General features: G+C 45.1%; 55 protein-coding genes and 1 tRNA gene (1 of these 56 cut by a window edge). 30 read left to right on the forward strand and 26 right to left on the reverse strand.

Annotation, left to right across the window (positions count from 1 at the left end):
• Positions 1-253 precede the first annotated feature (253 nt).
• From EL162_RS01135 to glyQ, 7 genes are all read right to left on the reverse strand, one after another.
• A tRNA-Ser gene (locus tag EL162_RS01135) sits at positions 254-344 on the reverse strand.
• Between the two features lie 145 nt (positions 345-489).
• A complete protein-coding gene (gene glyS / locus EL162_RS01140) occupies positions 490-2,571 on the reverse strand; it encodes a glycine--tRNA ligase subunit beta (protein WP_126329490.1) in 2,082 nt (693 codons plus the stop codon).
• 203 nt (positions 2,572-2,774) lie between these two features.
• Positions 2,775-2,897: a Fic family protein gene (locus EL162_RS10140; protein ID WP_144295806.1), complete on the reverse strand. Its 123-nt coding sequence runs from the start codon at positions 2,895-2,897 to the stop codon at positions 2,775-2,777.
• 10 nt (positions 2,898-2,907) lie between these two features.
• The gene (rhuM, locus tag EL162_RS01150; RefSeq protein ID WP_259772331.1) at positions 2,908-3,048 is read right to left on the reverse strand and encodes a RhuM family protein; all 141 of its coding nucleotides are present in this window, start codon (positions 3,046-3,048) and stop codon (positions 2,908-2,910) included.
• Positions 3,049-3,333: 285 nt separating this feature from the next.
• Complete coding sequence (locus EL162_RS01155) at positions 3,334-3,624, reverse strand: hypothetical protein (protein ID WP_126329494.1); 291 nt, start codon at positions 3,622-3,624, stop codon at positions 3,334-3,336.
• 40 nt (positions 3,625-3,664) lie between these two features.
• Positions 3,665-4,267 carry a YfjT/YkfB family phage-associated protein gene (locus EL162_RS01160; RefSeq protein WP_126329496.1) on the reverse strand — a complete coding sequence of 201 codons (603 nt, stop codon included), beginning with the start codon at positions 4,265-4,267 and terminating at the stop codon, positions 3,665-3,667.
• 139 nt (positions 4,268-4,406) lie between these two features.
• Positions 4,407-5,351, reverse strand: coding sequence for a glycine--tRNA ligase subunit alpha (gene glyQ / locus EL162_RS01165; protein WP_126329499.1), 945 nt, complete (start codon positions 5,349-5,351; stop codon positions 4,407-4,409).
• A 601-nt stretch (positions 5,352-5,952) separates the two neighbouring features.
• On the opposite strand from glyQ, the gene EL162_RS01170 reads away from it, so the two are divergent.
• The 3 genes from EL162_RS01170 to EL162_RS01180 are packed head-to-tail and all read left to right on the forward strand — an operon-like array spanning position 5,953 to position 10,146.
• Positions 5,953-7,047, forward strand: coding sequence for a PrpF domain-containing protein (locus EL162_RS01170; protein WP_076555612.1), 1,095 nt, complete (start codon positions 5,953-5,955; stop codon positions 7,045-7,047).
• Positions 7,044-8,141 carry a type 2 periplasmic-binding domain-containing protein gene (locus tag EL162_RS01175; protein ID WP_126329501.1) on the forward strand — a complete coding sequence of 366 codons (1,098 nt, stop codon included), beginning with the start codon at positions 7,044-7,046 and terminating at the stop codon, positions 8,139-8,141. The genes EL162_RS01170 and EL162_RS01175 overlap by 4 nt, the downstream gene beginning before the upstream one ends.
• A 10-nt stretch (positions 8,142-8,151) precedes the next feature.
• Positions 8,152-10,146 (forward strand): tripartite tricarboxylate transporter permease, encoded by a 1,995-nt coding sequence (locus EL162_RS01180; protein WP_126329503.1) that lies wholly within the window; start codon positions 8,152-8,154, stop codon positions 10,144-10,146.
• A 57-nt stretch (positions 10,147-10,203) separates the two neighbouring features.
• On the opposite strand, the gene EL162_RS01185 is transcribed toward EL162_RS01180, so the two are convergent.
• Entirely contained in the window at positions 10,204-10,419 is a 216-nt protein-coding gene (locus EL162_RS01185; RefSeq protein ID WP_076555615.1) for a PspC domain-containing protein, read from the reverse strand.
• Positions 10,420-10,592: 173 nt separating this feature from the next.
• Here EL162_RS01185 and nadR point away from each other — a divergent pair, with 173 nt between their 5' ends.
• The 3 genes from nadR to EL162_RS01200 all read left to right on the forward strand — a co-directional run bounded on the left by nadR (position 10,593) and on the right by EL162_RS01200 (position 13,114).
• A complete protein-coding gene (gene nadR / locus EL162_RS01190) occupies positions 10,593-11,729 on the forward strand; it encodes a multifunctional transcriptional regulator/nicotinamide-nucleotide adenylyltransferase/ribosylnicotinamide kinase NadR (protein ID WP_126329505.1) in 1,137 nt (378 codons plus the stop codon).
• A 117-nt stretch (positions 11,730-11,846) separates the two neighbouring features.
• Positions 11,847-12,602 (forward strand): nicotinamide riboside transporter PnuC, encoded by a 756-nt coding sequence (pnuC, locus tag EL162_RS01195; protein ID WP_126331628.1) that lies wholly within the window; start codon positions 11,847-11,849, stop codon positions 12,600-12,602.
• 74 nt (positions 12,603-12,676) lie between these two features.
• On the forward strand, positions 12,677-13,114 hold the full coding sequence (locus tag EL162_RS01200; protein WP_076555618.1) for an Mpo1 family 2-hydroxy fatty acid dioxygenase: 438 nt from the start codon (positions 12,677-12,679) through the stop codon (positions 13,112-13,114).
• Between the two features lie 172 nt (positions 13,115-13,286).
• On the opposite strand, the gene pgsA is transcribed toward EL162_RS01200, so the two are convergent.
• On the reverse strand, positions 13,287-13,943 hold the full coding sequence (gene pgsA / locus EL162_RS01205; protein ID WP_126329507.1) for a CDP-diacylglycerol--glycerol-3-phosphate 3-phosphatidyltransferase: 657 nt from the start codon (positions 13,941-13,943) through the stop codon (positions 13,287-13,289).
• A 185-nt stretch (positions 13,944-14,128) separates the two neighbouring features.
• Between pgsA and EL162_RS01210 the strand changes: the two genes are divergently transcribed.
• Complete coding sequence (locus EL162_RS01210) at positions 14,129-15,346, forward strand: BaiN/RdsA family NAD(P)/FAD-dependent oxidoreductase (protein ID WP_126329509.1); 1,218 nt, start codon at positions 14,129-14,131, stop codon at positions 15,344-15,346.
• Positions 15,347-15,461: 115 nt separating this feature from the next.
• On the opposite strand, the gene EL162_RS01215 is transcribed toward EL162_RS01210, so the two are convergent.
• The gene (locus EL162_RS01215) at positions 15,462-18,425 is read right to left on the reverse strand and encodes an insulinase family protein (RefSeq protein ID WP_126329511.1); all 2,964 of its coding nucleotides are present in this window, start codon (positions 18,423-18,425) and stop codon (positions 15,462-15,464) included.
• Positions 18,426-18,569: 144 nt separating this feature from the next.
• On the opposite strand from EL162_RS01215, the gene EL162_RS01220 reads away from it, so the two are divergent.
• The gene (locus EL162_RS01220) at positions 18,570-19,244 is read left to right on the forward strand and encodes a histidine phosphatase family protein (RefSeq protein WP_170161389.1); all 675 of its coding nucleotides are present in this window, start codon (positions 18,570-18,572) and stop codon (positions 19,242-19,244) included.
• 97 nt (positions 19,245-19,341) lie between these two features.
• Here the strand turns inward: EL162_RS01220 and EL162_RS01225 are convergent, their stop codons facing one another.
• Positions 19,342-20,787 carry an APC family permease gene (locus tag EL162_RS01225; protein WP_170161390.1) on the reverse strand — a complete coding sequence of 482 codons (1,446 nt, stop codon included), beginning with the start codon at positions 20,785-20,787 and terminating at the stop codon, positions 19,342-19,344.
• A gap of 177 nt (positions 20,788-20,964) precedes the next feature.
• Positions 20,965-21,813 (reverse strand): taurine dioxygenase, encoded by an 849-nt coding sequence (gene tauD, locus EL162_RS01230; RefSeq protein WP_126329517.1) that lies wholly within the window; start codon positions 21,811-21,813, stop codon positions 20,965-20,967.
• Between the two features lie 209 nt (positions 21,814-22,022).
• Between tauD and EL162_RS01235 the strand changes: the two genes are divergently transcribed.
• Positions 22,023-22,475, forward strand: coding sequence for a universal stress protein (locus tag EL162_RS01235; RefSeq protein ID WP_076555625.1), 453 nt, complete (start codon positions 22,023-22,025; stop codon positions 22,473-22,475).
• Between the two features lie 186 nt (positions 22,476-22,661).
• A complete protein-coding gene (locus EL162_RS01240; RefSeq protein WP_126329519.1) occupies positions 22,662-23,669 on the forward strand; it encodes an adenosine kinase in 1,008 nt (335 codons plus the stop codon).
• A gap of 353 nt (positions 23,670-24,022) precedes the next feature.
• Here the strand turns inward: EL162_RS01240 and nfuA are convergent, their stop codons facing one another.
• On the reverse strand, positions 24,023-24,634 hold the full coding sequence (nfuA, locus tag EL162_RS01245; protein ID WP_126329522.1) for a Fe-S biogenesis protein NfuA: 612 nt from the start codon (positions 24,632-24,634) through the stop codon (positions 24,023-24,025).
• A 103-nt stretch (positions 24,635-24,737) separates the two neighbouring features.
• Here nfuA and EL162_RS01250 point away from each other — a divergent pair, with 103 nt between their 5' ends.
• Both EL162_RS01250 and EL162_RS01255 read left to right on the forward strand, forming a co-directional pair.
• On the forward strand, positions 24,738-25,754 hold the full coding sequence (locus tag EL162_RS01250) for a bifunctional nicotinamide-nucleotide adenylyltransferase/Nudix hydroxylase (RefSeq protein WP_126329524.1): 1,017 nt from the start codon (positions 24,738-24,740) through the stop codon (positions 25,752-25,754).
• 24 nt (positions 25,755-25,778) lie between these two features.
• Positions 25,779-26,573 carry an SGNH/GDSL hydrolase family protein gene (locus tag EL162_RS01255; RefSeq protein ID WP_126329526.1) on the forward strand — a complete coding sequence of 265 codons (795 nt, stop codon included), beginning with the start codon at positions 25,779-25,781 and terminating at the stop codon, positions 26,571-26,573.
• Here EL162_RS01255 and EL162_RS01260 read toward each other — a convergent pair.
• The 3 genes from EL162_RS01260 to EL162_RS01270 form a co-directional block, all read right to left on the reverse strand.
• Positions 26,534-27,529 carry a hypothetical protein gene (locus tag EL162_RS01260; RefSeq protein WP_126329528.1) on the reverse strand — a complete coding sequence of 332 codons (996 nt, stop codon included), beginning with the start codon at positions 27,527-27,529 and terminating at the stop codon, positions 26,534-26,536. The two genes, EL162_RS01255 and EL162_RS01260, sit on opposite strands and share 40 nt — an antisense overlap.
• An 86-nt stretch (positions 27,530-27,615) precedes the next feature.
• Entirely contained in the window at positions 27,616-28,266 is a 651-nt protein-coding gene (leuE, locus tag EL162_RS01265) for a leucine efflux protein LeuE (RefSeq protein ID WP_227543415.1), read from the reverse strand.
• Positions 28,267-28,386: 120 nt separating this feature from the next.
• Complete coding sequence (locus EL162_RS01270) at positions 28,387-29,202, reverse strand: FKBP-type peptidyl-prolyl cis-trans isomerase (RefSeq protein ID WP_126329532.1); 816 nt, start codon at positions 29,200-29,202, stop codon at positions 28,387-28,389.
• Positions 29,203-29,464: 262 nt separating this feature from the next.
• Here EL162_RS01270 and EL162_RS01275 point away from each other — a divergent pair, with 262 nt between their 5' ends.
• From EL162_RS01275 to EL162_RS01285, 3 genes are all read left to right on the forward strand, one after another.
• The gene (locus EL162_RS01275; protein WP_126329534.1) at positions 29,465-30,928 is read left to right on the forward strand and encodes a mechanosensitive ion channel; all 1,464 of its coding nucleotides are present in this window, start codon (positions 29,465-29,467) and stop codon (positions 30,926-30,928) included.
• A 449-nt stretch (positions 30,929-31,377) separates the two neighbouring features.
• A complete protein-coding gene (locus tag EL162_RS01280) occupies positions 31,378-31,680 on the forward strand; it encodes an SH3 domain-containing protein (protein WP_126329536.1) in 303 nt (100 codons plus the stop codon).
• Positions 31,681-31,750: 70 nt separating this feature from the next.
• Positions 31,751-32,578 carry a M15 family metallopeptidase gene (locus tag EL162_RS01285; RefSeq protein ID WP_126329538.1) on the forward strand — a complete coding sequence of 276 codons (828 nt, stop codon included), beginning with the start codon at positions 31,751-31,753 and terminating at the stop codon, positions 32,576-32,578.
• Positions 32,579-32,631: 53 nt separating this feature from the next.
• Here the strand turns inward: EL162_RS01285 and EL162_RS01290 are convergent, their stop codons facing one another.
• The 3 genes from EL162_RS01290 to ettA all read right to left on the reverse strand — a co-directional run bounded on the left by EL162_RS01290 (position 32,632) and on the right by ettA (position 36,416).
• Positions 32,632-34,023 (reverse strand): SLC13 family permease, encoded by a 1,392-nt coding sequence (locus tag EL162_RS01290; protein ID WP_126329540.1) that lies wholly within the window; start codon positions 34,021-34,023, stop codon positions 32,632-32,634.
• Positions 34,024-34,294: 271 nt separating this feature from the next.
• Positions 34,295-34,585, reverse strand: a complete 291-nt coding sequence (locus tag EL162_RS01295) for an SRA domain-containing endonuclease (protein ID WP_511261906.1) — start codon at positions 34,583-34,585, stop codon at positions 34,295-34,297.
• A gap of 169 nt (positions 34,586-34,754) precedes the next feature.
• Positions 34,755-36,416, reverse strand: coding sequence for an energy-dependent translational throttle protein EttA (gene ettA, locus EL162_RS01300; protein WP_076554931.1), 1,662 nt, complete (start codon positions 36,414-36,416; stop codon positions 34,755-34,757).
• Between the two features lie 188 nt (positions 36,417-36,604).
• On the opposite strand from ettA, the gene EL162_RS01305 reads away from it, so the two are divergent.
• The 8 genes from EL162_RS01305 to parC all read left to right on the forward strand — a co-directional run bounded on the left by EL162_RS01305 (position 36,605) and on the right by parC (position 43,208).
• A complete protein-coding gene (locus EL162_RS01305; protein ID WP_126329544.1) occupies positions 36,605-36,817 on the forward strand; it encodes a helix-turn-helix domain-containing protein in 213 nt (70 codons plus the stop codon).
• Between the two features lie 38 nt (positions 36,818-36,855).
• A complete protein-coding gene (locus tag EL162_RS10070) occupies positions 36,856-37,071 on the forward strand; it encodes a hypothetical protein (protein ID WP_197718984.1) in 216 nt (71 codons plus the stop codon).
• Positions 37,072-37,247: 176 nt separating this feature from the next.
• The gene (locus EL162_RS10075; RefSeq protein ID WP_197718985.1) at positions 37,248-37,742 is read left to right on the forward strand and encodes a hypothetical protein; all 495 of its coding nucleotides are present in this window, start codon (positions 37,248-37,250) and stop codon (positions 37,740-37,742) included.
• Complete coding sequence (locus EL162_RS01315) at positions 37,696-38,745, forward strand: DNA cytosine methyltransferase (protein WP_259772332.1); 1,050 nt, start codon at positions 37,696-37,698, stop codon at positions 38,743-38,745. The genes EL162_RS10075 and EL162_RS01315 overlap by 47 nt, the downstream gene beginning before the upstream one ends.
• 735 nt (positions 38,746-39,480) lie before the next feature.
• On the forward strand, positions 39,481-39,768 hold the full coding sequence (locus EL162_RS01330) for a GNAT family N-acetyltransferase (RefSeq protein WP_126329548.1): 288 nt from the start codon (positions 39,481-39,483) through the stop codon (positions 39,766-39,768).
• A gap of 82 nt (positions 39,769-39,850) precedes the next feature.
• Positions 39,851-40,132, forward strand: a complete 282-nt coding sequence (locus tag EL162_RS01335) for a 4a-hydroxytetrahydrobiopterin dehydratase (protein ID WP_076554929.1) — start codon at positions 39,851-39,853, stop codon at positions 40,130-40,132.
• A 69-nt stretch (positions 40,133-40,201) separates the two neighbouring features.
• Positions 40,202-40,888: a DUF1345 domain-containing protein gene (locus EL162_RS01340; RefSeq protein WP_076554983.1), complete on the forward strand. Its 687-nt coding sequence runs from the start codon at positions 40,202-40,204 to the stop codon at positions 40,886-40,888.
• 100 nt (positions 40,889-40,988) lie between these two features.
• Complete coding sequence (gene parC / locus EL162_RS01345; RefSeq protein WP_126329552.1) at positions 40,989-43,208, forward strand: DNA topoisomerase IV subunit A; 2,220 nt, start codon at positions 40,989-40,991, stop codon at positions 43,206-43,208.
• Positions 43,209-43,243: 35 nt separating this feature from the next.
• Here parC and EL162_RS01350 read toward each other — a convergent pair whose 3' ends face one another.
• From EL162_RS01350 to EL162_RS01365, 4 genes are all read right to left on the reverse strand, one after another.
• Positions 43,244-44,089, reverse strand: coding sequence for an RsiV family protein (locus EL162_RS01350; protein WP_126329554.1), 846 nt, complete (start codon positions 44,087-44,089; stop codon positions 43,244-43,246).
• A 46-nt stretch (positions 44,090-44,135) separates the two neighbouring features.
• On the reverse strand, positions 44,136-44,936 hold the full coding sequence (locus tag EL162_RS01355; protein WP_126329556.1) for a putative RNA methyltransferase: 801 nt from the start codon (positions 44,934-44,936) through the stop codon (positions 44,136-44,138).
• A gap of 112 nt (positions 44,937-45,048) precedes the next feature.
• Positions 45,049-45,918 (reverse strand): DMT family transporter, encoded by an 870-nt coding sequence (locus tag EL162_RS01360; RefSeq protein WP_126329558.1) that lies wholly within the window; start codon positions 45,916-45,918, stop codon positions 45,049-45,051.
• A gap of 81 nt (positions 45,919-45,999) precedes the next feature.
• Positions 46,000-46,365, reverse strand: coding sequence for a helix-turn-helix domain-containing protein (locus EL162_RS01365; protein ID WP_126329560.1), 366 nt, complete (start codon positions 46,363-46,365; stop codon positions 46,000-46,002).
• A 401-nt stretch (positions 46,366-46,766) separates the two neighbouring features.
• On the opposite strand from EL162_RS01365, the gene EL162_RS01370 reads away from it, so the two are divergent.
• Positions 46,767-47,057, forward strand: a complete 291-nt coding sequence (locus EL162_RS01370; RefSeq protein WP_197718986.1) for a DUF3761 domain-containing protein — start codon at positions 46,767-46,769, stop codon at positions 47,055-47,057.
• A gap of 81 nt (positions 47,058-47,138) precedes the next feature.
• Complete coding sequence (locus EL162_RS01375; RefSeq protein ID WP_126329564.1) at positions 47,139-49,034, forward strand: DUF4407 domain-containing protein; 1,896 nt, start codon at positions 47,139-47,141, stop codon at positions 49,032-49,034.
• A gap of 236 nt (positions 49,035-49,270) precedes the next feature.
• Here the strand turns inward: EL162_RS01375 and EL162_RS01380 are convergent, their stop codons facing one another.
• Genes EL162_RS01380 through EL162_RS01390 form a run of 3 tightly spaced genes read right to left on the reverse strand, consistent with a single transcriptional unit; the run spans position 49,271 to position 51,505 of the window.
• The gene (locus tag EL162_RS01380) at positions 49,271-49,477 is read right to left on the reverse strand and encodes a toxin-antitoxin system HicB family antitoxin (protein WP_126329566.1); all 207 of its coding nucleotides are present in this window, start codon (positions 49,475-49,477) and stop codon (positions 49,271-49,273) included.
• Positions 49,452-49,895 (reverse strand): putative toxin-antitoxin system toxin component, PIN family, encoded by a 444-nt coding sequence (locus EL162_RS01385; protein ID WP_126329568.1) that lies wholly within the window; start codon positions 49,893-49,895, stop codon positions 49,452-49,454. The genes EL162_RS01380 and EL162_RS01385 overlap by 26 nt, the downstream gene beginning before the upstream one ends.
• Before the next feature lie 23 nt (positions 49,896-49,918).
• Positions 49,919-51,505, reverse strand: coding sequence for a peptide chain release factor 3 (locus EL162_RS01390; protein WP_126329570.1), 1,587 nt, complete (start codon positions 51,503-51,505; stop codon positions 49,919-49,921).
• A gap of 381 nt (positions 51,506-51,886) precedes the next feature.
• On the opposite strand from EL162_RS01390, the gene EL162_RS01395 reads away from it, so the two are divergent.
• From EL162_RS01395 to polA, 5 genes are all read left to right on the forward strand, one after another.
• Positions 51,887-52,891: a tripartite tricarboxylate transporter substrate binding protein gene (locus EL162_RS01395; RefSeq protein WP_076554916.1), complete on the forward strand. Its 1,005-nt coding sequence runs from the start codon at positions 51,887-51,889 to the stop codon at positions 52,889-52,891.
• 93 nt (positions 52,892-52,984) lie between these two features.
• Positions 52,985-53,428 (forward strand): tripartite tricarboxylate transporter TctB family protein, encoded by a 444-nt coding sequence (locus EL162_RS01400; protein ID WP_126329572.1) that lies wholly within the window; start codon positions 52,985-52,987, stop codon positions 53,426-53,428.
• A gap of 3 nt (positions 53,429-53,431) precedes the next feature.
• The gene (locus EL162_RS01405; RefSeq protein ID WP_076554914.1) at positions 53,432-54,934 is read left to right on the forward strand and encodes a tripartite tricarboxylate transporter permease; all 1,503 of its coding nucleotides are present in this window, start codon (positions 53,432-53,434) and stop codon (positions 54,932-54,934) included.
• Between the two features lie 133 nt (positions 54,935-55,067).
• Positions 55,068-56,111: an AbrB family protein gene (locus tag EL162_RS01410; protein WP_126329574.1), complete on the forward strand. Its 1,044-nt coding sequence runs from the start codon at positions 55,068-55,070 to the stop codon at positions 56,109-56,111.
• A gap of 66 nt (positions 56,112-56,177) precedes the next feature.
• Positions 56,178-57,671 carry the 5' portion of a DNA polymerase I gene (gene polA, locus EL162_RS01415; RefSeq protein ID WP_126329576.1) on the forward strand. Its footprint extends 1,404 nt past the window's final position, so only the first 1,494 of its 2,898 coding nucleotides appear in the window; the start codon lies at positions 56,178-56,180; its stop codon lies off the right edge, out of view.

The raw sequence follows: 57,671 nt of genomic DNA on the forward strand, positions 1-57,671 counted from the left end.
GTATCAACGACAAATTGCCCAACCGAGCAAATTCGCCATTTGCTAGATTTATGACACCATCGTCCAAATCATCTAAGTTCCGCTACAGATAAATGATGGTTATCAGCCCAGCATGCTTTTTGCCAATCAAATAGCCCAAATAAATGCAAGGCACAATCATCACAACCAGCTTGTTAACTGCAAAGCCAACCAACAGACAAAATAAAAAGCCTTGAGAATAAGGCTTTGGGTTTATATATCTAACAAGGAAATTTGGCGGTGAAGGAGGGATTCGAACCCTCGATACGCTATTAACGTATACACACTTTCCAGGCGTGCGCTTTCGACCACTCAGCCACTTCACCAAAAATGCTATTATACTCAAAAATCAACCGATTGTCATGAGTTTTCTTAATTTTTACCAAACATTTACACAGGCTGTCAAATGGCATTGGCGTGCCAAGATGGCTACTCTTGTCGCACGCCACAGACAGCCTTGATTTGCTAATTTTAATTTTGTAGCAAACCAATATCCGCCACGCTCAAGAACAATGCACGCACCTGCTGCAATATCGCCAAGCGGTTATTTTTTAGACGCTCATCATCAGCATTGACCATCACTTCAGCAAAAAACTGGTTAAGCGGTGCAGCCAGTGCCACCAAGGCAGTCAGCACGCCCTGATAATCAGCCGCCTGATGCAACGGTTTGACCGCATCTTTGGCATCCAAGATGGCTTGATAAAGCTGCTTTTCTGCTTGATGAACCAACGCGGTCTCATCAACCGTATCCGCCACCGCCACATCAGCCTTTGCCAAAATGTTGGCAACTCGCTTATTATTTGCCGCCAAAACGCTCGCCTCTGGCATGGTGCGAAATACCTCCACCGCACGAATGCGTTCGTCAAAATCCAGCGGTGTCAATACTTGAACCGCTTGCACTGCTTGGATTGTATCAACCGCCACGCCCTGCTCGGCATACATCGCACGATAGCGGGCATTGATAAACTCGCTGACCTCGTCAAATGTACGGACAGGGTCGCTGATTTTTTCTGCATAAGCTGCTATGGCATTTTTGATAAGTTCTGATAAATTAAGAGGTAATTTTTTCTCAATTAAAATCCGCAAAATACCAATAGAAGCACGACGCAGGCTAAACGGGTCTTTTGAGCCTGTGGGAATCTCGCCGATACCAAAAATCCCCACCAAAGTATCAATGCGGTCTGCCAACGCCAGTGCCGTGCCAATGTCTGTGGCAGGCAATTTATCGCCGCTGAACTTCGGCAGATATTGCTCTGCGATTGCCAGAGCCACGCCAACAGGCTCGCCATTTAGCCGTGCATAATAAGTCCCAGCAACGCCCTGCAGTTCAGGGAATTCACCAACCAAAGTACTGGCAAGGTCGCACTTGGATAGATATGCGGCACGCTTTGCCTCGTCTTGATTGGCACCGATTTGGCTGGCAATCTGTGCTGCCAATGTTGCCATGCGTTCGCATTTTTGCCAAATGGTGCCAAGTTTTTCTTGGAAAATGCGAGTTTTGAGATTCTCAGCAAGAGCAGATAGCGGCTGTTTTTGGTCTTGCAAAAAGAAAAATTCAGCATCTGACAAGCGTGGACGCACGACTTTTTCGTTGCCCAAAATGACCGCTTGTGGGTCTTTGCTGTCAATGTTGCTGATAAAAATAAAGTTTGGTTTAAGTTTTCCTGAATTGTCAATTAAACAAAAATACTTTTGGTCAGCCTGCATGGTGCTGATGAGTGCCTCCTGTGGCACTGCCAAAAACCGCTCAGGAAAACCTGCCATCAACGCCACTGGCAAATCAACCAGAGCTGTTACCTCGTCAAGCAGTTCGGCAGGCATGACCGCCTGTGCCGATGCTTGGGCAGCAAGGCTTGATACCTGCTCGACAATCATCGCTTGGCGACGGTCAAAATCAGCAATAACCTTGGCATTGCTTAGGATATTCTCATAGTCATCCGCATGAGAAATTGTAATAAAATCAGGAGCATGGAAGCGATGCCCTCGTGTCTGATTGCCTGTACGATGCCCCAAAATCACAGCGTCAATGACCTGCTCGTTTGCCATCAATACCACCCACTGCACAGGGCGGACAAATTCCTCTTTATTCGCACCTGATCGCATACGCTTGGCAATCGGCAAGTCATCCAAAGCTTTTTGGAAAATCTGTGGCATAAGCTCGCTGGTTGGCTTGCCCTGTATCGTCAGCTCGTAGCCGATATATTCGCCTTTTTTGTCAGATAAGGTAATCAAATCATCTTTGCTAAGATTTAAGCCTGTGGCATTCAACCCCTGCAAAAACCCTTGCCCTGCACGAGTTAATTCACCATGTTCATCAAAACTTGCCTTGAGATTTGGCCCTCGTTTTTGCTCCACTCTGTCAGGTTGCTTGTCGCTGATGTTGGTAATTTGCAATGCCAGACGGCGTGGTGCTGCATAGCTTTTGATACCGTCAAAGGCGATATTTTGCTCAAGCAGGGATTTTTTGACCTGCTCGCACAATGCGTCTTGTAAGGTTTTTAAGGATTTTGGCGGCAGCTCTTCGGTGCCAAGTTCAAATAAAATGGTGGTCATAGAATACCTTAATTTAATAGCTAAATTTATTTAAATTATTTAAAGATTGGTGCTTGTGTCGCATATGCACAACCAATTTAATCAATGTCTCTTTGTTATCAGGATGAGATTTGGCAATCAAGAGTACCAAAGTGGTCAAACCCGTGTCATTAATAATCGGTGCATTATCGGCGGTCAATAACCGTCCATTGCTATGTAAAAATCTACAAATAAAATGTCCCGCTGCGTTTATTGCCATCGGCAAAAGAATGGTTTTTGATGACAAAACACAGTAAATGTGCTGCCTTTTCTTCGATACTTAGATAGGCAGGTTCGCCAAATACCATTTGCTGCAAATTACCCAAAATGCAGACAGTCCATCACCACGCTCTTTGGCAAATAATCCAAACGAGCAGTTGCCCGACGGCGAAAAGCGACATCCGCCTTAGAATTTACACGATATCCAACCGAGATAATGACATCAAGATTGTAAATCAATATTACGCCCAACAATGTGTTCGCCCTCAATTTCAACTGTTGCATTTTTGCAGCAGTTGAAAGCTATCCAACTCTTCTGTGTCAAATATCTTTTTTAAGTGGCGTGAAATCACCGATTTATCACACCCAAAATATCTGCCATTTGCTATAAAGATGGGCAAACGGTATCATTATCAAAACACATTTTCACCTTGGCATCGCCCGTGGTGGTTTGGTAAATTTCCATGGGGCTATTCATGATTACTCCATGTTTGCGTCTTGATAATTTGCCTTTGTCATCAAGTCTTAATCGTCTTTTTGATCGCCAGCATCACGGTCGTTGTCATTATCCTGATCATTATCGCCTTGATCGTCATCATCACGATCATTGTCATTTTGGCGGTCGTCATCTTGATCATTATCGCTCTGGCTGTCGCCGTCATTATCACGATCGCCATCATTATTACTTTGGCGAGTGGTTTGCTCAGTATTTTCGCTGGTATCGCTCTCACTGTCATTACTACCGATAAATCCACAGGCGGTAAGGAATGCAGATGCACTTAGAATCAGGGCAATTTTTGTTAAGATATTTTTCATAATATGATTAGTGTTGTTTATTATAGATGCGTATTGCACCTTAGGAGAAATCCTTATACATCAGTGGTTCACAGCTGTCAGACAGACCTTCAACGACACGCAGATTTTTTGGGGTGAAAGTTGCAATTGATTTGCCATCTTTGTACACCTCAATATAAGTCGCTTCCTCAATCAGTGAGGTCAGCTCAATCCAATCACCTGCTGCCAAACGATAATTGGTAGATTCTGGCACATAGACCACATCGTTGTCGTTGATTAGCAAGCCATAATCACCCTCGGATATATCCACCCATTCCGAATCAAGTTTCAGATTGTTGTTATACATCACTTTATGCTCATCATTTTCGCCAGCAGCTTCATTACAAATGATGCTCAATCCTTGGTAATCAGCATTGCTAATTTCATAGTCAGAAAAGCCTTGATTGACGCTGTTTTTCCAATAATTCGGTACAATTTTGACATTGCTGCCATTGTCGCTATCTATATCGCTATCGTCTTGACTGTCGCTTTGTTCGTCATTTTGGCGACTGACTTGCTCGGTGTTGTCTGAGCTATTTTTGTCTTTAGCACCGACAAAGCCACAGGCGGTAAGGAATGCAGATGCACTTAGAATCAGGGCAATTTTTGTTAAGATATTTTTCATAATATGATTAGTGTTGTTTATTATAGATGCGTATTGCACCTTAGGAGAAATCCTTATACATCAGTTTGTAACATTCGCAGCCACACCCCAACCCATCACAGTTAAGACAACAGCAGCTCTTAATACAAATTTTCTCATCTTATTCACTCTCTTTCGGCAACCACTTCTCCAGTGCCTCTGCCTTATGAGCTTCGTCCGCCAATGGAAAGCCAAGTTTGGCACGAGCTTCGGTGTAGCTGACCGCCACTTTGCGAGCCAGCGTCCGCACACGCAAGATAAAGCGTTGGCGTTCGGTAACACTAATCGCCCCGCGTGCATCTAATAAATTAAAGCTATGGCTGGCACTTAGCACCATCTCATAGGCTGGCAAGGGCAGATTGACCGCAACCAATTTATCAGCTTGCTGCTCATAAAAATCAAACAGCTCAAACAGTTTATTAACATCGGCATGTTCAAAATTATAAGTAGATTGCTCAACTTCATTTTGGTGAAACACATCGCCGTAGGTTACACGCCCGAACTCGCCGTCCGCCCATACCAAATCATAGACGCTGTCCACGCCCTGAATGTACATGGCAAGGCGTTCAAGCCCATAAGTAATCTCGCCTGTTACAGGGAAGCACTCAATGCCACCAACTTGCTGAAAATAGGTAAATTGGGTAACTTCCATGCCGTTTAGCCACACTTCCCAACCAAGCCCCCAAGCACCAAGAGTTGGCGATTCCCAATTATCCTCCACAAAGCGAATATCATGGGTTAAAGGATCAAGACCCAACGCCTCAAGCGAGCCTAGATACAGCTCTTGGATATTGGCAGGATTGGGCTTTAGCACCACTTGGAATTGATAATAATGTTGCAGGCGATTGGGGTTATCGCCATAGCGACCATCGGTCGGACGGCGAGATGGTTGCACATAGGCGGCATTCCACTTCTCGGGTGTCAAAGCACGCAAAAAAGTCGCTGTGTGAAATGTCCCCGCCCCCATCGGCATGTCATAAGGCTGTAAAATCACACAGCCACGAGACGCCCAATAGTTCTGTAATGTTAGGATTATTTCTTGGAAGGTTAAAGTCTTGGTTGTCATTGCAATTACTTAAAAATAAAATAAATATCCCATTTTAACACATTTAAGAAGTCTTACCAAATGCAATTTTTGAGCAAATTTTGGCGGATTATTGATAAGGTTCTATATTTTTTAAGGCAGATTGAGATTGTCACATAATTTTGCAAACCATTTGTTTAGAATCTTGATATTTTGATAGAATATTGTTATAATAGTAGCAATTTAGCCCAAAACCCACTTGCAAAAACACTTTGTAAGTTTGGCAATTGGGTTGAAGCACTCAACAAGACAAATCAAAATTTTTACAAACCTTGTTATCGTTAGGTTTTATCAATATTGATTATTAATCTTGGCAAAATAGGGAAATTTTATGAAACAAATGTTCATTAACAGCTCACAGCTCACAGCTCACAGCTCACAGCTCACAGCTCACAGCTCACAGCTCACAGCTCACAGCTCACAGCTCACAGCTCACTAATCATACCGCTCATTTAAAAAGTCCGTCAAGTCTTTTTTGGTTTGGGCGGAATTTTTTGTCAAAAATTCATTCCAATTCTCCCCTTCATACCCTTTCTCAACGCATTACAACCTCCTTAGTTGCTGATTTTCAAGGAGTTTTGTAATGTCAATTCTATCTATTAAAGCCACTTGTATGCGTGGCGGAACGAGCAAATGCTGGGTATTTGAACGCTCAGAACTTGAAAACCGTGAATTACCAATGGAGGATATTTTACTGCGTGCCTTTGGTTCGCCTGATACTCGTCAATTAGATGGCGTGGGTGGTGGCACTTCCACCACAAGCAAAGCAGTTATCCTAAATCCTTATGACGGCGACGACTGCGATGTTAATTATCTATTTGCCCAAGTTGGTATTAAAGAGCCTACCGTGGATTGGGGCAGTAATTGCGGAAATTGTTCAGCAGTTGTTGCTTTGTACGCCATTGAAAAAGGCTGGGTTACACCTGTTGATGGCACAACAACCGTGCGAGTGTACAACGAAAACACAGGTCAAATCATCATTCAACAAATTCCCACACCAGACAGCAAACCCGTGTTTGATGCCGAGATGGTGGGCAGTGTTTATGCAGGAGCATTGGTTAATATTGGTTTTCTTGATCCTGCTGGCAAAACCACAGGCAAGCTATTCCCAACCGAGCAATATTTAACCGAACTTAGCACCAATGGTAATACCTATGCCACAACACTGGTGGATGCAGGTGCACCGTGTGTCTATGTGGATGCCAAATCGCTTGGTTTGGATGGCAAATCTCGTGATGAATGGACAGCGGTTATTGATACAAGATTATCCGAACTTGATGACATCAGAAGACAAGCATCCGTTTTAATGGGACTTAGCAAAAGCAAGGAGCTTGCTGCCAAAGCCATTCCAAAATTGGGCGTGATTGGCAAGGGCAGCAATGGGGCTGATTTGAGAGTTCAAATGCTCTCCATGGGCGAAAGGCACCCTGCAATGCCTGTAACAGGTTCAGTTGCCCTGACTTTGTCCACTCAATATGACAACTCTGTACCAAGTAACTTGCTTGGCAAAACCACAAAGACAGGGATTTCTCTTGATACACCGTCAGGAGTCTTGCAAACCTTTGCGACCGAATTGGACGGCTTACCTGTGGTTGGTGTTGCCCGTACCGCTCGCACAATTTGTCAGGCAGTCATCAATGTACCAACCAGCCCCAGACCTACGGAGTTAGGAAAATGAAATCAAGAAAGATGAATCAATTATCCAAATTATTTGGTACAGTTTCTCTCTTTATGCTTGCAGCATGTGCCCCGCCCCAATCCAATTATAAGCCCACAGGTCCTGATGTGGTGGATGTGATGGTGCCTTACGGATCTGGCGGTGGTACAGATACTTGGGCAAGATTTATCACAAATGCTTTTGCCGAGCGAAATGATTCGGTCAAACGCTATCAAGTCGTCAATGTGCCAGGCGGTGAAACTATTACAGGGACGAATGCCTTTGTTAAAAGCGATGTAAAAACAGGGCAATATGTAATGGTTGGCTCAGCAACCACTTATTTTCAAGATATGCTTAATCACAAGGCAGTGCGATTTGATTTTGCTAAAATGGAACCTTTGGCATTCAACGGCACAGGGGCAGTGGTTTGGACAAGTGGAAAAACTGGTTTTAAAAACATTCAAGATCTAAAAAACGCCAAAGAGCCACTCCTTTATGGTGGCATGAGTGCGTCAGGGCTTGATTTGATTGCATTGCTTGCCCTAGAGGCTTTAGGCGTGCCAAATAAAGGCGTGTTTGGTTTTGAAGGGCGAGGCCCTAGCCGTCTTGCACTACAGCGAGGCGAAACCGACCTTGATTTCCAAACAACTTCGGCTTATTTGTCGCAACTGGCGGACGATGTGCCAAGCGGCAAAGTAGTGCCGTTATTTAGCATGGGTATTCCTGCGAACGGTAAGATTGAGCGAGACCCCAACTTGCCAGACATTCCCACTTTTGAGGAATTATACCAAGCAACGCCAAATAAAACAGAGCATCAAAAACTGGCTTATGATGCATTTCAAGCATTTGTAACAACGGGCTTATTTTATCAAAAAGGCTTGTGGGCGGTGGAAGGGACTGACCCTGCGGTGATTGATCAATACGATCAAATGGTCAAAGAGCTAAATGCTGATAAAGAATTTATGAGCAAAGCAGAAAAAGCATTGGGTGGCTATCAACTGATTTCTGGCAAAGAGGCGAAAGCTGATTTCCAAAAGGCACTCAAAGTTAAGCCTGAAACGATGGATTTTATTGCCCAGTTATTGCTTGATAAATATGGTACGGCAATTCACTAAGGATTAAGTTATGATTGACATTATTTTTTCGGCATTAGGGCAACTTGCCGACCCTACAATGCTGATATATTTACTGGCAGGGGTGGCAATTGGAATTATCATTGGTGTAATCCCAGGTCTTGGCGGTACGGGGGCAGTGGCTGTGCTCATGCCTTTTATCTTTATGCTTGAGCCCAATCAAGCCATTGCCATGATTATCGGGGCGGTGGCGGTCGTCCATACTTCTGATGTTATTACTTCGGTAGTGCTAGGGATTCCAGGTTCTGCGTCTGCGTCCGTATTTTTGTTGGACGGCTATAAAATGGCTCAACAGGGCGAAGGAGCAAGGGCATTATCAGCAAGCTTTATCGCCTCCACGATAGGCGGTCTCTTTGGCATCGTTGCCTTGACTCTCGTTGTGCCAATCGCTAAGCCGATTGTTACTTCATTTGGCTCGCCTGAAATTTTTTCACTGATTATCGCAGGGGTATTTTTGACCGCAATGCTCTCCAAAGGCAATATGGTCAAAGGTTTACTGGTGGCGGCATTTGGCTTGGCACTCGGCTTTGTCGGCGTATCGCCAATCAGTGCCGAATACCGCTTTACCTTTGGGGCGGAGAGCTTGGCAGATGGTTTGGATTTGGTTGTGGTAGCTTTGGGCATTTTTGGTCTTGCCGAAATGATTAGCCTAATCGCCCAAAAAACTGCCATTGCCAATCAAAAAATTAATTTGGGTGCAGGCTGGAAAAAAGGCTTGTATGACATTTTAAAATACCCCTTTGATATCCTTCGTGGTTCTGCGGTCGGCACAGCGGTGGGTTTCTTGCCCGGGGTTGGTTCTACTGCAGGCTCTTGGCTGGCGTATGGTCAAGCTCAAGCCTTTGCCTCTCGTAAGGGTGATTCACAATTTGGCAATGGCGACATTCGTGGCGTGATCGCTCCAAGTGCCGCCAGTAATGGTATTGAGTCTGGAGCATTAATCCCAACCTTGATTTTTGGCGTACCCGGGGCAGCACCGTTTGCTCTGCTTTTGGGCGTACTTTTAGTATTTGGCATTCAGCCTGGTCCACAGATGATGACCAAGCACCTTGATTTGGTTTATTTTATTGTCTGGACTTTTGCTCTAGCCAGTATCGCAGGGGCAGTATTGTCATTTGTTTTGGCTCGTCCGCTTGCTCGTTTGTCATTCGTTCCTTTTCCAATTTTGGCAGCAGCGTTAATTCCCATCTTATTTATGAGCGGTTTTCAAAAACCAATTGACGGCTCGGCATTTTATATGATGCTTGCTTTTGGTTTGATTGGTTGGCTGTGCAAGACAACCAACATTCCAAGAGCTCCGTTTTTGATTGCCTTTGTCTTGGCCGAACCGCTAGAACGCTACTTTTTCTTAACCGTTAAAGTTTATGAGCCGTCTGAATGGCTAACTCGCCCCTTTGTGATGGTGGTAATTGCAATTTTGGTCGGTGCAGTAATAATTCCAATCATCAAAAAACACTTGGCTAAGAAAAATACTCAATTTAATGCCACTGCCGAAGCAATGATTACCGAAGCCGAAGGCGGTGAAGCTACAGGCAAAGTCAGACTTTTAACTTCAGTAGCATTTTTGGGATTCTTTGTATTCCAATTCGTCCTATCACTTGGCTATTCTGGCAACGGTAGCTTGTTCCCAAAAACAGTCGGTATTGTCGGTATTGGGCTTGGCATTTTATCAGTTGTGCTTGACATTGCCAAAAACAAAGCCCACAAAGATACTAGTGAATCCATTGCCAAATGGCGACACACTGTCTTGACAGTTGCTGCCTCAAGTGCATGGGTGCTTGGTTTTATTTGGCTTGTGTTCGCGGTTGGCATGCTTGCTGGAACGGCAATTTTTGCCATTGTATTCCTGCTGATGGTCGCTCGCATGAAGCTCATTAAAGCAATAATTTACACCATAGGCATTGTAGGCTTTATTTGGACAATGGAAAACCTTGCCTATATGGTCTCACCTGTCGGTTATCTACAAATCATGATGGGCAATGCTTAATTGTAATTGATAATAAAACCGCTCAAAAATACATTTGGGCGGTTTTATTTTTCAGCATTATTCAATGTAAGAATCAGCAGTAGCATTTGGCATGACAAGCCACAACAGCAGATAAATCAAAATGCCCGGCACTGCCACAGATAGGCTAGAGATGACCACGAATAACAGTCGCACCATATTTGGCGACCAGCCCAAATACTCAGCCACACCACCCATCACGCCTGCGATGATGCGATGATTGTGCGAACGATGTAATTTGACAAGTCTTGGCATAGCAGCTCCTAAATCTCAATCAATCCAACAATATCACCCTGTAGCAATTGGCAGTGGTACGATTTGCATACCTTGTTGGTTTGTAATAAAATAGTCATCTTTGCTTTTGGGCAAATCCGCCACCAAGTTGGCAATTTGCTCCGATGAATCAATGATGGTTACGCACTTGGCAAATTACAAGAGCCGTTTGCACAAAATTACCAAGCACTACAAAACCACACAAACAACCAACAAAACTTACCAGCAGGGACGACATGACACAAGCACAACACGCACTTTTGATTGGTGATTTTGCACCGCTGCACTTGGGGCATATGCAGGACATTAACCATGCCGCCCAAATGGCAACAACGCTACACATCATCATCACGCCACCAAAAGCCAATCCCCTGCCCAGCGGTCGCTGCCCTACCCTTGCCGATGTGGCACGCTGGGTACAAAATGCCTGTCAGCAGTTTGGCTTTGTTCGTGTGCATACCATAGCAAGCCTTGGTCTTGACAAGCTAAACAATCTTTGTAATTTTGATTATCAAACAGCACACACGCCACCCGCAGAATTGCCAGCACTGTGTCAAGCCTTGCAGCTAGATACCAGCGATATCGTCATCATCACCAAAGCCAAGCAAGGCAACCTGCCCACTGATACCACAAACGCCAGCACGGCAAATCTTGCCCAGCTGCCCAGCACCATTGTAGACAACCTACCAATCGCCACGCAGCCGCTTAGCCATTTTGCCAAGCTCTCGCCAGCCTGTCGCTATTTTTATACCCAGACCGTCTGCATTGTCGGAGGTGAAAGCTCAGGCAAGACCACTTTGGTGCACAAACTTGCCAATCACTATGGGGCAAGTGTTGCCCTTGAGATGGGGCGACTGTACACGCATTCGCACTTGGGTGGCAGTGAGCTTGCCCTGCAATACAGCGATTATACACCCATCGCCATTCATCACGCCAAAGCCATCGAACACGCCTGCCACAATGCCACAGCCGCCATTACGCTTATTGATACTGACTTTGCGACAACGCAGGCATTTTGTGAAACTTACGAAAACGCCAGCAACCCTGTGGTGGCAAGTCTGGCACTGGATTATCGCATGGATTTTACGCTGTATTTGGATAATAATGTCGCTTGGGTTGCCGATGGCATGCGTAGGCTTGGCGGTGCAGCACGCAGTCAGTTCGCCCAAAAACTGCTTGAGATTTTGGCACGCTATCGCATTGATTATCATGGCATTGACAATCCTGACTATCACCAGCGTTATTTGCAGGCAGTGGCATGGATTGACCGTCAAATCTTGGCAAAATTTTAGCCAAAACTGGCATGGATTAACTGCACAATCAGCAGCTATTTTTATTCATATCAGCTTGCATGATACAAATTTGGCAATGTATCAAAGGCTTGCTGGTTTCAACCTTGGGATCGTATGATGAAAATTGATATTTTGGATAACATCACAGGATTTGGCAAGCATGACTGGCAAGCAGTATGGGTAATCATCTGGTTCATGGCAGGCGTGGTGGCGTTGTTTATTGGCTTTTGGACAACCACTCAGCAGACAGCATTGGATACTTTTTATTTGCTAGTCTCAATCATTGGGCTATTGTGCGTGGTTGGGCTAAGTTTTCGCAAAAACATCGCTGGCAACGGGCTTGGAATGCTTGCTACCGCAGGTGAGATTGTCGTCCAAGCCACCGCTGGTGCTGTCGGGCTGATGCTCGCCCCCTTGTTTAACTTTTTTACTCATTTATATGGCGTTCGCTATTGGTCTTATCACACCAATGCCGATGGCGAGATGATACCAAAAACCACCAACAAATACATTTGGCTTGTTACTGTGGCATTTATCGGCATTGGCTTGGCGTTGTTTCCACTGGTTAATGCCAAACTTGCCGAGATGGGTTTTGGTGTCATTGTCGATGATGGCAGTCGTTTTTTGGGCATGGTTGATTTTTTTTGGATTAATGTGCTGGCATTTGTCCTGTCAATCACCGCCCAGACAGCGATGATTTTGCGGTATTCGTTTAACTGGTGGCTTTGGATTATTGTCAATGCCGTATGGCTCATTGTCAATCTGATGACAGGCAATACCATTTTTGCCATTCAGACAGTCATCTACCAAGTCAATGCCTTTGTTGGCCTGTATGGTTGGTATCGCAGCGAGCAACTGGCGAATAATTCATAAGCCGCCAGCTCTTGCAAAGTTACAAAAATTTCGCTATAGTTTGACAAAACTGGGCAAGCAAATGGAGTATTGTCATGTCATTATTTGTCAGTCAAAAGCCACTGCAAACTTGGCTTAGCGAATATGCCACAAGCCACCAAAACCCCACCAACAAACGCATTCATTGGCTGTGCGTTCCTGTGATTTTTTTGTGCATTGTGGCATTGTTATACGCCATCAGCCCCTATGTCTTTGCCATCGTTGCTGTTGGCGTGTTGTGGTTTTATGCACGGTTGTCGCTGGGTCTGTTTGCCTTGATGGCGGCATTTATGGCAATTTGCTGGGCGATTGTGCATTTTTTGGCAGTTGATATTTGGTTTTGGGTTGCTGTCTTTGTGGTTGCATGGATTGGTCAATTTATTGGGCATAAAATTGAAGGGGCAAAGCCGTCTTTTTTGGAGGATTTGCAATTTTTACTCATCGGCCCTGCGTGGGTAGCGTGTGATATTTGGCGAAGATTTACGCAGAATTAACAATCGGCTAAATCAAGCACGAGCAAACCAAATCACCAGCCCTATCTCCATGCTGGTTGCTATGCTGTCTGCTTTGGTAGTGGGTATTTTGGCACAGCTACTGTCTTGAATGCTCTAAATTGGTAGTCAAGTGGTGCAATTTAACTATTAACTTCTTGCCATCGGCGAGTGCTTAAGGCTGCTTCAGATACGGCCAAGCCGCCTTTAGGTATATCATCATTGACCACAGAGTCAATACCACCGCGATTACCATCAAGACATAGCCTACCATCTCAAGCGACTGCCAATTGAGCAACAAAACCGTGACGGCAATCATCTGAAAAGTTGTTTTTAATTTACCAACATAAGATACCGCAACACTGGTGCGTGCACCCAGCTCTGCCATCCATTCTCGCAGTGCCGACACCGCAATCTCTCGTGAGATGATGACAATGGCACAGGTCGCCATCACGATATTTGGGTGCCACTGCACAAGCACAATCAACGCCGCTGCCACCATCAATTTATCCGCCACAGGGTCTAAGAATCGACCAAATGCCGAAGTGATATTCATGCGGCGTGCCAAATAACCATCAAGCCAATCCGTCAGTGCCGCCAACACAAAAATCAGCGTCAAGGCAAAATGCCGCAGCATACTGTTGCTGTACTCAAGCATACCAAGGCGAGCGATGGCATTGTCAGGAATTGCAGGAACGCCAATACCCAGTGCAGGTGGCCAATAAGCAACCGCCACAAACAACGGAATCATCACGATGCGTGCAATGGTTAGGTTATTGGGCAAATTAAATACCGAAGCCTTGCCCTTGTGCGTTTGCAAATCCAAGCTCATGAACCCTACTCACAAAAATTTGCTTTATAATACCCAATTTTGGCAAATTTTACCATCAATTTTACTTAATAATGGTGCTGGCGGCGTGCTTTTGTAGCAAAAAAATGCTACCATAGACGGCACAAAAAATACAAACATCACGAGCAATCAAGCAGGCAATCATACAACAATCAAGCGGGCATTTTGTGGAACAAGTTGATACACTCATCATCGGTGCAGGAGCGTCAGGGCTGTTTTGTGCTTTTCATTTAGCAAATTTTGGCAAATCGGTGCTGGTGCTTGATCATGCCAACAAAGCAGGCAAAAAAATCCTCATGTCAGGCGGTGGTCGTTGCAATTTTATCAACCGTCAGGTGCAGACGCATCATTTTGTCAGCCAAAATCCACATTTTGTCAAATCCGCTCTCTCTCGCTACGGCAGTGAGGATTTTATTGCACTCGTTGAACGCCATCGTATTGGCTATCATGAGCGTGAGCATGGGCAGCTGTTTTGTGATGACAGTGCCAAAGATATTGTCAAAATGCTGCTTGATGAGTGTCAGGCTGCAAAAGCCACCATCGCGCTTAACACTGCCATTGAACAAATTATCCCAAGCGATTCAGGCTTTGTGATTCGCACCAAGCACAAAAAAGACAACCGCTCTGCCAGCATTGCCGCCAAATCCTTGGTCATTGCTACAGGCGGATTGTCAATCCCCACGCTTGGGGCGACAGGATTTGGCTACCAAGTTGCCACACAGTTTGGCCATACGATTATCCCCACCAGTGCAGGGCTTGTGCCATTTACTTTTACTGATAAATTGGGCGAGATGATAAAATCCCTATCAGGGCTTAGTATCGATGTCATTGCTTATAACAATCGGGCAAGTTTTCAGTTGCCGATGCTATTTACTCATCGGGGACTGTCGGGGCCTGCCATGTTGCAACTGTCAAACCATTGGCAACTGGGCGAGATAATCACCATCAACCTGCTACCAACGCTTGATGCTGGTGAATATTTGCTAAAGCAAAAAACCAAACAGCCCAAACAACTGCTGCGTACCGCCCTTGCTGGCATTTTGCCAAAAAAGCTCATCGCCGCACTCGAAAACCACCTATGGCAACAACACAAAGATACCGAGCTTGCCAATCTAAAAAATGACACGCTTCGCCAACTTGGCAATACTTTGAACGCATGGCAAATCAAGCCAAGCGGCACAGAGGGCTACCGTGTTGCCGAAGTTACCAAAGGCGGGGTGGACACTCGCCAAGTCTCTGGCAAAACCATGGAATCTCGCCTGCAACCGAACCTATATTTCATCGGCGAAGTGCTTGATGTTACAGGCTGGCTGGGTGGTTATAATTTTGCATGGAGCTGGGCAAGTGGCTATGTCTGTGCCGAAAGTATCGCCATGCGTGGCTGAGAAAGAGCGACAAATACCGCAGCCATCAGCGTCATTCACACCCTACACACCAACCCCAAATGGCAATCACGACAAGACTCATGTCTGTTGATTGCACACTTGAATAGAATAGTCATTAGCCAAGTTTTTTGATGGCAAAGCCAAGCTTGCCCAGAGCCTCCTCTTGCCCCATAGGTGCCAGCACGGCACGGGTATGTGGCTGATTTTTTAGGTATTTTCTTGCCACACGCTTTAAATCATCAATGCTGACTGCCAGAATTTTTGCACGCAGCTGCTGTTGCCATGCTTTGTCTCTTTGGTGCAGCTGACTTAGGCAGGATTTGACCGCTTCACCTGCTGGCGAGGCTGGCTTGTCCATACCAGAAATAATGCCCAAAATCGCCTCGGTCAGCTGTTCATTGTCATGCTCATTGTCAAGCAGCCAATCAATACTGCTCTTAAAATGCTCAAAAGTCTCGGCACAATGTGGGTCGCGATAACTATAAAAACGAAACGCCGCTGCATTGCTGTCAAAACTTGCACCGCCACCATAAGCACCGCCCTGCTCACGAATCGCACCGTGCAGATAGCCATTGCGTAAAAACGGTGCCAGCACCATCAACGCTGGCGTGTCCTCATCGGCAGCAGTTGTGGCGGCATAGGCGGCGGCATTGTGATAGACATTGGTTGAGATAAGCCATGCGATATCTTCACTGTCTTTTTTTGTCAATAATTGAGTCAAATCATCAAAAATAAGCCTATGCTCCGACTGTGGCATGGCAGCTGGCTTGGCAGATAATTGCTTGGCAATCTCATTAAGCAGTCCATCGCTTGCTTGCTCTTCACACACCAGCAATACCTGCTTGGGAAGATTAATCAGGCATTGATGCAGCTGTGCCAGTCTGTCTGACAACTGCTGCCACAGAGAATTATCCTGCAAAGCCTGTGCCAAAAACTCCTTTAATGCTGCCAAAGCAGGCAATCCTGAATAGGCGTACTCAATGGCAGCTTGGCGACTTAGGTTGCGTGAGGCTGTTTGCATGGCATAAGCATGACCTGCACCTGCAAGTCGTGATTGCCAGCCGCTTTGTTTTTGTTGCAGCAGCTCCTTGATGCGATCCGTTTCGCTAAATATGGTCTCGTTTAGCACCTCATTGACCAAGCCAATCGCTGATGGCTTGCTGTTTAACGCCCGTGTCGCCAGCACAAAATAACTGCTCAAATCATCAGCATTATACAAATCGGTTCGCTGACTGATGCGTGCTGTTACCCCTGATGATTGTGATGCCTGCACCGCCTGAAAACTGCGTGCATCGTACTGCACCGTGCCAAGTTCAGATAACAAAAATAAATACAGTGGCAGCAATGGGTCGTTAAGCAGCCGTTCAGCAATCTTACCTTGTAGCGGTATAATCACCTGATAATAATACAAGCCATTGGTGCCTGCATGGTACAAATGCACAGGATAACTCACCCCATCTGCCTGTAGCGTTGTGTGGCTGCCTTGTGTAAACGCCACCTCGCTTGGCACATCATCAAGCCCTACTTTGGGCAACAGATTGATATCATCTGGTGTAGCTTGTCGCTGTCTAAGGTCGCTCGTTTGGCGATTGATTGCCTGCTTATCCTCATCACTTAAGCGATGATACAGCTCGTCCAGTGCCGCCTGCTCGGCTTCGATCAATCTGGCTGCTTTTTTGTCATCAGGGGTCATGGTTAGGCGTACACGGTGCTGATTGTTAAGCAAATGCGTATAAATCAGATTCTGCACCCAGTTTGGCTGTTTGGCTTGCTGTTTTAGCCAAGTCAAATGCTCGTCAATTTGCCACACATCAACAGGATTGCCACCATGAATCGCTGTACTAAAGCCCTCCAGCATTAAGGTCAATCCATACGGCATACTGTCGCCGCCGATGTGTCTTTGATCAAGCTCAATCTGGTGCAGCACCGTCTCAATCACCTCATCGGCAATCGGATTGTCTGCCACTTGTTGCAATAATGCCAAAATCCCCTGCTCAACCTCGTCAGCATACTTGGCATCAGAGCCACGAAGCCCTGCATAAAACACCATCTGATAATGACTGTCGTCCAAGCCCAACAATGGACTAGGAGCAGTGCCAAGCGAATGGCTCTCAAGATAAGCACGCAGTGGCGAACCACTATGCTCAATCAGCACCCCTTCCATCAATCGCAAAGACAGGCGTAATTTTGGGTCGGTGATGGTTGGCAATAGCCACGCCAACACATGATGGGTCATTTGCTCGCCCTCACTGTCGCTGCTATAAGTGTCATACACCGCCAGCGGTTCATCACGCCGCATCTCGGCAACAGAGTGCAGCCGCTTGCCTTTTTCTGGATAATTCACCCCATCAAAACGAGCCAGTGCCTCATCGTGCAATCTCGCCTGAATCTCAGCAACATCAATATCGCCAAAGCTCATGATGATGGCATTGCTTGGGTGATAATGCTTTTGATGAAATGCCACCAAATCCTCATAGGTCAGCTTGATAATATCAGCAGGATCGCCGCCAGAATTATAATGATAAGTGGTGTGCCGAAATAATTGCGATGCCAGTGCATAATACAACTGGTCTATCTCGCCACTCATCGCCCCTTTCATTTCATTAAACACAATGCCATGATAATGTGGCTTGCCTTCATCGTCCAGCTCGACACGGATACCCTCTTGGGCAAAATCCAGCGGATGAATGTTGGGAAAAAACACCGCATCCGTGTACACTGACAATAAATTAAAAAAATCCTTTTTGTTCTGCGTGGCAAATGGGTACACTGTCCAATCGCTTGCTGTCATGGCATTCATAAAGGTATTTAGCGAGCGTTTCACCATGCTAAAAAATGGATCTCTGACAGGGTATTTTTGTGAGCCACACAGCACCACATGCTCTAGGATATGTGCCTCGCCACGCGAACTCATCGGCTGGGTTGCAAAGCCAATCATCAAGGCATTTTCGCTGTTATCACAAGCCAAATGATAGTGCATTGCCCCTGTGGTGCGATGGCGTGAAGTTAATACTGTAATGCCCAATGCTTCAATGGACTGCGTGTCCAACAGCTGAAAACTTGTATGCAATGTCGTCATAATCTTTCCATTATTCTTGTGGATAAACCAACAAGCCGTACACCAGCTCGCACAGCCTTGAATGATTATCACAAATTTACTATAATCAATCCAAATTGGTGCAATATTTTAGCACAATTTCACCAGACAAATGCAGACGCTGATATGAAAAAAATCTATCTAATCCGCCACGGACAAAGCAAAGCCAATGCAGGCACTACTGTATATCCCAATGAGACCATTCCCCTTAGCCGTCTTGGCTCTGTGCAAGCGTGGCATCTGGCACAGTGGCTGCATACCACGATACAAGATGTTGATGCCGTCTTTGTCTCGCCCTATCTACGCACCCAGCAAACCGCCCAGCCATATCTGACCACAACAGACCTTATACCAAGCGTCCTGCCATGCCTACAAGAGCTTGATATGCTTGCTTTTGAGAATATTGCTTCGCTGTCTTTTGCCGAAATTGGTACATTGGCAGAAAAATTTTGGCAACAAGACAACCATTACCGAGATGGTGAAAATACCGACAGCTTTGATGATTTTGTCAAACGGGTGCAGGCCGCCCGACAACACTTTGAGCAAATGGCTGATGGCACTTATGTGATGTTTGGTCATGGCATTTGGATTAGTATGCTGATTTGGCAACTGATGCACCAAGATGATGCCAAAGTGCAAGACAAGGCAAGTTTTGCCAGTTATAAACGCCATCTTTATCCAAACAACTGTACCGTTTATTTGCTTAGCATAGATGATGATAATCATGCTCTCATCGGCAAAGTGTACGATGGCAGCACACCACCAAAAACAGCCAATGAGCCATCATTGCACGCCGATTGATTGCTTGATGATGATTAATATTATTAACATCAGTTTGTATTATAACAAATAAATCAGCCCAAAAAACAATGCCAGTCTGATGAACTGGCATTGCTTTTTATAAAATCTTGGCAAATAAAACCTGTCTTAATGCCTCATCAGACAAACTGAAAATATCGCGTCTTTTGAAGAAATAAAACAGCACGCCAACCACCGCCCATACGCTCAATGCAATGCGTGCAGGCAAACTTAAAAAAGCAGCCGACTGCGGCACAAATAGCAATAATAAAAACCCCAGTGCAATCGCCATGCCCAGTACGCCAATCCATGCTTGTACTTGATTTGGCTGTTGTCTTTTCATGCCAAATATCTCACCTGTGGTGGCCAATTTGTGCGAGCAGGCACACGCATAAAAGAAGGTAATCGCAATGCCCACACTTGCCATATCAACAATCCACAGCAATGCCGCTCGCCCAAACCAAGGGCTAATCAAGCACACCGCCATAATCGCATAAATCGCCAAATGTGGTGTGCGATAACGCTCATGCAGCTTGGCGGCAGCATTTGGCAACATTTGGCTTTTGCCCATGGTCAAGACCACGCGACTTGCTGCAACATAAAAGCCATTTAGCCCCGTCAAAACCCCTGCAGCCACCGCCAGCACCATCAGCGACAGACCAAATTTGCCCATAACCTGTGCAATCGCCGAGCCAATTTCCCACGAATTGCCTGCAAATTTCGTCAAATCACCGCCCAGTGCAAAACTTGCCGCCACAATCAACGCAATGTACAAAAAACCTGCACTAAAAATACTTGCCAAAATCAGCTTGGTGATTTTTTTGGCATCAAAGAAAAATTCGCCCGCCACCTGCGGAATGCCATCAAAGCCCACATACGCCCACGGTGCAAAGGCAACAATGGTCGCAACCGCCGCCCAAAAATTCACCCCTTGTGGCGTGGTCAATGCCAGCGTATCACCAAAATTAACATAATGGCTGGTCGTTCCAAACAAAATCACCACCACTGACAACAACATCAATACCACCGCCATAAACTGCACCCAGCCTGACAAAGCGGTATTTTTGACATTCAAATAAGCAAATGCCAACAAAAACAACGAAGAAACTGCCACCTCTGGAGCGTATATCACCCAGCCTGACACACTGTACAGTGGCAACTGCATCATCACCTCTGGTACAATCAGCCGCAAGACCAATGGCACAGCAGAGGCATTGAGCGACACGATACTGACATAGCCCAGCATGAGCGACCAACCTGCAATAAACCCATGCACTCGCCCAAATCTTGCCAAGGCAAAAGCGATGCCACCACCTGTTACTGGCAAGGCACGCGTGGCATAGCCGTAATTTAGCCCAATCACCGCAATCAGCATCGTACCAATCACAAAGCCTGTGATAACTGCCCACAGCCCTGACGAAGACAGCCACTCATACGGCAAAACAAACGCCCCCCAGCCGACTGCCGAACCGACTGCCATGGCATATACCCAGCTGATTTTTAGATTTTGTTGCAAGGTCTGTGCTGACTTTTGTGATCGTTGCATAATCATTCCCTATCATAGTCTGTGGCTAGCATCAGCGACACTGCTGACTTGGCGACAGTTTGTTATAAAATTGGTCAATAGCCAATAAAAAACCATCGATTGTCCACCAACCGATGGCTTGTGTGGCAAAAGCAAATTTAACTTTGACCACAAGCAATCAAGCAAAATGTGGCAAAATCACGCCGCAAAATACGGCTCATCACCATTAATGGTCGCTCGGTGCATGATGCGATGGGCATCGCCATAGTCAAACAATGCCTTGTGCTGCGTGCAACGATTGTCCCAAATCGCCACATCGCCCTCTTGCCACTGCCAACGCAGATGAAATTCTTCTTTGGTGGCGTGCTGGGTCAAAAAATCCAGCAGTTTTTTGCCTTCATCTTCGGGCAACTCATTAATATGCGAGGTAAATCCTTCGCTGACAAACAAAATCGGCTCGCCCGTCTCTGGGTGCGTGCGTACCACTGGGTGAGATACTGGTGGATTTTTGCGATAAATTTCTTCCAATTTTTGGCGTTCTTCTTCGCTCACACCGCCAAATCGCTCTTTTGGGAATGACAGGCGAATGTCATGCATTGCTGTCAGTGGCTTGATTTTTTCTTGAATATCGCCTGGCAAAGCAGCAAATGCCGCCGTACCTGATGCCCAAAAAGTATCACCGCCTGTTGGGGGGATTTTTACCGCACGCAGCACGCAGCCCAAAGGTGGCGTTTTGCTAAAAGTAACATCAGTATGCCACAGCTCATTATCACGCAAATCAGTCTCATGACTGTCTAGCACGATGACCTCTGGTATGCCATCAATGGTTGGAAATACAGGGTGAATGTGCAAGCTGCCAAATGATTTGGCAAGAGCTACCTGTGATGGCGTTTGTAGGTTTTGGTTGCGAAAAAATATCACCTGATGCTTAAGCAAAGCCTGCTTAATATCCGCCAAAATCTCATCGTTTAGCTCATTAAGATCCACGCCTGTGATGATGGCACCGATACTGTCTTTGATGGGTTGGCATTGAAGTTGAGTCGTCATAATAAACCCCTCTAATTGTTCGGGTGGTTGGCAAATGGTTGCCCAATTAATTGTTTACTATGTTAATTGGACAGGCTTATAAACAAAAGCAAAAAAATTGAATTAGTAAATAACCACAAGGCATAACAAAGCAAAAGTTCTGACTTGACGATAAAAATTTGTTATAATGACCAAAACAGCAATCTTACAAATCAAACAAGGAGTGGACGATGTATCAGCATATTTTGCTCGTAACCGACCTAAAAGACGATACCGATTTGGTCGCCCAAAAAGCCAAATGGATTTTACAAACCAATCCTGATGCCCAGTTGTCGGTACTGCACATTGTTGAAGAAACTGTGGTAATTGGCTTTGGCTATGAGCTGATTCCTGCCGCAGCACTGAATAATCAGGCTGATGATGAACGCCACAAACTTGCCAAAGAAAGACTTGCTGCCATACTAACTCGCAATCAGCTACCCACAGATCACATAAAAATCAGCACCGCCATCTCAAGCAGCAAAGGCATTGTCGATTATTGCCAAGCACATTCGGTGGACTTGTTGGTAATCGGTCGCCACAAACGCACAGGCTTGTCAGCTTGGATTACAGGAGCAACCGCTGACAATGTCTTGCCAAATATTGACAGCGATTTGTTGGTTGTGCAGCTAACAAGCGATTAACGATTTGATTAATACAGCAAATTTGCAAGCAATCAAACCCAGCAGATTTGGTTATAATTTGCACAAAATAAATCACACAGTGGCAACCTTTTGGCATACATCAATTACCTTTGTTGCACGCCTGCCACTGTTCGCCAGCCCCTTAACCGCTTAGCCATTCGCTAAGCCAAACAAAAGAGAACGCCCATGTATGATGTAGTTGCCATCGGCAATGCCCTAGTTGATACCGAATTTACCCTGTCTGATGCTGCACTTGCGGCCACCAACCTTGTGCGTGGCAACATGACGCTTGCTGATGCCGATGCCCAAGCTGCGTTGTTTGCCACCTTAAGCAAGCAAGGCATCACGCCAGCCAAACAAGCAGGCGGTGGCTCGGCAGCCAACAGTATGTTTGCCTTTGCATCATTGGGCGGTTCGGCATTTTATAACTGCCGTGTCGGCGGTGATGATATGGGTGATTTTTATTTGGCAGATTTGGCAAATGCTGGCGTGGCAACCGATGCTGATTTTGCAGTCAGCGTTGATGGCATTACAGGCTCTTGTGCTGTATTGGTTAGCCCAGATGGCGAACGCACCATGCAAACCCATCTTGGCACCAGCAGCCAAATCAGTGCTGAAAATGTCAAATTTGACACCCTTGCCCAAGCCAAATGGCTGTATCTGGAGGGCTATCTGGCAATGTCGCCCTCTGTCATGCCAGCCTTGGCAGAGTTGCACAAACAGGCTCGTCAAGCAGGAGCAAAAATCGCCGTCAGTTTTGCCGACCCTGCTGTGGTAAAATTTGCCAAAGATGGTTTGCTTGCCATGCTTGAGCGTGGTGTTGATGCGGTGTTTTGTAATTTTGAGGAGGCAAACTTGTTCGCCGAAGCTGATGGTGCCGCTGACCCTGTCAATGCCCTATTAAAATACAGCGAGCTGGTCGTCATCACCAATTCAGACAAGCCTACCACCATTGCCTGCCGTGGCGAGCGTGGCATTGAGAGCCACCAAGTTGCCAGCCAGCCTGTCGCCCAAGTCATCGACACCAACGGTGCAGGCGATAACTATGCAGGGGCGTTTTTGTACGGATTATCACAAGGATTGGATTTGGTTAGCTGTGGCAATCTGGCGGCACGCGTGGCAGCGGCAGTGGTTGCACAATTTGGCCCAAGGCTAGACCCCGCCTGCTACCAAACCATCAAAAACCACGCATAATAATAAACAACCCCTTGATTTTCAAGGGGTTTTTCATGTGCTGATTTGAGCAATGTGGCTTGGTGTGTATGATTTTAGCAGCTGGCATAAGCATTAATGGATATTAATAAAAACAAATACTTGATGTCAATTATGCCACCGATTAATAACCATCTACAAATCACCAAGCAAGATTAAACACCGTCAATCAGCCGCAATGCCTTTGGACTTCGTCCAGCAAATTGCAATTATGCCAAAAAACAATACAGCTCAAGCACGATGGCAGTTTTTGTCTATCAGCAAACCATAGCGTCAGCCTGTGGACAAAAAGGCAAAATTAACGACCTACGCCAGCTAATTTATGGGTATTTTGCTTATTTATAATAAGCATGGTCTGAAATGCTGTGGTCAGTCTCATCAACCACTTGGGTCAATTCTGGGATTTGTTGCTTTAGCTGCACTTCCACGCCCTGACGCAAAGTTACATCAACCGCCGAACAGCCCTGACAGCCACCACCGAATTTTAGCACCGCAGTCAGACCTGCCTCATCTTCGATAACTTCAAGCAATTCTACAGAGCCGCCATGCCCTGCCAAACTTGGGTTAATCTCCGACTGTAGCACATAGTTGATACGCTCTTCAATGCTGGCATTTTCGCCAACTTGCGGTACTTTTGAGTTGGGGGCACGAAAGGTCAGCTGGCCACCAAAACGATCTTTGTTATAATCAATCACCGCATCGTGCAGATAAGGAATGCTATCAGCGTCAATATGTGCGGTAAACTTGGCATATTCAATGTGCAAATCCGCCTCGTCCACCTCTTCTGGCTGGCAATATGACATACAGCATTCGGCTCGTGGTGTGCCAGCATACTCAACAAAAATACGCACGCCAATGCCGTCTGTTTCTTGCTTGGCAAGCAGCTCAGCCAGATATTCTTGGGCAGATTCGGTGATTTTGATATTGCTTGATAAAGTTTCGCTCATGGGTTGTCTCATCATCATGTACAAATATACAGCCTATATGATAACATAGCTTGAATTTATCAAGGTTATTTTTTATTTTTGTTGGTATTTTAAGGACAATATAATGCAATTTGATTATTTGGTATTTATTGGGCGTTTTCAGCCTTTTCATCAAGGGCATCAATATGTGATTCGTCAAGCCCTGCAGCACGCCAAGCAAGTCATCGTGCTTGTCGGCTCTGCCAATTCGCCACGCACCTTGAGTAATCCATTTGATTTTTTTGAACGCTGCTCGATGATTTTGGGCAGTTTTACTACCGATGATGCCAGTCGCATTATCTGTGTGCCTTTGGCAGATGCCATTTATAATGACAATCGGTGGCTATTAGATACCCAACGCTGCATTATGGACAATACCGATGACGGTGCAAACATCGCCATCATCGGCCATGACAAGGACGAAAGCTCGTACTATCTGGGGCTATTTCCGCAATATGGCAGTTTTTTGGTAGAAAATTTTGAGAATTTGTCCGCCACGCCACTGCGACACGCCTATTTTGGCGATGACGACGCCGCTCGTGATAGAGCCTATGCACGCATGACCGATGCCAGCCGTCAGTTTTTGCAAGCATTTATGCAGACCGCTGATTATGCTACACTCAAGCAGCAGCTGGGCGAGATTCAGCGTTATCAGGCTGCTTGGCAACACGCTCCTTATCCACCAATTTTTGCCACCACGGATGCACTGATTGTGCAGTCGGGGCATATTTTGCTGATTGAACGAGGCGGTGATTATGGTCAAGGGTTGTACGCCCTGCCCGGAGGTTTTGTTGATCCGCACGAAAATCTACTCAGTGCGTGCTTGCGAGAAGTGCATGAAGAAACCAACCTGCCCATTGACGCACAGACACTGACAAGCCACCTAAAAGCAAGCCAAACCTTTGATGCCCCAAAACGCAGTCAGCGTGGTCGCACCATCACCACCGTGTATTATTTTCAGCTGCCTGCCACCACCCAACTGCCCGTGCTGACAGCAGGCGATGATGCCAAGCGTGCCTTTTGGTTGCCATTGGCAAAACTTGATGGTCGGCAGATGTTTGAAGATCATTATAGTATCATCTGCAAAATGCTGGGCATTTGAGCAAGTTTTATTGGGTGATGACAGATGAAATTTAATACGCTAGATTGGCTACTTGCTCCAATTTATCTCTATCAAGCAACCAAAGTCAAACAAAACTCCATCAGCCTGCCCGAGCCATGTGGCGACAGATCTGGCTGTCGGCAACTTGGCGGTGATTGCGGTACTTTTCGCCTGATGATTGTCGGTGATTCGGCAGCAGCAGGTGTCGGCAGTACACATCAAGACACTGCCGCCTCTGGACGCATTATCCATCATGTATCCGCTCACTTGTATGATACATATACTCACCTTGACTGGCAACTACACGCCACAACAGGACATACCAGCGGACAGATTTTGGCTCGATTGTACACATTGCCCACCCAAGCAATCGACACTGTCGTGATAAGCGTTGGAGTCAATGATGTTGTCAAATGCACAAGCGATACCATCTGGCAACACAATATCCGTGCGATGATTGCGGTTTTGGTGCGTAAATTTGCCGCCAAGCAAGTGATATTTTTAAGTCTGCCGCCCATGAGCCTGATGCCCTCACTGCCAGCACCGCTTTGCCACTTGCTTGCCAGACAAGCTCGCCATCTTGATCGATTGTTACAAGCCGTTTGCAAGCATGATGATACAGGTGTCGCTTTGTATTTATCTGATGAGTTTGCCAAGCACCGATTAGACCCCGAAGCGATGTTTGCCAATGATGGCTTTCACCCCAGTGCCAAGACTTATGACATTTGGGCGATGACCATCAGCCATGCCATCAAAGAGCGTTTTGCTTACATTTGCCATCAAAACACCATCTCCACTCGACCAAACACTGCCGTATGATGCCCACGATTGTTAAGTTTATTGTTATAATAACTCACATCAGTCTGTACAAATAACCATTCACGCCACACAGGCTGACGATAGCTGACATAAGGCCCATAAGTGTTTAGGCGTGCTTTTTTATCAACAATATCACCCCCTACATACAGACCATAATTTAACTCGCCAATGCCTTGCTTGACAGGCTGTTGCCAACGCATAAATGAGCTGTTGCCCCAGTCCAAATTCTCGCTGTCTTGGTTGGTATAACGCAAATGCAAGCGATTAGTCAGCGTGCTTTTTTGTGAATATGCCTTGGCAAATTGCAAAGTTGATAATGCCGTATGCTCACTCTTTGTGCCGTAGCGATACATTTGCTCAAAACGGGCATCAATCTTATGCGGCAGCTGCCACGCCTTATCCACTGTCGCTCGCACAAACACATCATCAGAACGCACACCTAAGTCCACATCAAGCCCAGTGTCTTGGCGAAATTTTGACCATCTTAATGCCAGCGATGCGTTATTCTCTCGTGTCTGTCGGCTGCTGTACACACTGTCCGTGCCAGTTGGCGTGGCAACTCGCTCATCTGTCAGTACGCCGCCATCTTTTGGCTCATAATCCAAATTATCATCACCAAACACCACGCTAAGACGCTGCTCAAGTGTTGGTAATTTCACCCTGCCACGCACACGCGGCTTGATGGTTGTGCCGTCATACTCATTCCAAGTGGTATCGACCATCACACGCAGACTGGCTTTGGCTGGCTGACTGGGGTCGCTTTTGCCAAACCAATTATCAATCGTGCCAGCTTGTCGCTGTAGCCAATTACCCAGCTGCTGATGTTTGCCATCAAGCCAGTTTTGCCCAATGGGCGACTCGCCAGCTGTTGTGCCATCTTGGACTGCTGGTTGATTCGCCGACACGGCAGCTGACACCACAAGCCCACACCCACCAATGAACCACCTTAATTGCACATCACACCTCCTTTTTGACCATCATAAATAGGCGAACGGACACCTTGCAGCCGCCCAAGCCTTCCACAAACACCTACAAGCCACCGCTACAGCTGACTTAGCCACAAATTTATCCCAAATCCGACAAATAACACGCCAGCGGCTGCCTGCATAATGGCACTTAGCACACGGCGTTTGGCAAATTTTTCTGCCAATGCTCGCCCTGTATAAATCAGCAAAGCCAAATACGAAAAACTCACCGCTTGCAGCACCATCGCCAAAATCAAAAAGCTCAGCCACGGCTTGTCATAATTTGGATTGACAAATTGTACAAAAAACGACAAGAAAAATAAAATCGCCTTTGGGTTGGTCAGGCTAAGCCCCAGCGAACGATAAAAATAATTCTGCCGACCGACAGGCTTTGGCACAGTCTCTTGTGGTAATTGATGATTTATCAAGCCCTGATAAGCCGCCAGCAACAACCGTATGCCCAGATAGCCCAAGTACACGCCACCGATAATCTTAACAAACTCAAAGATTTCAGGATAAATACGCATGAGCGTGCCAGCACCCAATATCGTTGCCACCATCAATATCGTATCGCCCAATAAAATCCCTGCCAACGCTCGCCAACCAGCCGAATGCCCATACGATGCCGATACCGATAAGCAGTACAAACTGTTCGGGCCGGGCAATGCAATAATCACCAGCACCGCCACAAAATAAGTAGCAAAATCAGTAATACCAAACACAACCATCTCCAACTTACCGCTCTGCCAACAATCCGCCAAAAACCGATTGCACAGTACCAAATTGCAGCCATTTTATCAGCAAGCAACAAAAAAGACACCCCAAAGGTGTCTTTTTTTGGTAAGCAATTACTGATTGGCTTGGGCTTCTTGTAGCTGCTTCATCATCTCTTGCTGCATTTTTTGTTGCTCGGCTTGTACCGCTTTGGCATTTAGCACTTGCTTTAGGTCGATTTGGAAAATCAATACACTGTTTGGCGGAATCTCTTTTAGATCTTCTTCGCCATACGCCAATGCTGCTGGTACATACAGTTCATATTTGCCGCCTTCTTTCATCAGCTGCAGACCTTCTGTCCAGCCTTTGATGACTTGGTTTAGCATGAATGGCACAGGCTGCCCTTCTGAAGAGTCAAATACCGTGCCGTCAATCAGCTTGCCTTCGTAGGCTGCCAATACGCCATCGTTGGCGGTTGGTGATTTGCCTGTGCCTTCGGTGATGACTTTGTACTGCAAGCCTGACGCAGTGGTCTGCACGCCTTGTTTTTTGGCGTTATCGGTCAAGAATTTCTCGCCATCAACTTTGTTTTTGGCGGCGGTTTGTTTTAGTTTTTCTTCAGCTTCGGTTTTTTTGCGAGCTTCATACGCTTCGCCAAGTTTTTTGACATCGTCTTCGCTTAGCGGACTTTCTTTGCCCTCAAAGCCATCTTTTAGTGCCTTGTAGAACACTTCCAAATCCATCTGCTCATCAACCATTTTTAGGTCTTTGCCTGTGTTATATCCCAACACAAAGCTCACCTTTTGCATCTCGGTGCTTTTCTCGTTAATCACCTTAGAGACGGCGGCTTTTTTGTCATCAGCCTTCGCATCGCCAGCTTTGGTGTCTTTGTTACAACCTGTCAAGGCAACCGCTGCAATAATCGCAGCAACCAGTGCGTGTTTTTTCATAGCATTTCTCAACATTGATTCAAGTATTAAAGGGGAAAGCGTGCCAATAATAGCAAAAATTTACCAAATTTACTATTACAGAGTGGCGTTTTTTCATACTGGTTGTTGTATTATTGTTAAGATTGTCAAAATATCTTTAACAGCTTGGCAAAAATCATGGTTTTGGTGTTACAATTCTAGCCAAACCAAGCCTTAGGCTTGCAATCCAAATCAAATCGGTAGGCTGCCGATGTGATTGTTATCACTCAATTGGAGTTATCCCATGGACTTTAATAGAATCATGATTTTTAACCAAGGCTTGCAAGGGCCGATTGGTTCTGTCATCGGTGCTGTATTGATTTTTGTATTAGGCTGGCTGGCTGCACTGATACTGGCAGCTCTGACTCGTAAGGCACTCGCCAAGCTCAATGTCAATGAGCGTATGCAACATTCTACAGGCAGTGCCTATCAAGTGGACAATATTCTTGCCAAGATTGTCTTTTGGTTCGTGTTCGCCATCGGCGTTTCGGGTGCATTAAACCAGCTCAACTTAAACTCAATCTCTGTGCCGTTTGCCAATATGATTAATCAAGTCTTGCTATTTTTACCAAATCTGTTGGCAGCGGTGGCTGTTGGGGTTATCGGCTGGGTGATTGCAACCGTTGCCAAAAATGCCGCCAACATGGCACTGAACAAAACCAACCTAGACGAAAAGCTCTCCCAGCAAGCAGGTGTTACGCCACTTAGCAGCACGATTGCCGATGTGATTTATTGGTTTATTCTGCTGATTGTCCTGACCATGATTTTGGGTCGTTTGGGGCTGACAGGTTTGTTTACGCCATTGACCAACATGATTGACAAGATTTTTGACTTTGTACCAAATATGCTCATGGCAGCCTTGGTATTCTTTGTTGGTCTGATTGTTGCTCGTGTGGTGCGTGGCATTATCACCAAAGTAGTCGCTGGGCTAAATATCCAAACCCTCGCTGCCAAAGCAGGTGTTAGCAACGAAAACAGCCTACCAAATATTGCAGGCTCATTGTCATTTTTGCTAATCATTGTGCCATTTACCATTGCAGCATTGGACGCATTAAAAATTGAGGCAATCTCTCGCCCTGCAACCAATATGCTAAACAAAATCATGGAAACACTGCCAAATGTATTCACCGCCGTGGCGATTTTGGCAATTACCTATTTTGTTGTACGCATGGTGGCAAATATCATCAAAGGTCTGCTTGCCAGCACGCAACTTGACAGTCTGCCAGCACGCGTTGGACTACAAGGCGTACTCGGCACAAAACGCCTCTCTGAAGTCATCGGCTGCGGCATCTTGTTTTTTGCCATGCTATTTGCCACGACAGCTGCGGCAGATGTGCTTGGACTTGAGCAGATTCGTGATATTGTTACCATGTTTATCAGCTTTGGCGGTCAGATTGTGCTAGGTGCGGTGATTTTGGCAGTGGGCTTTTGGCTGGCTGGCATCATCGCAGGCATTGTTGAGCGTTCGGCACATGGTTCACGCTTGTCGGCAAATATCGTACGCGTGCTTATTATGGGGCTTGTACTGGCGATGGGTCTGCGTGCGATGGGTATCGCTGACAGCATTGTCAATCTTGCCTTTGGCCTGACACTGGGTGCGGTAGCTGTGGCATTTGCCCTTGCCTTTGGTCTGGGCGGTCGTGAAGCGGCAGCTCGCTTGCTAAAACGCATTCAAGACAAAGCTGAACAAGAAGCGGATAATAAATAATATCACGCCCACTTAGCAAAACGACATCTTTATGGTGTCGTTTTTTATTGCCCTTGATTTTGCTTTTATACCCACAGCTTTTAGCCCCAAATCACCATCTTCAATCACCCAAACACCAAACACAAAATCACCCATCATCAATGCTTGTGCGTTTTTGTCATTTAATCATACCAAAGCAAGCGTTCTTAGCAGTTTGGTGGTCAAATTTTCAGCAAAAATCACCCAACTATTAAGTTTATCTTATTAATATAATTCCAAAATCCATTCTGCCAAAGCCGCACCACAGCCAAACGCAAAGATTGAGATTTTCTTAATAATTTTTGGCAAATTTGGCTTGACAAGCAAAAAAAAAAACGGTTACAATAACTTACAGCAATCACAAAACCCTTGTGGTTGCTTTGTTAAAATCTTACAGATAAGTAAATCTGTTCAAATAAGGACGCTTGAAAATGTTTAAAATCATTAAAAAGACTGTGGCAACTTCTGCATTGGCAGCAGCCGTCATGACAACAGGCATCGCCATCGCTCCACAAGCCATGGCAAATGGCTACGGCTATGCTTGCACCGTCAATCCAAAAAGCAGCGTGCGTATCCGTGTCAACGCTGGACAGAACTATCGTGTCATCGCAGGCATTCCCAATGGTCGTGGTGTCAGAATCCTAAATTCAAAAATCGGCACCGATGGCGGCTTGTGGTATTTCGTGCAATATGGCAAATACAGAGGCTGGTCGCACTCCGCCTACATCTGCTAAGCAATACTGGCGGCAAAAGTTTGCTCGCCAGTTTACCCCCCCAGAGCAATGATAGCTTGGAATTTATGCAATGAAATTTAGCAAAAACCTTACAAAACACACCTGCAATATGCTGCTTGGTGGCAGCCTTATTATCGCTGGTGGCACCTTGTCTGCTTGTGCCAATAGCACCAAAGCACCCGCAGAAAATAAAACAAATCCACCAGCCATCAAAATAGAAAATGGCAATGTGCCAAATGCTCCTGTGGCTCAAGTGGTAAATAGCCCCACCGTTCGCCAAAATACGGCAATCACTCAACCAGCTCCAGTACAACAGCCGATGCCCGTAACTGCCACTCGCCTGCCTGTACCAGTAGCAGCTGCCAAATGTGCCCCAGAGGCGTTGGCGGTAGGCATCAAACATTTCGCCTATAACGAAGCCTCGTCATCGGATTTGGTATGGAGCGGTTATGGCAGCCAAAGCGACAGCAAATATAAAATTCACCAAGAAGCCAAAGCAGCCCTACAAGAGCTGGTCAATGCCGCAAGACGCGATGGCGTTAGCTTAACTCCCGGCTCAATCTTTAGAAGTGTGGCACGCCAAAAACAAATCGTTGCCAACAAAAAATCCCAAGGGCAATCGGCACGACAAATTTATTACACATCATCACACCCGGGATTTTCGGAGCATCATACAGGTTTGACGGTGGATTTTTCGCCAATTGAGAACAGCTTTGCCAACACCGCAGGCTATCGCTGGCTTGTAAAAAATGCCAATCAATACGGCTGGTATCAGAGCTTTACCAAAGATTATACCGCCTATAGTGGCATTGCCGTTGAGCCATGGCACTGGCGTTATGAAGGCAAGCAAGGTGAATACTCGCCAATCTTTGCCGCCAGTAAAAACCGCAAATGCTAATAACACAAAAGCACCTTTTTAGGTGCTTTTTTCACTGTTGTCCGACTGTCAGCCTATCGCCAAAATGCGTACGCCAGCCCGCCGATGATGGCAATGGCACAGAGATTCAAAATCAGCCCCACTCTCACCATTTCTTGCTGTCTGATATGCCCTGTAGCAAATACGATGGCATTTGGCGGTGTGGCGATAGGGAGCATAAACGCACAACTGGCACCACAGGCAATGATTGCCGCCAACGAAATCTCCGACACGCCCAGCGAATTTGCCACAGCAATAAAAATCGGCATCAATAAAGCAGCCGAAGCGGTATTGGAGGTAAATTCGGTCAAAAACACAATAAAAGCCGTCAAGCTAAGCATAATTACCAGCCAATGTGCCTGACCGACAAATGAAACGATGGTATCCGCCAAAATCGCACTTGCACCTGTATCTTTTAGCACAATGCTCAAGGTCAAACCACCGCCGAATAACATCAACACGCCCCATTCGGTGCGTTGTTGCACCTGTTGCCAAGTGGCGGTTTTGGCAATCATCAGTACAGCGATGGCAAGCATGACAACCACACTGTCAAAATTCTTGATTTTATCCGCCAATCCCAAAATGCCTGACAGCACAGGATTAATCAACGAGCCAAAACACAACAAAATCACCGTCAGCAAAAAGACCGCCAGCGTGATTGTCTTGGTTGTGTCAAACTCAATCTTGTCAAGCTGCAACGACACCGTGCCTGACAAATCAGGCTTTAGCACCACATGCAAGGCAAACAGCATACTTGGCAATAGCAGCAGCATTACAGGCATACCAAATTTTAGCCATTCGGCAAAATCAATATCCAGCTGCGATGCCAAAATCGCATTCGGTGCCGACCCGACCAGCGTACCAATGCCGCCAATATTGGCACTAAACGCCACGCCCAGCAGCACATAAGCATAGGTTCTGTGATTAATTTTGCTGTCCAGCCCACTTAGCAGCCCCATGGTCAGTGGCAACATCATCGCCGCCACCGCTGTATTATTAATCCACATTGACAAAAAAGTGGTTGCAGCAAACAATAGCCAAACGGTCTTTTTTAGGCCACCTTTGGAGAGCTTGAGCAGCTGACTTGCCAGCACTTGATCCAGCTGCTGAATTTGCAAAATTGCCGCCAGCACAAAGCCACCAAAAAACATAAAAATAATCGGCTCAGAAAAAGTTGCAAATGCCGCCTTGGTATCAAGCATACCGCCCAAAATCGCAATCACAGGAATCATCAGTGCCGTTACCGTGATATGATACGCCTCTGTCAGCCATAAAATCCCTGCAAAAACCAGCAGCACCAAGCCGCGATTTGCCAGCGGATCAAAGGGAAGTATCTTTAATAAAACTGCACAAATAATCACATCAAACAACAAAATCAGCGTACTGCGATGTTTGGATTTGGCAAAATTTTCAAGTAAATTTGACATTTTTTATCCTTAAATTTTAAACACATCTAAAAACAAAATACATTTATCATACCTTTCTTGGCAAATAAAATCCACAAAATCATTATCATTTAAGCATGCCAGCACTGATAGGTTGTAGCTGATTACCGATCACTCTCAGGCAGCTATTGTCCGCTGGCTTGTTGTTGCCAGAGCCATTTTTGGCGAAAAAATCCGCCGATTTGGGACAAAAAATCCGCTCATTGCCCAAATTCCATGCCATATAGCCGTATAGGGTGTTGTAAATTAAAAATCAGATATTTTTTAATGGAAAAACGATCACTTTCCTGTTTTTATTATCTTCATCTTGTTGTGTTTGATAAAATGGCTCACCCACTAAATACACCTCACTCGCATATTGATAGCAATTGGGTTTTGAGCTATTAAACAACAAAACTTGCACGCCATTAAAACCAGATTCCGCCAATGTTTTATTTTGTGAAAAATTAATGTCTTGATCACCTTTTAAGCCCATACCTATATAATAAAAAATACCCTCTTGCCAGTAGTTTTTATAAATAGAATCGGTTTTATTAATTAAAATTAGACAATTGGTTTACTTACTACGACGCATACCATCTGCATTAGAAACTTTAAAAGCATCCATCAAATCCTGATTGGTAAAAATTGTACCAATTTGATAATTATTGATTAACATTGTTTACTCCTTAATTTAAAAAAGCCCCATTCAAACAAATGGGGCTTTTGGGAAACTACCCCCCAATCTTCTTATATTTCATTCGCTTAGGCGTGGCATCTGCACCCAGTTTTTCTTTACGCCATTTTTCATAATCGCTGTAATTGCCATCAAAAAACTCAGGCTCTTCGTTCTCAAACGATAAAATATGCGTACAAATACGATCCAAGAACCAGCGGTCATGCGATACCACCATCACCGTACCAGGGAATACCTGCACCGCATCTTCCAAGGCACGCAAAGTCTCAACATCAAGGTCGTTTGATGGTTCGTCAAGCAAGATGACATTCGCCCCTTGTTTTAGGGTTTTGGCAAGTTGCAAGCGATTGCGTTCACCGCCCGACAGGCTGCCTACGCGTTTTTGCTGGTCTTGACCTTTGAAATTAAACCGTCCAATATACGCACGGCTCGGCGTGGTATATTCACCAACGGTAATCATATCAAGGCCGTCCGAGACTTCTTCCCAAACTGTCTTGTTGTCATCAAGCTCATCACGCACCTGACCGACATAGGCAACCTTCACACTCTCACCAATCTCAACGGTGCCTGTGTCAGGTTTGTCCTTGCCTGTAATCATGTTAAACAGCGTGGTTTTACCCGCACCATTTGGCCCGACAATCCCCACAATTGCCATCGGAGGCACGGTAAATGACAGATTTTCATACAAAAGACGGTCGCCAAACGATTTTGAGATATTATTCACCTCAATCACCTTATTGCCCAGACGCGGCCCTGGCGGAATGTAGATTTCAGCGGTTTCGTTTCGCTGCTGGAATTCACGCGAGTTCATTTCTTCAAAGCGTTCTAGGCGAGATTTGGATTTGGCTTGCTGACCTTTTTGGTTTTTACGCACCCATTCCAATTCCTGCTTTAAGGCTTTGGCAAAGGCTTCTTCTTGCTTTTGCTCTTGTTCTAGGCGTTTGTTTTTCTGCTCCAGCCACTCGGTGTAGTTGCCTTGATACGGATAGCCATAGCCACGGTCAAGCTCCAAAATCCACTCAGCAACATTGTCAAGGAAATAACGGTCGTGGGTAATCGCCACAATCGTACCGCTATAATCTTTTAAGAATCGCTCAAGCCATGCCACACTTTCTGCGTCCAAATGGTTGGTCGGCTCGTCAAGCAGTAGCATATCAGGCTTGGATAACAAAAGTCGGCACAGAGCAACACGGCGTTTTTCGCCCCCTGACAGCTTGGATACATCAGCATCCCACGGTGGCAAACGCAAAGCATCGGCGGCTTTTTCTAGTTGAGTGTTTAAATTATGAGCATCCCAAGCGGTGATAATATCCTCCATCTTGCCCTGCTCGGCAGCCAATTTATCAAAATCAGCATCAGGCTCGGCATATTCGGCATAGATTTGGTTTAGGCGTTCTAGTGCGTCCAATGCCTCACGCACGCCGTCCTCGACATTGCCACGCACATCTTTGCTGGGGTCAAGCTGGGGTTCTTGGGGCAAATAACCCACCTTAATGCCTGCCTGTGGTCGTGCCTCACCGCTGAACTCGGTATCCACACCTGCCATGATGCGTAGCAAGGTGGACTTACCTGCACCGTTTAGACCCAAGACACCGATTTTTGCCCCGGGGAAGAAGGACAGCGAAATGTCTTTTAGGATTTCACGCTTGGGAGGAACAATTTTTGACACCTTGTTCATGGTGTAGATATATTGAGCCATGGATTTTCCTTTGCAAATAAAAATCAATTGCTCATTATCGCATTGTTAGACTGTTTTATCAAATTTTTCACACTGCTTTAATCCTCGTCATCAATTTTCATAAATCCAATCATTTTTGTTGCTTATAGTCCGTTGTATTATAAACAACAAAAATTAGATAATTTTTAAACTTAATCAAGAGAGCAAATATGATTTTACAGAAAGTTGGCGAAAAACTACGCAAACTACGCACAAGTCAAGGGTTAAGCCAAGAAAAACTGGCTTTAGAAGCAGAAATTGACCGCACCTATCTAACAGGCATTGAGCAAGGTAAACGCAACCCATCACTAAAAACGCTAGAAAAAATACTCAATGCACTTGGCGTGTCTTTTCAACAATTTTTCAAAGAGATTGATTGTTGATTATATAAAACATTTTTGATATAATACATGGGGTTTTTATGGCAAATTTTAGTGCGGCAGAGCGAGCAATTTTGGCGTTCTTTACCGTTGGAAAAACTGTCGACTTTCAAGGCAGACCTATACAATCAAAACTGCTGGCAAGCCAACTTGTCCACAAGGTGAAGCCAAAACTGATGTATACATTCTACTGCAAAACAACTGTCAAACTCACGAAATCAAAATTTCATACAAAAAGAGCAATGCTGATTTTTTAGAAAATAAAATTGGGACTGAACGAGCAGAGAAACTATTCGGAGCTGACTGGCAGGCGATTATTCAAAAATTAACAGAAAAGATTCGTAAAAAATTTCTCGCCAAACCACTAATCTACAAAACCAAATACAGAAGAACTCAAGCAGGTGCAATAATCCTTGGTTGGAAGTTTGAGCTAATGAACAAACCAAGTGGTGAATTATCAGGGGAAATCTGCCTAAGCCAAGAGCAATATCTTGATGTACACAGTGGCATCAATCTACCTGAAGATAAACGCCATGCCCGTGTCAATGGCATAGTAATTAAAGACTCGGGTGTGGCAAACTATATTTTACTAGGAAATAAATATTTATCAGCCCAAGATGTTTTAGATAACATACAATGTATTAAAGACTACATCCTCAAGAACGACCCTAAGATTTATTTTGCCTGCAAAGCCTTAAATTATCGAACTTTTGAGAAGAGATTTGACGGAAATAGACCACTTGCCGTTCAGGTTGACTGGCAAATTATTGACAACAAGCTGACCCCTCGGCTGGTTTTTGATTCACCATTAATACACAAAGGCAATGCGGTTGCAGATAAATTAAAAGAATGTCTTTTAGAACTTAATATAGCAACAACTGATGATATCAATGAAACAAATACAAAATTCACCTATGTTCGTCAATAAAAAAATGAAAATAATTAGTTTGTTCAGTGGATGTGGCGGTTTGGATTTAGGCTTTAAACAAGCAGGCTTTGAAGTCCCAGTTGCCAATGAATACGATAAAAGCATTTGGGCAACTTTTGAATTTAATCACCCTGACACAAAATTAATTAAAGGTGATATTCGTAATATTTCAGAATGTGATTTTCCCAATAATATTGATGGCATTATTGGCGGCCCTCCGTGTCAATCTTGGTCCGAAGCAGGCTCATTGCGTGGCATTAATGATGCAAGAGGTCAACTGTTCTTTGACTATATACGAGTCCTAAAAAACAAGCAGCCTAAGTTTTTTTTAGCAGAAAATGTTAGTGGCATGCTTGCCAATCGCCACAATGAAGCAGTACAAAATATTCTAGCAATGTTTGATGAATGTGGCTATGATGTAACTTTAACAATGGCAAACGCTAAAAACTATGGCGTAGCCCAAGAGCGTAAGCGTATTTTTTACATTGGATTTCGGAAAGATTTAAAGGTGCATTTTCAATTTCCGAGCGGATCAACAATTGATGACAACAAGAAACTTACTTTAAAAGACATTATTTGGGATTTGCAAGACACTGCTGTTCCAGCATTAGAACGCAACCAAGCCAATCCGCAGGCAATCAACAATAACGAATATTTCATAGGTAGCTACTCGCCCATCTTTATGAGTCGAAATCGCGTTAAAAGTTGGGACGAGCAAGCATTTACCGTACAAGCATCTGGGCGACAATGCCAATTACATCCACAAGCTCCAAAAATGATAAAACACGGTACAAATGACTACCGCTTTGCATCGGGTAAGGAAATGCTTTATCGGCGTATGAGTATTCGAGAAGTCGCTCGCGTGCAAGGTTTTCCTGATGGCTTCAAGTTTATTTATCAAAACACAAATGACGCTTATAAGATGATTGGCAATGCTGTGCCTATTAACTTGGCATATGAAATAGCCTTGGCAATCAAGAAAGCCCTATCAAGCATATCATAAAAACCGCATAAAAATTTCTTGACAAACCGCCATCAATAAAATTACACTATTGTATAAATTAGCTGTCTTTTTATTGCTAATTTGTAACAATTCAGCCAAAGAATTTGAACAAAAAGCCCGTGCCGAACGCAAAGTTACTGGCAAAAATATTGCCGCAGCTTTGTTCTTTTGACCAGCTCTGATTGGCACTTATTCTAATACCGAAGAAGCCATCAATGCCGCCAAAGAACGACAAGTCAATCTAACCAATCTGTACGAACAAAAAGGTTGCCGTTAATCACTTAACGGTCGGCGTTGGCTGGGGAATTTATCGCCCATGCTTAATATGGTTGGGCGATAAATGCCAAAACCCTGTCAAGCCAGTTGGCTGGTAAGGGTGCGGCAGCTGACCATCTTTTTAATTATCCAGAATTTAACCCACAAGATAAGCCGATGGGTCGCCACCCAATAATGAATTGTGCCAACCACACGCTTATCATTGCTACACCAAGCCATCTTTAACCCAAGCCTTGCACCAAAAACACCAACTCACAATCTGCTTAAAAAAAGCAATGCCATCTGCTTGCGTTTGGTGATTTTGGGCAATATACAGACTTATCACCCCTGCCATTAAGATGATGCCTTGCCAGAATAAAAAATTCCTGCTATTGTTTGTCTTAATCATAAATACAGCCTGCTCAAGCCATTTTTCATTTTTGCACCCAAGCATTGCCAAATACAGCCCAAGGAGCGTATATGACAGCCACAATCACTCACAACATTGCCGCCCAGCGATTTGAAACACTTATTGACGACAAGGTGGCATATCTTAGCTACCGCATCGTTGATGAGCAGACACTTGATTATAACCACACCATCGTGCCAGCCGAACTTGGCGGGCGTGGTCTTGGCACGGCTTTGGTAAAATTCGCCCTAGAATATGCCACAGACAGTCGCAAAAAAGTCATCGCCAGCTGCTCATTTGTGGCGAACTATATCAACAAGCAACAAAATTATCATCATTTATTGCATAAAAATTCATAAACCATGCTAAAATAATAATAGATAATAAATGCACTGTTATTGTTAAAAATTATCAATAACAACCCTCTTTATAAGGAATTTTATGAGCAGCTTAACTTCTGATCAAGTCGCCCTGCAACTAGAGAGCCTGCCCAACTGGTCGCTTGAGGGCAATAGCCTTAGCAAAACTTTCACCTTTGAGGACTTTGCTGATGCGGTGGGTTTTATGGTGCGTGCAGCATTTCATGCCCAAAGCCTTGAGCATTATCCCGTCTGGCAGCACGATTACAACACCATCTGCGTGCGTATCGGCGACCCAGCACAGCACGCCATACACAGCCGAGATGTGCAGCTTGCCAAACGCCTTGAGAGCCTTATTGGCTAAGCTGTCAGGTTTGCCCCATTAGCCACTACCAAGCGGTGTTTATCGCTTGGTTTTTATTGATTGATGACCATGTCTGCTTTATTGCGATTTTTTAAGAACAACAACCACCTTATCATTGCCATCACCGTTGCGGTATGCGTTTATGGGATTTTGTTTAGCGAACTGCGATTTTTTCGTAGCTTTATCCCCACTTTACAACAGCCCACCGCTTATTTGTTGGTTTGGGACAGTTTTTTGCTGACTTACTTAATCTTGGTTGGCTTGGTCTTTGGCAGAGTTAGCCAATCACAAATCCAAGAACAAGCCCATCAAGAATACGAAAAACGCACCACCATGCTGGTGCTTATCTGTACAGCCAGTATCATCAGCATCATTACCATTATTCAAGAGATGCGTATCGGTGCCGATGCCAGTGGCTGGCTTGCTGGTTTTCATATTGGACTGACCATGTTCACACTGGTGCTGTCTTGGCTGTTTATTCATATTTTATTTGCCTTGTACTATGCACATGGTTATTATGACAGCGATAACAATGACCATTATCCGCTGGATTTTCCTTATGAATCCAAGCCTGATTATTGGGATTTTGTCTATTTTTCGCTTGGTATTGGTGCAACAGGACAAACGGCAGATATTTCCTTTACAGGACGAAAATTGCGACGCATTGGGGCATTTCATAGCGTGCTGTCGTTTTTCTTTAATACCGCCGTGCTGGCACTGATGATTGAAATGTCAGCCAGTTTGATAGCCATTTAGCATCGCAACAAAGATGACTGCCACGCATTCTGCACGAAAGCCACTACCGAATTTTTGGTAATTTTGCTATTATAAGCCATCATTTGCAACAACGACAATCATGAGTACACACATTGATACTCGCTCTGTGAGCGATTTTACCGAACACGCCTATCTTAACTATGCCATGTATGTCATCATGGATCGTGCTTTGCCGCATATTGCCGATGGGCTAAAACCTGTGCAACGCCGCATCGTCTACGCCATGAGTGAGCTTGGGCTACGGCACACCGCCAAACCAAAAAAATCAGCTCGTACTGTCGGCGATGTGCTGGGCAAATATCACCCACATGGCGACTCTGCCTGCTATGAGGCAATGGTGCTGATGGCACAGCCATTTAGCTATCGCTATCCACTCATCAGCGGTCAGGGCAACTGGGGCAGTCCTGACGACCCCAAATCCTTTGCCGCCATGCGTTATACCGAAGCCAAGATGAGCCTGTACGCCAACACGCTGCTTGCCGAGCTTGAACAGGGTACGGTGGATTGGCAGGATAATTTTGATGGTTCGCTCAAAGAACCCATCACCCTGCCTGCACGCCTGCCGAATATTTTGCTCAATGGCACAACAGGCATCGCCGTTGGTATGGCGACCGATATTCCACCGCATAACTTGGGCGAGGTTGTCAAAGCCTGTATTCGCTTGCTAAAAAATCCCGAAATCAGCATCAAGCAGCTCACCCAAAGCATCATCGCCCCTGACCTGCCCACCAGTGCCGAGATTATCACGCCAAGGGACGAGTTGGTTGCAATGTACACAACAGGCAAAGGCAGCTACAAAATGCGTGCCACCTACCACACTGACCCCAAAGACAAAAACCTCGTCATCATTAACGCCTTGCCCTATCAAGTCTCGGGCAATAAAGTTGTTGAACAAATCGCCAAATTAATGACGGACAAAAAACTACCTTGGGCGGTGGAGATTCGTGATGAGTCTGATCATGAAAACCCTTGCCGTCTTGTCATTGAGCTAAAAAAAGGCAAGCTGGATATTGACAAAATCATGAGCCATCTGTTTGCCAATACTGACCTTGAGATGAGCTTTCGGGTCAATATGAACATGATTGGCATCAATGGCAAGCCTGAAGTCAAAAACCTAAAAACCATTTTGTCCGAATGGCTGTCGGTGCGTCGCAGCGTGGTGATTCGCCGACTACAGCACCGTCTCGAAAAAATACAAAAACGACTGCACATCTTGGCAGGTCTCTTGATTGCGTATTTGAACATTGATGAGGTGATTCGCATCATTCGCGAGGAGGACGATCCGAAGTTTGAGCTGATGAGCCGTTTTGGCTTGAGCGAGATTCAAGCCGAAGCAATTTTGGACATCAGATTACGCCAACTTGCCAAACTTGAAGAAATTGAACTTAATGCCGAAAAAGCAAGCCTTGAGGCCGAGCTGGCAACCATCACCAAACAGCTCAATGATGCCGATGCCCTAACTGAGCTGCTGATAGATGAGCTGACCGCCGATGCCAAAGAGCATGGCGATGCTCGCCGTTCGCCTGTTGTGGAGCGTGAAGAGGCGGCAAGCCTGAAGGCAACCGAGCTTATCAGTAGCGAGCCTGTTACGGTGATTTTGTCGCAGGCAGGGTGGATTCGTCTTGCCAAAGGGCATGGCAACGATCCTTTGAGCATGAACTATCGTGCAGGCGATGGCTACCTGACGCACGCACTGGGTAAATCCACCGAACGCTTGATTTTGCTTGACAATACAGGGCGAAGTTATGGCATTGATACCATCAACCTACCCTCCGCTCGTGGTCAAGGCGATCCCATTACCAGTCTGCTAACGCTTGGCAACGGTACAAAAATTGAGCAAATTCACTTTGCCAAAACCCAAAATATCCTCATGGCAAGCAGCACAGGCTATGGTTTTATCAACAATCTTGACAATCTTGACACCAACCAAAAAGCAGGCAAAGCCAGCATCAATCTCAATGGTGGCACGCTGCTGCCTATCGCTCTGATTGACGAAAAAGACACACTGGTGGCTGTCAGCAGCTCTGATGGCAAATTGCTGATTTTCCCAAGTGATGAGTTGCCAATGCTTGCCAAAGGCAAAGGCAACAAGCTCATCAACCTAAAAGCCGATGAACACATCACCGCCATCGCAAGTTTGTCAAGTGATGACAGTCTGGTTATTACCGCAGGTAAACGCACACTTACGCTAAAGCCTGCCGACATCGCCAACTATATCGCCAAGCGTGCCAGTCGTGGCGGTGCGTTGCCCAAAGGTTTTGGCAAGGTTTCACAACTGTCAAAACACACCACAGACTAACGCATAAACCGCTCAAACATCAGAGCGGTTTTTTATTACAAATACTGCGGTTTGATCAATGCACGCATTTGCTGCTTGTCCAGACGCAGACTGATGGGGCCATACACATAAGGCGCAATCTCATAAGGCTGGTACAAAAACTCCATACCGTCTTTGTCAAAGACAAAATTCCGCGTAACAAAAAATTCCCACGACTGCCCATGCTCTGCTGGGTCAGCTCCCTGACTGCGAAGCATGGCATCAAACTGTGCTTGCAAAGTCTGCTGCAATGCTGGCATTTGATTTGGCAGCACCACATCGGATAAATCCAGCTGACGCTTGGCTTGCAAATCAAACACATAATAAAAATAACTCGTCATGCCATGAGCACCGCCAAGATAAATCTCGCCTGACACACTCATCTGTGGCAAATCCTTATAAAAGCCCAAAAAATCAGGCTTGGCACTCACAACAACCATCTGCTCGCCTGACACCTCTTTGGCAAGACGGTCAAGGTTTTGCTTGATACGCCCAAGCTGTTCGCCCAGCTCGTCATCATTCACCACAGGTTTGGCATAAAAATCCTGAATACGCTTAGCAGCTGGCGAACCCTCTGCTGACTCCTCGCCAGAATCCAGTATGCTTAGCACAGCTTTATTAATCGTACTGTCAATCCACGCATAAGGGGTGCTAATTAGCTGATACTCTATCTGCGGACATTGATTTGTGCATTTTTGATTAATATTATCTTTAGTTGATATGATTTTATTCTGCCAAGCAAACGATTGATTTTGCTCTTTTGTCTTGATAACATCAGCAGCCATCTGCACCTGCGGCTTGTCGGCACAAGCTGTCATCATGCCCAGCACAACACACATCGCCGCCCATTGCCAGTATCGCATATACCCTCCCAGTTTGTATTTTTATGACATTAATAATATCCAACCATCACTGCTTTTTAAACAGCATGACACAAAATTCGCCCGCCACTTCAAAGCTCTCCTGTCGCTCAAGCCATGCCCGCCGCTCGGCGGTTGCCTTATACGCATAAGGAGTCATGGCGATCAATTGTCGCAATGACTGATTATCAAGCTGCATCGGCACAGTGATTTGCTGCCTGTCTACCAGCACAAACTCTGGTGCAAGCACATCAAGATATTTATCAGGACTATGCTCAATCACCGTACCAAACAATGCCTCACGCACAGCATACAAATGTCTTGGTGCAGCAACCGCCACCAATAGCACGCCTGATGCATCAAGCACCCGATAAATCTCCTGCTTTGGCAATGGGCTGAACAAACTGGTGCAAACATTCACCGAACCGCTTGCCACAGGCAATGCCGATGAAGTTCCCACCAGCCAGCAGACACGCTTGTTTTTGTCAGCCTTGGCAGCAATTTGCACCGCCGACTTGGCGATATCAAGCCCCAAAACCTGCGTCTGTGCTGTCAGTGCCTGCGTATAATAACCCTCGCCACTGCCAATATCCATCACCACGCCTGCCTGCAATTTATGCACAATATCAGCAACCGCCGTGCGAAATGGTGCATAATGCCCTGCCGACAAAAACGCTCGCCGTGCCTGCACTGCCTGCGGTGTATCTCCGGGGTTTTTGCTCTTTTTGTGCTGAACGATGTGCAGATTGACATAGCCTTCTTTGGCGATATCAAAGCTGTGGTTGTGCGTACAACGGAATATCTTGGCAGAAACCTGAAGTGGTGATTGGCAAACAGGGCAAATTAACATGACAAATCAGCATTTTTGGCAAATGAACCGTATTGTAACATAAATTGCCAGCTGGCTCGGCGATTTTCTAATTTTTCTAATTTTTCTAATTTTAATGATTTTAATCCTATGGTTATTTTTTGCTTGCCAAAATACCGCTGACAATCACCAGCACAATGCCCACCATCGCCATCGCTGGCAATATTTCACCAAACACCAGCACGCCATACAGGGTTGATAGCACCACCACCAAATAACCCAGTGCCGAAACCATGAACTTACGCCCAACCTTGTAGGCATGAGTCATTGCCAACTGCCCTGCCATCGCCGACAGTCCAATGCCAAGCAAATAGGGCAACATCTCAGCAGAGATTGCCGTCCAGCCCTTGATGCTGCTGATGACCGCTGACAGTAGGCTTGCCAACGCCGAAAAATAAAACACAATCCGCCAAGAAGGCTCACCAAGCAGCGACAGCTCACGCACCTGCAAATAGGCATAACCTGCAATCGCACCACTGGCAAGCCCGATGACCGTTGGCAAAAGCCCATGCCCCAATACACTGGGTCGCAAAATCAGCCCAATGCCAACAAGCCCCACCAACAATGCTGCCCATGTCAGTGCCGATGGTCGCTGCTTTAATAGCAGCAGTGAAAATATCGCCAAAAATATCGCTGAAGTGTGGCTAAAAGTAATCGCGGTCGCCAGTGGCAAATACACCAAGCCAAAAAAGAACATAAACAAGCTAATCGTGCCTGCCAGCGATCGCCAAAAATGTGCCAGCGGATAATTCGTAGCAAATGATCGTCCCAAAATCATCGCCTGCACGCCCAGCACCACCGCCGCAAAGCTCACTCGCCAAAATACCAGCTCATACTCATGCATGGCAAATTTGACGGCGGTGATTTTGACCAAAATGCCCATGGTGGCAAAACAAAAAGCCGCGAAGACCATCCATAATGAACCGATGACGGAGCCTGCGTCTGCATGGGGAGTTTTTGGCATGATTACTCCTAGAAATTAAAAAGCCAATTGCGAAAATTGGCTTGAAAATTACATTCTGCACTCTCTTGACGACTGTGTTAATTATACACCATCAAGCAACTGGCGTAACAAAGCGATTTCTTTGTCTTTTTGGGCAAGCAGTTCGTCTTTGTGAGCGATAATTAATTGGAGTTTTTCAATTTCGTACACATTATTATAGTATTTGTTTGCATAACTGCCATGATTATCACCAATCAACAATGCCACTTCCTTATCGGCTTTTAGTAATTCAACAATATCAATATTAAAAGTATTGGCAATGTTTTGCAAATGCTCAACCGTAATTCTGCTCTCGCCTCGTTCCAGTTTGGCATAGCCATTTTTGGACATTGCCAGCTTTTCTGCCATCTGTTCTTGGGTCAGATGTTGCTCTTTTCTAAGCTTAACAATGTTATCGGCAATATCCATGGCTTACCTTTTGTGGGTGAAAGTGATGAAAAATGGTTACAAAAAACTGGATTTGTGGGTGGATTATACACACGCACAATGCCAAAATAATAGCCTAATTTTGATATTTTGGCAATAATTTTTTGGTTTTTACTACAACCGATGTGCCAAGATGCGTGTCATTTTACAAACCAAACCATCAAATCGCTTGATTTAACAAAATTCCAAGGAGGCAGGGCTTTACCAATGCAAAACAAGCTGACGACCCACTATGATGTGCTACAAGTTTCACAAAACGCCCGCCTATAAGTAAATTACCGTCTTAAGAAATAACAAACTTAAGATCCAAAATAAGTTGGTATAGAATGAGAAAATTATTTTATATATCAGATACAGTGCTAGCAATATTCTCTTTGATTCTGATGTTTGTGCTTCCCATTGCCATTCTCATTATATCCCTTTTGCCCAGTAGCCAAAAAGATAACAGTTCATCACAAGCAGAGCAGTCATCTGCCTATTCACAAGAGTACAAGGTGCAAAGTGTTGTTAATCAAGCCCTATATACCAGCTCAAACCAAGAATATCCATCAAAATACTATGGGCGTGATAAACAACCCACTGCTCAATGTCAAGACGGCACATACAGCTACAGTTTGGGTCGTCGTGGCGTATGCTCTCGCCATGGTGGTGTGCAATATTGGTTAAAAAATTAATTATTATTTTTAATCAATATTGCATTAAATAAATTTAACAAATTTTATATTTGTATCATATCGATAATTTTGGTGATTTTTATGCTTAAGAAAATATGGTATTTCTTGACCTTCAAAACCTATCAAAACAACCTACTAACTTCAGGTGGTGCAAACTATCTGAGCGTGATTGCAGTCATCGTATCACTTTCTGCTTTGGCTGAAGCATTTGCTTGGGGTCATTTTGGCAGCACATTCACGCCAGAAAACCCCAATTTGGGTGGATTTACACTTGGTATTTTTATCTTTTTGCTATTTTGGTTTTTTGACAGAACAATGGTAACGCAAGATATGATGACCGAAGAACATTCTAGAATTTTAGAAGGTGATGAATACCGACCAAAATTTTTAAAAAAATATCAAAGCTGGTTTGTTTTTCTTGTTCGTTTGTGTATTGTGATCGGTTCGTTATACATTACCGCCCCCTTTTTAACTCAATTGGTTTTTAAAACAGATATTGAAAATGAAATGCAGGTTCAATATCAAGCCAGTATAGAAAAAGCCAAGCAAGAAACCTTGGGCAAATTAGAGCAAAAAATTTCCAGCCAAGAAGAATATATCAAACAAATAAATAACCGATTGCAACAAGAAATAGGTGGCAAACGCGGCACAGGGTATGGCAAAGGAGCTGTTGCCCAAAGCATTGAAAATGAATTATCTGCCGCCAACACAGAATTCGAACAGCTAAAAAACGATCTAGCAAACACCAAAATCCGCCTAGAAAACGCCATCGCACAAAATGATGTAAAAAATTTGGAAAGTTTTGGTATTTTTATGGTACAAGACAGCCCAATTTTTCGTCAAAACGCCATTGAGAAATTAAAAACACAGCCCGCTTTTAAAAATACACAATTTGCCGTTGATGGGTTTTTGATCTTGGTTGGTATTATATTGATTTTATCCAAATTGTTGCAACCAAAATCATTAAAAATGTACTATTCATCTCGTTTGCAGGAGGCGTGGGCAAACTACAAACAAGGCAACTATGACGACTACTTGCTTGAAAGCGAAAAAAGTTCATACATGCCAACCATGCCCATACCGCAAACTTTTGAAAAAATTGCCATTTATTATGCTCAAACCAAAAATCAGCGTCTAAAAAATGATGCAGAAATAAAACAAAAAAGAAAGCAAAGTCAGTTAGACGAAGAAAATCGCCTACATCAAGAAAAATTGGCAGCCGAAGCCAAGCAGCAAAAACTCAAAGAGAGTGAACAAGCCTATAATGAGCGACAAGCCAAAGAAGCCCAGCAATTTAGCCATGAAGATAAAGTTATAGGGCAAAAAAGAGAACGCATTATGAACGCATTAAAAGAAGCTTGTAACCATAAACAAAAATTCATTCAAGAAGAATACGCAAAGAAAGACTTGTTATTAGCCAAGCAAAATGAATTAGAGCAAGAATTATTTGAAGAAGAGCGTATGCATAATAGCAGGCATGAGGATATGATTGCACGCCAAAATCGTATCAATAACAAACAAAGTGAGTTGGCAGAATTAGAGATCATGGCTGCACAGCTAGAGCTAGAGCAAAAAGACAACCCTAGCGTAGAGAATACTAGGGCATTTATTGCAGCCCAAGATACCATAAGACAACTAAAGCAAACCATAAAAAATATGGAAGATAATTTCTTGACCTTTGAGCGTAATATGAATATTTACGAACAAAGAGCCAATAATCTCAAAAGCGAAATTAATCATATCGCTGAACAAATTCAGACCATCAACATCAAAGAAAGCAGGCTTGATAAAATTATTATGGATTTAGAGCTAGAAGAATTAGAGTTTTTAAGCGATATTGCCAAAAGCAACTCAACCACCTATATCAAAGGTGATGATGCGGAACTACCATTTATTACTCAAAAAAGACTAGACAATGCTGGAATATATCAATACACCCATTTTAATCAAAATCAAAAAGAAGTAAGCGATGAATAAAAAATAACCAAAATATCGTTAATCAAATTAAAATAAAGCATTTCTATAAATTTAGTGGGGTTGAAAATATCTCAAAACAGTCTTTAGCCCCAAATAAAACCCAAACAAAAACCAAATCTTTGACGATTTGGTTTTTGTTTTATCAATGCTCCCTTATACTTCTAAACTCCACTTCAGGATATCGCTCTTGCATCAGTTGTAAGTTCACACGGCTTGGGGGAAAATTGAGAAACGAATCACAAAGCCCTGTCCAAAAGCTCCATTGCTCTTTTAATATCACCTTGTTTAGCTCTATTTTCAAAGCGTTTTCTTGCTTCATATTCAGCAAGCATATTAGACATTGTTTCATCTATTAAATGAGCGACACTTAACCCTCTTTCATTGGCAATTAAATTTAAGCGTTCGTGTTTTTCATTACTAACTTGAAGTGTTACAGTTCCCATCATTACTCCTTAACTGCAATAATTGTTCTGGTGCTAAAATTTTAATGCCAAAATTTAATTCGTTTTGACGAAAGTCTTTTTGATTATAGCTCACAATAATTTTAGCATTGCCTGCTACTGCCAATTCTATTAAATGATTATCACCTTCATCTTTTAAATTAGGCCTCCACAAATAAAAAATACGCACCCACTCACAAACAGATAACAAGGCATTTAAAATTTCATTGCGTTCATCTAATGATAATTTGCTTTTGACAAACACATCATCACGAGCCAAAACATCTTCATATTCTGCCAATAATGCCACGCCAATAATTGGTGTAAATTCGCCATTTAAACAAGCTTTAATTAGGCGGATGGCATGACAAGACCCCAAGCACGCCCCCACCAAAATATTGGTATCTAAGACGATTTTCATTATAATCCTGCATTAATCCAAAATCAATGCTCCCTGATACTTCTAAACTCCACTTCAGGATATCGCTCTTGCATCAGTTGTAAGTTCACACGGCTTGGAGCAAGGTAGGTCAGATAGCCGCCACCGTCCACCGACAGTTGGTCATGGGCTTTTTTCTTAAACTTCTCAAACGCCACCTTGTCATCACAATGCACCCACCGCACCGTGGCGATGGATACAGGCTCAAAGCTGCATTGTACTTTGTATTCTTCTGCCAAGCGATGTGCCACCACCTCAAACTGTAGCACACCCACCGCACCCAAAATCAAATCATTGTTAATCTGAGGCATAAACACCTGTGTCGCCCCTTCTTCGGACAGCTGCTGCAAGCCTTTTTGCAATTGCTTGGATTTCATTGGGTCTTTTAGCACCACACGGCGAAACAGCTCAGGGGCAAAATGCGGAATGCCCGTGAAGTTCAAACTCTCACCACTGGTAAAACTGTCGCCAATTTGTATCGTGCCATGATTATGAAGACCGATAATATCACCAGCATAAGCCTCCTCCAGCGTCTCGCGGTCGCCCGCTAGGAACATCAAGGCATCAGAAACTCGCACCTCTTTGCCCAGTCTGACATGATTCATCTTCATGCCACGCTCATATCGCCCCGAGCAAATTCGCATAAAGGCAACACGATCTCGATGCTTTGGATCCATGTTTGCTTGGATTTTAAAGACAAATCCTGTAAATTCAGGCTCATCAGCACGCACAATGCGTTCTACCGCCTGATGGTCTTTGGGCTTCGGGGCATGAGCAACCAGTGTGTCTAGCACCATATCCACCCCAAAATTACCCAACGCCGTGCCAAACAACACAGGGGTAATCTTGCCTGACAAAAACTGCTCCTCGTCCCAGTCTTCGGCAGCAAGCTGAGCAAGCTCAAGACTTTCGACAAATTCATTAAACACAAGCTCGCCCAAGCGATCACGCACATCGGCATGATCATAGCCATCTCTGACTTCTATTTCGCTGATTTGACTGCCTTGCCCTTTTTTGTACATATACAGCTTGTCTTGCTTGATATGATACACCCCAACAAAATCCTGTCCCATGCCCATCGGCCAAGTAATCGGCACACAGCGGATTTTTAGCACGCTTTCAATTTCATCAAGCAACGCCAACGGATCTTGAATCTCGCGGTCAAGTTTGTTCACAAAGCTGATGATCGGCGTATCACGCATACGACAGACCTCCATCAGCTTGATTGTCCGCTCCTCCACACCTTTGGCACCATCAATAACCATCAATGCAGAATCCACCGCCGTCAGTGTGCGATAAGTATCCTCGCTAAAATCAGCATGGCCGGGCGTATCTAGGAGGTTCACCATACATTCTTTATAGGGAAATTGCATCACCGAAGTTGTGATAGAAATGCCCCGCTCTTGCTCCATACTCATCCAGTCGCTGGTGGCATGACGATCCGCCTTGCGTCCACGCACCTCACCTGCCACCTGAATCGCCCTGCCCCATAGTAGCAGTTTTTCGGTCATGGTGGTCTTACCTGCGTCAGGGTGGCTGATGATGGCAAAAGTCCTGCGAGCGTTGATTTGATCGAGTAGATTGGTTGTCATTGTATGCCTTGTTTGTTTTAATGAATGATAAACATCGGTTAGCTGTGATATGCTTTGGGTGATTTGACTGCTTTGATAAATTTACATAGCAATGCCCACGCCTTGCTGCCCTATTATATCTTAAATGAGCCACAAAAGCACCGCCAATCCCACCCAAGTTCTTTGTATTTATAATCTTGGCAAACAATAAAAACGCACCAACGCCATCAGCAATGGTATATTTTGTTTAATTAAAATCACGGCTGCCATCAATTGTTGCTTTGTTACCAAAATTTTTCGCTAAATATGCTTGACAGTAACAGCATTTTGATATATTTTACCAAAAATAACCGCATAAATGATATGGTTATAAGGAAATTCAATCTCTGGAGTATCTCCCTAATGTTCAAAAAATCCGCACTTTTGACCGCTGCTTTGTGCACAGCGGTTGCACTCACCGCCTGCAAAAACGACAAAAATGCCGAAGCGGGTATGCCAAAAAAACCTGAATGTATCGCCCCAGCCAAACCGGGTGGCGGTTTTGATCTGACCTGCAAACTGGCACAAAGTGGACTAAAAGACACAGGATTGCTTGACAAGCCAATGCGTGTAACCTATATGCCTGGTGGTGTAGGTGCGGTCGCTTATAACAAAATTGTCGCCAACGACCCTGCCAATGGTGATGCCATTGTTGCCTTTTCGACAGGCTCATTGTTAAACCTTGCACAGGGTAAATTTGGCGAAAACTACAGCGAAGATGATGTTCGCTGGCTGGCTGCCGTTGGTACAGATTATGGCATGGTGGCGGTCAATGCAAACTCACCTTTGCAGAATTTGCAAGATTTGGCAAATGCCCTAAAACAAGACCCCAAAGCCATCAGTTTTGGTGCTGGTGGCAGTGTCGGCGGTCAAGACTGGCTCCAAACCGCCATGGTTGCCAAAGCCGCTGGCATTAACCCCAAAGACATGACCTATGTCGCCCTAGAAGGTGGTGGCGAAGCAGTAACCGCTGTGCTTGGCAATCACATCAGTGTTGTTAGTGCTGGCATTGCCGAGATGGGTCCTTATATCGAATCGGGCAAAGTGCGTGTGCTGGCTGTATTCGCCCCCGAAAGACTGGGCGGCAAGCTAAAAGATATCCCAACCGCCAAAGAACAAGGCTTTGATGTTGAGTGGCCTGTCATTCGTGGCTACTACATGGGTCCAAAAGTTAGCGAAGAATCATATCAGTGGTGGAAAAATCGCTTTGATACCATGATGGCTGACCCAAAATTTGCAGAGTTGCGTGCCTCTCGTGATTTGTTGCCATTTGCCATGACTGGCGATGAGCTACAAGCCTATATCAAAAAAAGCACCGATGAGATGCGTGTTTTGTCAAAAGAATTTGACCTAAATTCACAAAACTAAGTTTGTCATGTCGGCAAGCCCATCATTAATACGGCAGGCAAGCTACAGCCTGCCCTTATCAGCCATGTATTGCATAATACATAAGGATACATGATGAACGCAAAATTTGAACGATATTTTGCAGGACTGCTTCTGATTGTCAGTCTGTTTTTGTTATATCTGGCATCGGACTATGTTGCCCCAATCGCCTATGACCCGTTGGGCCCAAGACCCTATCCAATGCTGCTGCTGGCTCTACTTGCGGCGTGTTCGTTGTTTTTGTTGGTTCGTCCCAAAGCAGAGATTGACCAGCTTGGCTATACGCCATCATTACTAAAAAAACTTGCCTTGTGCCTAGTTACCTTGCTTGGCTATGCGGTACTTTTTGAGCTGCTTGGTTTTATCATTGCCACAGCGATAATGGCAACCATTGTCGGTAAGCTGTTTGGCGGCAAATTGCTGCATTGTCTTATCTCGGGCGTTGCCATGGGCGTCTTGCTCTATTTATTGTTTGACCAAGCACTTGATGTGCCGCTGCCACTTGGTTTGATTGGATAAATTATGGATACCTTAAACTACTTATTATCAGGCTTTGCGGTGGCATTAACACCAACCAATCTTATGCTTGCTTTTATTGGGGCATTTTTGGGAACAATCGTTGGTATGCTGCCTGGTCTTGGCCCAATTAATGGCGTTGCGATTCTTTTGCCGCTAGCCTATGCACTTGGCTTGCCACCTGAATCTGCCTTGATTTTGCTCGCTGCGGTCTATTTGGGCTGTGAATACGGTGGTCGCATTTCGGCAATTTTAATCAATGTTCCCGGTGATGCTGCTGCCATCATGTCCACCCTAGACGGCTATCCGCTTGCCAAGCAGGGCAAGGCAGGGGTGGCGTTGTCATTGTCAGCGGTCAGCTCATTTACAGGCAGTATCATTGCAACGCTTGGCGTTGTGCTGTTTGCACCACTGCTTGCCAATTGGGCAGTTGCCTTTGGCCCTGCAGAATACTTTGTGCTGATGGTATTTGCCATCACCTGCCTAAGCGGTCTGGTTGGCGATCAACCCATCAAAACCGCAGTTGCTGCCCTAATTGGTCTTGGTCTGGCAACCGTTGGCGTGGACGCTGTTACAGGCGTGTATCGCTTTACTTTTGACTCGGTGAATCTGTCTGATGGCATCGCCTTTACCACGGTTGTGATTGGCTTTTTTAGCATCAGCGAAATTTTAATCATGCTTGAGCAGACCAGCACAGGACAAAAAGCCCTTGAGCAAGGCAAGCGTGCGTTGTTTAATTTCAAAGAATTAATGTTCTCTGCTGGCACGATTTTAAGAAGTGGCGTGATTGGCTTTGTTGTCGGCGTGCTGCCCGGTGCTGGTGCAACCATTGCCAGTGCCATGACCTACACCAACGAGAAAAAAATCGCTGGCGACACAGGCAAATTTGGCGAAGGTGATTTGCGTGGTATCGCCGCTCCAGAGGCTGCCAACAATGCCTCAGCCTGTGGTTCATTTATCCCGATGCTAACCTTGGGCGTACCCGGCTCTGGCACAACAGCGGTGATGATGGGTGCTTTGACCCTATATAACATCACGCCCGGCCCACAATTATTTGCCGAGCAGCCTGATATTGTTTGGGGTCTGATTGCGTCATTGTTTGTAGGCAATGTGATTTTGCTGATACTCAACCTGCCACTTGTTGGATTATTTGCCAAAATGCTCAACACCCCAAACTACATTCTCATTCCAGCGATTGCTGCGGTGAGCTTTGTGGGTGTGTATGCCATTCATAGCACAACTTTTGATTTGATTTTGATGGTTGCTCTTGGCGTTTTGGGCTATGTATTACGCAAGCTCAATTTCCCATTGTCAGCCTTGATTTTGGGCTATGTATTAGGTGAGCTGATGGAATCAAGTCTACGCCGTGCCTTATCCATCTCACAAGGAGATTTGGGCATCTTATTCCACGGGCCAATCGTACAAATCCTATGGGTGCTTGTGGTGCTGATGGTGCTGCTGCCTGTATATCGCTGGCTGCGTAACAAAAATCGCAAACACATCGCCTAAGCATAAGCAGCCACAAAAAGTGGCTGTTTTTTGTTTGGTTTTATGCTCTGATTTGTATGACAAACTTGGGTCAAGCCACCCTTTGTAAAGCCCAGCAAATCATCACAAACCATCTGGCATATTGGAGAATTTTATGACAACGACACTGCCAGCATATTTATTGAGCTTTTTGATTGCACTTGCAGGCGGTGCTTTGGCAAACTTGCTTGGGTTACCCATTCCTTGGCTGCTTGGCTCATTGCTTGCCATTGGTGGCTGTAGTTTGGCAGGATTGCCCATAAAAAATGCCGAAATTGGTCGCAAAACGGGCTTGATGATTATCGGGCTGTCGCTTGGCTTGTATTTTAGCCCACAAATGCTTGATTTGATTGCACAGTCAGTTTATCTGCTGATTGCGGTTGCCATTTTTAGCATCACACTGGGAATTATCGGCTCAATCATCGCCTATCGCATTGGCAAAGTCAGCTTTAAGACCGCTTGGTTTGCCTCTGTTGTCGGCGGGGCGAGCGAAATGTCCAATCTTGCTCAATTGCACAATGCTCGTGTGGATTTGGTGGTTGCCGCCCATACACTGCGAGTATTTCTGCTGGTAACGACCGTGCCATTTTTTTATCAATTCATGGGCTATCACGGCGAGGATAGTCGCACCCTTGAGTCAAGCCAAGCGGTCAATTTTGCCAATCTGCTGCTGCTTTTGGCACTTGGTGCATTGGCTGCCAAATACTTTGAATACAAAAAATGGTCAAATCCTTGGACATTTGCACCCTTGTTGGTTGCTGCGATTTTGACCGCCAATGGGGTGCATTTGTCAGCGATACCGCCTGTTTTGTCATACTTAGGTCAGGTGTGTATCGGCTGGACGCTTGGCACCAAGTTTCGCCCTAATTTTTTTCAGGTTGCACCACGACTGCTGACCGCCACTGCCATCAGCGTGTTGATACATCTTATGCTGACATTGCTGATGGTGTGGCTATTGACCCATTATAGTGATATTGACAAGGCGATTTTGGGGCTGGGTTTTGCCCCCGGTGGCGTGGCAGAGATGACCATCACTGCCAAAACTTTGCAGCTGGGCGTGCCAATCGTTACCATGCTGCATGTGGTGCGTATGATTGCTGTGGTCGCCAGTGCAGGGGTGCTGTATCATTGGCTTGATAAATACTTTATCAAGCAATAAACCAAACAAGCGATTCTGCCACGCCTATGCTATAATAATTATCAACACTCAATCAAAAACAACGCCATGACTGACAATAAACCAACATTTAACACCCACTACCCAAACCCAACCAACCTTGCCAAAATAAACACAGATCATATCAACAAAACAAGACCACCTGTGATTTTGGTGGACGGGTCTTATTATCTGTTTCGCTGTTTTCATGGCTTGCCGCCGCTGACCAATTCGCAAGGCTTGCCCACCAATGCCATTCGTGGCGTGCTAAATGCCCTAAACAAGCTCATCAAAAAATACCAGCCTACGCACATGGCGGTTGCTTTTGATACGAAGGCGGCGACTTTTCGCCATGAATTATCCGCCGCCTACAAGGCACATCGCCCACCGATGGATGAGGATTTGCGTGTGCAAATTCCCTACATTCACCAACTGATTGAGCAATTGGGCATACCGCTGCTAAAGATAGACGGCTTTGAGGCTGATGATATTATCGGCACTTTGGCACATCGTGCTTGCCAAAATGGCTACCCTGTCGTCATCTCCACAGGTGATAAGGACATGGCACAGCTTGTCAATGACTGCATCACGCTAGAAGACAGCTTTACAGGGAAAATCACCGATACCCAAGGCGTGCTGGATAAATTTGGCGTGCACGCAGAGCAAATCATCGACTATCTCACTTTGATGGGGGACGCATCAGACGGCATCGCAGGGGTGCCAAAAGTCGGACAAAAAACCGCCGCCAAACTGCTCAATGAATACGGCAGCATTGATGGCATTTTGACAAATTTACCAAACATCAAAGGAGCAGTCGGCAAAAGCCTAGCCGACCACCAAGGCGACATTCCACTAAATCGCATCTTGGCAACCATCGTAACTGATTTGGATCTGCCCATTGGCTTTGATGACATTGTGCTAGACAACAGCCATGCCGCCCAAAAACAGCGTGCCAAAGATTTGCATGAATTGTATCAATTACTAGAATTCAAAAAAGAACTGGCAGAAACAGCCCAAATCCTTGCAAATGACACTCATGATAATTTAGAAAATATACATAATTCCGCTGATAATTTGCCACAAAACCACACCGATAAAGAACCCCTTAGTGTGCCAAATCTTCCCACAGGCACGCCTTGTTATCATACCATCAGCACGGTATCAGATTTTGAAAATTTAATACATAAATTAAATAGCGTGCCTTATTTTGCCATCGATACCGAAACCACAAACATCGACTGGCAGCACGCCGATTTGGTCGGTATTTCGGTCAGCACCGCCAATTATGAAGGTTATTATATCCCTGTTGGACATACGGGTGATTTTGGCATATTGCTTGATAATCAGCTGCCTTTGGACTTTGTTTTATCAGGGTTTAAGCAAGTTTTGGAAGATCCAGCCATCGGCAAAATCGGACAGCATCTTAAGTACGATGCTCATATTTTTATGAAATATGGCATCAAGCTAAACAACTGGCAATCAGATACCATGCTGGCAAGCTATGTCATCAATGCTGCCGCCACAAGGCATAGCATGGACGCACTCGCCAAGCATTACTTGGGC

The sequence above is a fragment of the Moraxella cuniculi genome (assembly GCF_900637105.1).
Lineage (GTDB): Bacteria > Pseudomonadota > Gammaproteobacteria > Pseudomonadales > Moraxellaceae > Moraxella > Moraxella cuniculi.

What these genes read in the sequence shown, in the direction of transcription:
- EL162_RS01375 (WP_126329564.1), top strand. Translation starts at nt 47,139, where the DNA reads ATGCTTAAGAAAATATGGTATTTCTTGACCTTCAAAACCTATCAAAAC.
- EL162_RS01285 (WP_126329538.1), top strand. Translation starts at nt 31,751, where the DNA reads ATGAAATTTAGCAAAAACCTTACAAAACACACCTGCAATATGCTGCTT.
- EL162_RS01390 (WP_126329570.1), bottom strand. Translation starts at nt 51,505, where the DNA reads ATGACAACCAATCTACTCGATCAAATCAACGCTCGCAGGACTTTTGCC.
- EL162_RS01330 (WP_126329548.1), top strand. Translation starts at nt 39,481, where the DNA reads ATGACAGCCACAATCACTCACAACATTGCCGCCCAGCGATTTGAAACA.
- EL162_RS01185 (WP_076555615.1), bottom strand. Translation starts at nt 10,419, where the DNA reads ATGCCAAGACTTGTCAAATTACATCGTTCGCACAATCATCGCATCATC.
- EL162_RS01290 (WP_126329540.1), bottom strand. Translation starts at nt 34,023, where the DNA reads ATGTCAAATTTACTTGAAAATTTTGCCAAATCCAAACATCGCAGTACG.
- EL162_RS01380 (WP_126329566.1), bottom strand. Translation starts at nt 49,477, where the DNA reads ATGGGAACTGTAACACTTCAAGTTAGTAATGAAAAACACGAACGCTTA.
- EL162_RS01340 (WP_076554983.1), top strand. Translation starts at nt 40,202, where the DNA reads ATGTCTGCTTTATTGCGATTTTTTAAGAACAACAACCACCTTATCATT.
- EL162_RS10140 (WP_144295806.1), bottom strand. Translation starts at nt 2,897, where the DNA reads ATGGTATTTGGCGAACCTGCCTATCTAAGTATCGAAGAAAAGGCAGCA.
- glyS (WP_126329490.1), bottom strand. Translation starts at nt 2,571, where the DNA reads ATGACCACCATTTTATTTGAACTTGGCACCGAAGAGCTGCCGCCAAAA.
- EL162_RS01235 (WP_076555625.1), top strand. Translation starts at nt 22,023, where the DNA reads ATGTATCAGCATATTTTGCTCGTAACCGACCTAAAAGACGATACCGAT.
- EL162_RS10075 (WP_197718985.1), top strand. Translation starts at nt 37,248, where the DNA reads ATGAACAAACCAAGTGGTGAATTATCAGGGGAAATCTGCCTAAGCCAA.
- parC (WP_126329552.1), top strand. Translation starts at nt 40,989, where the DNA reads ATGAGTACACACATTGATACTCGCTCTGTGAGCGATTTTACCGAACAC.
- EL162_RS01355 (WP_126329556.1), bottom strand. Translation starts at nt 44,936, where the DNA reads ATGTTAATTTGCCCTGTTTGCCAATCACCACTTCAGGTTTCTGCCAAG.
- EL162_RS01155 (WP_126329494.1), bottom strand. Translation starts at nt 3,624, where the DNA reads ATGAAAAATATCTTAACAAAAATTGCCCTGATTCTAAGTGCATCTGCA.
- leuE (WP_227543415.1), bottom strand. Translation starts at nt 28,266, where the DNA reads ATGGTTGTGTTTGGTATTACTGATTTTGCTACTTATTTTGTGGCGGTG.
- pgsA (WP_126329507.1), bottom strand. Translation starts at nt 13,943, where the DNA reads ATGAGCTTGGATTTGCAAACGCACAAGGGCAAGGCTTCGGTATTTAAT.
- EL162_RS01160 (WP_126329496.1), bottom strand. Translation starts at nt 4,267, where the DNA reads ATGAAAAATATCTTAACAAAAATTGCCCTGATTCTAAGTGCATCTGCA.
- EL162_RS01385 (WP_126329568.1), bottom strand. Translation starts at nt 49,895, where the DNA reads ATGAAAATCGTCTTAGATACCAATATTTTGGTGGGGGCGTGCTTGGGG.
- EL162_RS01180 (WP_126329503.1), top strand. Translation starts at nt 8,152, where the DNA reads ATGATTGACATTATTTTTTCGGCATTAGGGCAACTTGCCGACCCTACA.
- glyQ (WP_126329499.1), bottom strand. Translation starts at nt 5,351, where the DNA reads ATGACAACCAAGACTTTAACCTTCCAAGAAATAATCCTAACATTACAG.
- EL162_RS01255 (WP_126329526.1), top strand. Translation starts at nt 25,779, where the DNA reads ATGAAATTTAATACGCTAGATTGGCTACTTGCTCCAATTTATCTCTAT.
- EL162_RS01360 (WP_126329558.1), bottom strand. Translation starts at nt 45,918, where the DNA reads ATGCCAAAAACTCCCCATGCAGACGCAGGCTCCGTCATCGGTTCATTA.
- EL162_RS01270 (WP_126329532.1), bottom strand. Translation starts at nt 29,202, where the DNA reads ATGAAAAAACACGCACTGGTTGCTGCGATTATTGCAGCGGTTGCCTTG.
- EL162_RS01215 (WP_126329511.1), bottom strand. Translation starts at nt 18,425, where the DNA reads ATGACGACATTGCATACAAGTTTTCAGCTGTTGGACACGCAGTCCATT.
- EL162_RS01335 (WP_076554929.1), top strand. Translation starts at nt 39,851, where the DNA reads ATGAGCAGCTTAACTTCTGATCAAGTCGCCCTGCAACTAGAGAGCCTG.
- EL162_RS01175 (WP_126329501.1), top strand. Translation starts at nt 7,044, where the DNA reads ATGAAATCAAGAAAGATGAATCAATTATCCAAATTATTTGGTACAGTT.
- nfuA (WP_126329522.1), bottom strand. Translation starts at nt 24,634, where the DNA reads ATGAGCGAAACTTTATCAAGCAATATCAAAATCACCGAATCTGCCCAA.
- EL162_RS01280 (WP_126329536.1), top strand. Translation starts at nt 31,378, where the DNA reads ATGTTTAAAATCATTAAAAAGACTGTGGCAACTTCTGCATTGGCAGCA.
- EL162_RS01240 (WP_126329519.1), top strand. Translation starts at nt 22,662, where the DNA reads ATGTATGATGTAGTTGCCATCGGCAATGCCCTAGTTGATACCGAATTT.
- ettA (WP_076554931.1), bottom strand. Translation starts at nt 36,416, where the DNA reads ATGGCTCAATATATCTACACCATGAACAAGGTGTCAAAAATTGTTCCT.
- EL162_RS01225 (WP_170161390.1), bottom strand. Translation starts at nt 20,787, where the DNA reads ATGCAACGATCACAAAAGTCAGCACAGACCTTGCAACAAAATCTAAAA.
- EL162_RS01410 (WP_126329574.1), top strand. Translation starts at nt 55,068, where the DNA reads ATGACAACGACACTGCCAGCATATTTATTGAGCTTTTTGATTGCACTT.
- tauD (WP_126329517.1), bottom strand. Translation starts at nt 21,813, where the DNA reads ATGACGACTCAACTTCAATGCCAACCCATCAAAGACAGTATCGGTGCC.
- EL162_RS01315 (WP_259772332.1), top strand. Translation starts at nt 37,696, where the DNA reads ATGATATCAATGAAACAAATACAAAATTCACCTATGTTCGTCAATAAA.
- EL162_RS01405 (WP_076554914.1), top strand. Translation starts at nt 53,432, where the DNA reads ATGGATACCTTAAACTACTTATTATCAGGCTTTGCGGTGGCATTAACA.
- pnuC (WP_126331628.1), top strand. Translation starts at nt 11,847, where the DNA reads ATGAAAATTGATATTTTGGATAACATCACAGGATTTGGCAAGCATGAC.
- EL162_RS01350 (WP_126329554.1), bottom strand. Translation starts at nt 44,089, where the DNA reads ATGCGATACTGGCAATGGGCGGCGATGTGTGTTGTGCTGGGCATGATG.
- EL162_RS01200 (WP_076555618.1), top strand. Translation starts at nt 12,677, where the DNA reads ATGTCATTATTTGTCAGTCAAAAGCCACTGCAAACTTGGCTTAGCGAA.
- EL162_RS01400 (WP_126329572.1), top strand. Translation starts at nt 52,985, where the DNA reads ATGAACGCAAAATTTGAACGATATTTTGCAGGACTGCTTCTGATTGTC.
- EL162_RS01170 (WP_076555612.1), top strand. Translation starts at nt 5,953, where the DNA reads ATGTCAATTCTATCTATTAAAGCCACTTGTATGCGTGGCGGAACGAGC.
- EL162_RS10070 (WP_197718984.1), top strand. Translation starts at nt 36,856, where the DNA reads ATGGCAAATTTTAGTGCGGCAGAGCGAGCAATTTTGGCGTTCTTTACC.
- EL162_RS01275 (WP_126329534.1), top strand. Translation starts at nt 29,465, where the DNA reads ATGGACTTTAATAGAATCATGATTTTTAACCAAGGCTTGCAAGGGCCG.
- EL162_RS01395 (WP_076554916.1), top strand. Translation starts at nt 51,887, where the DNA reads ATGTTCAAAAAATCCGCACTTTTGACCGCTGCTTTGTGCACAGCGGTT.
- EL162_RS01370 (WP_197718986.1), top strand. Translation starts at nt 46,767, where the DNA reads ATGTTTGTGCTTCCCATTGCCATTCTCATTATATCCCTTTTGCCCAGT.
- EL162_RS01305 (WP_126329544.1), top strand. Translation starts at nt 36,605, where the DNA reads ATGATTTTACAGAAAGTTGGCGAAAAACTACGCAAACTACGCACAAGT.
- EL162_RS01250 (WP_126329524.1), top strand. Translation starts at nt 24,738, where the DNA reads ATGCAATTTGATTATTTGGTATTTATTGGGCGTTTTCAGCCTTTTCAT.
- EL162_RS01365 (WP_126329560.1), bottom strand. Translation starts at nt 46,365, where the DNA reads ATGGATATTGCCGATAACATTGTTAAGCTTAGAAAAGAGCAACATCTG.
- EL162_RS01220 (WP_170161389.1), top strand. Translation starts at nt 18,570, where the DNA reads ATGAAAAAAATCTATCTAATCCGCCACGGACAAAGCAAAGCCAATGCA.